Source organism: Colwellia psychrerythraea (assembly GCF_000764185.1).
Taxonomy (GTDB): domain Bacteria; phylum Pseudomonadota; class Gammaproteobacteria; order Enterobacterales; family Alteromonadaceae; genus Colwellia; species Colwellia psychrerythraea_B.
In genome coordinates this window covers 1-45926 of the sequence record NZ_JQEC01000068.1, presented here as the reverse complement: position 1 = coordinate 45926, position 45926 = coordinate 1, and the positions used below count along the sequence as shown (strand labels likewise).

Sequence of the window (45926 nt, the reverse complement as noted above, 5' to 3'; positions counted from 1 at the left end):
TGATCTTCCCCCGATAAAACGGACACCAAAATCTAACTAAAGATGAGGTGTCTTATGCCTAAGTACAACAATCCAAGACGAACTTGGAAGTATTCAAATGACTTCAAAGTCAACGCTATTCAATTAAGTTATGTTGTTGGCGTCACAATAAAATCAGTCGCTGAAAAACTCGACATACACCCGTTTATGCTGTCACGATGGCGAAAAGAATATCGTGAAGGGATCATTGTGGCTGATAAACGAAAAAAAGTGGCTGGCCAATCAAAAGCCAAAAAAGTACTTACCAAAGAACAACAACTAGAACGTGAAAATAAACAGCTCAAGGAGGAGCTGTATATCCTAAAAAAGTGGCAACGGTTTCTTGCCGAGGAACATCAAGCCGATATCGATTCATCGAAAAACTCAGAGCCGACATAAAGGTAACGAGATTACTGAAGTTTTTTGATGTTTCTAAAAGTGGCTATTACGATTGGTGTGAACGTCAACCAAGTGCTAGAGCGATAGAGGATGTTGAACTTAAAAAGAAAATTCAGCAAATATTCACTGAGAATAAAGGACGCTATGGTAGTCCCCGCATATTTAAAGCCTTGCAAAAGCAAGGATACAGCATAGGTAAAAAACGTGTTGAACGCTTGTATCGTGCACTTGGCTTGGTCGCTCGAGTGATGCGCGTGACGACACGCTCTGCGTTTTATAAGCGCTTCCTTACGACAGGTAAAAACTTACGACCTGATGGTGAAGTGCCATTGGTTAAAAATAAAGTATGGGTAGCAGATGTCACGTATTTGAAAGTGAAAGGTATATGGCGTTATTTATCGGTAATAATGGATTTATATTCACGGCGTATTATTAGCTGGAGTTTAGATAAAAAGAGAACGATGGAAGTCACCAAACGAACACTAAAAAATGCAATAAAGAACCGAAGACCTCAAGGTGGTTTAATGCTGCATACAGACCGAGGTGTGGAATATCGAGGTAATGTTTTTCAAACGGCTTTAAAACGAGCAGGTATTACACATAGCTTAAGCCGAGCGGGTAAATGTACTGATAATGCGCATATGGAGTCATTTTTCCATTCAATGAAGACCGAAGTTATTCGCGGTAATGTATTTAATAGTGATAAAGAACTGCGCGGAACACTTGGAAGTTACATTAACAAATACTACAATGTTTCGAGGCTGCATTCAGGGATAAATTATTGTTCGCCAATAGAATATGAAGCCCTGGCAGCGTGAAAAAAAATGTGTCCGTTTTATCGGGGGAAGATCACAAATAACAGTTGGCTTTTGCTCCTGCGTCGCTTATTTTAGCCAACATATTATTTGCCTCTTAACGAGGCGTTAGGCATATAGTCAATTGTGGCGTTTTTTTCTAGAGGGAGTTAACAATTTTAAATCGTAAAGCGCTAATTTTAATTGTTGCTCTAATTACTAGTTTTGCTAGTAAATTGTCCGCTGAAACAATCTTATCTGTATCACACTGTAAATATATTACGGTTAAAGAAGATATACTCTCATTAAGTGTCCCTATTAAAGAAGAGATAGATGCAATATTTTACTGTCCAACTTCTAAACAGAAAGAATTAACTATTCAGAATGTATGGTCAGCAGTATCTGCTCCCAGAAAAACGTCTCGTGGGAACTGTCAGATTACAAAGTATGCTCTAGGAAAAGATGATACAACTGATAAAAACCTATGGTCATCTTCAATTGATAATACTTGCCCAAGAATAAATGAAAATAAATATGTATCCCTTTATTACCTTCCCAGTGAATACAACAAGGATTTATTTTTTGATAATTTAACTAACTTTATATCAAAATTAAACGCCAATGAATTTGAAGTAATTAATCGAATTCCATTTTACTCTTTATGGTTTTGTTCTGATTGTAAGGAGTTTAGAAATGCTATCTCTAATTCAAAGTTTGTTGTTAATAGAATAGGTTCAAGTATTAACGATCCATTTAGTATTTTTGTGTCATCCAAAGAAACCCCACATATTCGTTGGATATTACATCTTTCTGTTGAAAATACGGGTTTATTTATAAACAATGTTATAAAGTATGTTGGAAATTAAATATGCCTAACAAGCTAATTAATAAGGACAAAAAACAGTTGGCTGTTTTCGTTCCTCAACATTTTAGCCAACAATTTTTTGCCCATTATTAGAGCGTTATACCACTATTAGAATTCGGAGTTAATTTGAAAGTTTTGTTTTTATTTCTTCTAATCATAAGTACAAATACCTTTGCTGAAAAAGTCATTTGTGACGTTCCATTAGATAGTACTAACGAACTAATTCTATCCAAAAGCTTTGTTGAATTAGAAAATAAACTCAATGGTGCTTTTAAGAAGATCGAACAAGCTCACTTTAAACTAAAAACATTGAATAATGTCGAGTGTTACACAGAGTTATTAAATTCTAGTCGTCTTTACATTAGTGTAATACCTTCATCAAAAGATACTTGGATTGAAAAGGAACTAGGGTCAACTAAGCAGGCTTTTGAGAGTAATTCTAAACATCTTTGGGTACTTGCAAACCAATATAGAAATACGCTGCAAAACTATATTCGATTTAACTCAAAAGCGTGTAATGTTAAAAATTTAGAAAACGGTAAAATATTGCTCAATAAGCTTACTAATAATTTTGGTGACTACTTTACTTCAGTGCAGTTAGAGCAAAATATTAAATTTGAAAATATGAGCGCTAGCTGTATAACAAGCTAATTAATAAGGACAAAAAATAGTTGGCTGTTTTCGTTCCTCAATATTTTAGCCAACAATTTTTTGCCCATTATTAGGGCGTTATATTTCACGCGAACATTAGTTAAAATAATTGTTTTAGTGTCTAATTTGGAAATCATATTTAAGTAATGAAGTACTTTAAAACACCCGAGTTTCTTTACGAAGTACTTGGAGAGAAACAATCAATATTAGAAGTTTCTTGCACAATCTTATTTGCTTTAATTGGTAGCTGGGTTATCTACTCCCTCGCAGACATCGAATTAGGGAGTTGGCAAACAATTGTCGCTTATATATTAATAGCCGATGTATTAGCGGGGTGCATTGCAAACTTTAGTTTTGGTACCAATGAGTTTTACTCAAAAAAACCTAAAAATCGTCTTGTATTTATTTCCATTCATATCCATATCTTGGCTATCGCTTGGTTACTTTCTGAACCAATGGATACTGCTTTGATTGTTTGGGGATTCACTATAGCCTCAGCATTTTTAGTTAATGCCTTAAAAGGAAAATCCATTCAGGGTTTTATTGCAGCAAACTTAATGTGTTACGGTATATTGTTATTAATTTATATGTCTCTTCCTGTATGGTTTTTAATGGTTAGTATGTTCTTTATGATTAAAGTGCTGTTTAGTTTTTCAGTTGATCATTTTGATAAGCAAACTAAGGTGGCAAGTGAAATATAACAAGCTGTTCAAGCGGGACAAATAACAGTTGGCTAGTTCCGCTCCGCTACACATTTTAGCCAACTACAATTTGCCCCTTAACAGGGCGTTGGTATGCATGACTCCAGTATTTATCGCACTAGTTGATTTAAAACCTTTACAGGGATGTGATATTGACCCTGAAGAATATAACGGTGTAGCTGTAAGGTGTTATATACCTGCGGAAAATGAAAAAAATGCTCGTTCGCTTTTTATTAAGGTGTTAGAAGAGTGCAAATTTGAATTAATAGAAGAAGAATTCTTTGTTCAAGAAGATTTAGTCGAGTGGGAAAATCCTGATAGCGAAGAAGCAACTACTCATATTCAAGAAGCACGCGATACAATGGATGTTGTTTTTTCCGAATTCTCAGGTTGGGATCATGATGACCCAGATGCGAGGTAAAATCGCTGCTAACAAGGCACTCAAAAGGACAATGATACAGTTGGCTTTTGCTCCTGTGTCGCTTATTTTAGCCAACAATTATTTGCCTCTTAACGAGGCGTTGGTATCAAGCCGGCTCTTCTAGTTGAGATAAAGAATGATAGAAATAAATAGAAATCAATTTACAGAAGAAGAACTTGAAGAATTGGATCCTTGGAATGAAGACCACTGGAAACTTTGGGCTTATTATGAAGACTGTTCTTTTGACTATGAGTGGGGTGATAACCCTGTGAGGTCTATAGGCTTGTTAAATCAAATGGTTGATTATGCTTTAGACTCCAAGTGTATAAAGAAAGATACTATATTTGAAGCTTTGTTTGAGTTAGCTAGAGAGGCTTATAGAGATAGATATGAGCCATCCATTCTTCGATTAAGCAATGCTGCCGAAAATATCAAAGAGGATTCAGTATTAAAAGAGTGGTGTAATTACGTTGAGTGGTTCAATCAATTGTATTATTACAAAGGTAAAACAAGTGAAAACAATGGAATAAAATTAAGTCAGTATTTGATTGAGCCACACCCAAACTGTGTTAATTTACCGGACGTCTATATCTGGTCATTTACTTATATTTATACGGGAAGGGTACTCAATAACTATCACGAGATTAAATGCCAAAAAGATCTTCCTGAACATGCTGAGAAATTGCCTGAATATATTTATGTAGATTTAAAGCGATTGGATTGGAGGTACAGTTTTTGTTTACCTCTAGAGTCAATTGATATATAACAAGTCGCTTAAAGTGGACGCAAAACAGTTGGCTTGCGCTCATTCTTCGCTAATTTTAGCCAACAATTTTGCGCCCGTTAGCGAGGCGTTATGTAACCTAGGAAAGTATGGAATTTATCGGTCAGTTAATTGATTCTTCTAAGTTTGCAAGCGCACTAGCCTTTGCAGCATTTTTGCTATCTGTCTTGAGTTTTATTTGGACAAGAAGGTCAGCGAAAATTAGTAAAGAAGCTTTAGAAGAGTCCATAAAAAATAACAATAGAGCTGAAGAATCCGAAATAGAACAGAAAAGGTATGAATTGCTGAAAGCGATAAGTATAGAGTTCGCATTGCTGCAAGATAATATTACCGTCATTGGAGCTATTAAAGCTGAATTCGATGCATCCCATGATGTAGTTAAAAAACTAATGGGAGATCATACTAAATTATTTACAAGCTCATTACCGATCTTAGAAGGTTATATGGCAGAAGTTGGGAATAGACATGCTGGAGCTGCTAACTGGAATGTTGAAAAAGGTGTTCCTGAGCTTTTGAGGTTACAAGCCGAACAAGATGTAGCATTAGTAAATACACAACATTCTGTAAATTGTTTTACTAGCGTGATTTCTGAGTTTAAAGAAAAATTTACTGCAGCTAAACAGTATCAAGAGCGAAGTCCGCAGCGTTCGGTTACATAAGCTGTTTAATAAGGACAAAATGCAATTGGCTTTTGCTCCTTCGTCGCTTTTCTAGCCAACTATATTTTGCCCATTAACGAGGGCGTTAGGGCATACTTATTTTTCGAGTGTTCAGAGGTTAATGATGACATTCAAAGAAACACTATTTTGTTGTTTTACGTATATCCGTAATTATTTTTTATGTGTTTATTACAATTCGAATGAAAGAAATAAGAAATAAGAAATAAGAAAAAAGGTAAAACGGATACATTTAATGCATTTACTTTGTTAGCAATTATTATTGTACCGTTTGAGTTATGCACGCTTGGTCTAACCCTTTTACCTAAAGATGTTTTTTTAAATATTTTGATATCTTTTATCAATACAAATTTATTGTTTTTATGGTGTTATTAGGTGCTGTTGTAACATATTTTACCTGCTGCTTTAAAACAGACTGCCAAGATATACCTAAAATATTGGCTAAAACACCGATATTAACGAATAATCATCCTGATATAGTAACGGCTGTTCCCATAGTTTTTTATTAGTAATATTTATTATTGCAAGTTTAAAAAATCTTACCAAACAAGGTTATGAAGACCTCTCAGTAATATCACACGAATATTTAATTAAAGCTCCGCTAGAAATTAATCCCAAATAATTTATTATTGTCGCCGTACATTTCAATCATACCTTCGAAGCTAAAACCTAGCTTTTCAAGCAAACCAGAGGAGCGCAGATTATCGACTTTAGTAACCGCTATTACTCGATTTAATCCGTAGTCATGATTAGCACTTTTTAGCACTGCCGAAGCAGATTCTTTTGCGTAACCCATAGACCAATGTTGTTTTAGAAAGGAATAACCTAAATCGGCATCTTCTAATACTGCTCTTTTAAGCAGACCGCACATTCCAATGGGATCTCCTGTTTCCTTTAATTCCACCAGATACAAACCGAAACCAAATTCCTGATAAGTTGCTATTGGTCCATCGTTCAAATATTTTATCGCATCGTCTATGGTTCGTACTTTTTTGTCTTCTATATTGGCGATAAATGAAGGCTCATTCAAAAGATGAATAATAAACTCAGCATCTTTTTCCGAAAAATGTCTAATACGTAACCTGTTCGTTTCACAAATAATCATGATATACCTCTTTATAAACTTTATTACGACTGTCTGAACAGTAACTAAAAATTGTAGAAGTTCGATTATTGCTCTATACGACACATGAGGTAAAATGATATAAACTAACATAGCCATTAGATAAACTAATAATAAGGTAGTCAAACTATCAATAAATCCCCACCACTAAAGGCTATTCAATATTTTTCAACCACAGCTCGTCATTTGAGCTTTAGTAAAGCTGCACAAGAGCTGTGTGTCACACAAAGTGCCGTTAGTCACCAAGTGAAGTTATTAGAAGAGTTTTTTAATAAGAAACTTTTAATACGCCAAGGCAAACGAATATCCCTGACTCAAGAAGGTGATGATTTAAATTCTGTCGTCAGGGACAGTTTACAGCGTATAGAAACAGTGAGTAATCACATTCTTAAAGAGCCTGAAACGCATTTAAAAATAATAGCCCAGACCTCAATAGCCACCGAATGGCTTGCCCCAAGAATAGCATCGTTTAAGCAGTCATTTCCTGATATATCATGTTATCTAACCATGGAATCTATGGCAGCAAGTTTTGACGCACAAGAGTTTGATATTGTCATAGGTACATGGCCTACGCCCGATAACTTTGTATCTACAAAATTAAGAGATGAATATTGGTTCCCAGTATGTGCGCCATCGCTTAGTGCTAAAATTAACGCCAATCAGAGTGCTTCTCTTTTAACGTTACCTTTATACTCATCTGAAAATGGGGAGGATTGGCAACTATGGATGCAAAGACAGCAACTGAGACGTCCTGCAATCACTAAAGTGGAGCATTTTGGGTTAGCCTTACTAGCCACTAAAGCAGCATTGAGTGGGCAAGGTGTTGCATTAAGTAACCGATTTTTGGCTGAAGATCTAATTAAACAAGGAAAGCTAGTCTCATTTCCTCAATGGCGATATCAACTACCCTGGGGGCAGTATCATGTGCACTATCGTCAAGGCAGTCATTATTCTAATGCCGTTCAATGTTTTGTGGAATGGTTGCAGTTAAAAATCAGTAGCGATAGTGCCACCTGATTAGAGGATTCGTAGGTTTTTCCTCACCGAAAGCTAACGTCATAACAGTGGTAATAGTTTCCTCTATTCGGGCTATTTTCTTATATTATTGGTTAATGAGTAGAAAATTAAGGTCAGTTAAGGGGGGGAGTTCGAGGTTTTCAAAAATACTAGTACCATTGAAACTTACATTTTAAGCTTCAATGGTTTGCACAAATAGGGAAGTTAATTAATTGGAGTGATTAGTAAGTTAAAGTAATTTGCCCTAAAGCAACACTTCCTTGATCCCATGTAGTACGACATCTTAATTCTAAGATAGTATTATCGTCATAATTATTATTGATAGTAGCGCTATAACTTACAAATTGAGTATTTGTATCACTGGTCTGAGCTATATCAGTCCAATCAAAGCCTTTTCCTGTTCCATATTTGAACCACTTGTATTGCCCCCCATCGCTTACTCTACGAGTACGAGAAATAGTACAGCCACCAGGTCTACCTGAATTTAGACCTTTAACCTGACCATAAATAGCAACATCGACACTACCAATGTTGTTTGTTAATGGGATGCTACAGTTAAAATAACGAGATGAGCGGTCAAACTTGGGATCATAGGTAAAGTAACCATCTTTTGTGGTTCCTACATTTTCGGTTTCAACTGTTGTGAGTGCTGTTAAAGCACCTTGTTGTTGTATTAATTTAGTAACTGCAGTCGTTTTCAGTACTGCATCTTCAGAGCAGTGTACTGCGCCAGAAAAAGATTGGACATCGGCAAGTACTGATGTAGATGACAAGAAAGCGAGCAAACCAAATGTTTTAATATAATTATTCATTGAACGTCCTTTGTTTTCAATTTGTTTTCAATTTGTTTTCAAATTTATATTTCCCTATTTGCCGAAACATAATATCTGCTTTTAAATTTATTTCAATAGTTTTTTAAGCCTTGTTGGTGCATAGAAAATAGTGTCAATAATGAGCATTACTTTCTTCATTATTTCGTAACCGCTTTAATCAATTTGATACTAAAAGTAGAGGCAATTAGTTGAATTAGCGCAACATAGTACTGCGTTGTTTAATCACTTTAACCAAGAGCTTTATGTTGTTGGTGATGTATATGATTTTGCAGTGGCATGATCAGTAAGCTGTATTAATTCACATCACAAGTGACTAGAACTAATTATCAATACACAGTCTAATCCTAAGTCTAATCCAAGACCAACCAGACTCTTAAATAATGTAGCTAATGTAGGCCAATCTTTGCAATGTGGAACACAGTTAATTCATCTGGTCAACCAATCTCGTAAAACTTCTGAAATATTTCCATCACTTAACTGTCATTTTTAGGTCGATAATTCGTCATATATGTAAATCATACTTTCCCGTAATTAAAACAATAAAACTTTTACTTAGGGAAAAACATGACTATCCAATGTTCAAAAAGCCTTATAGCGTTAGCTATAACTACTGCTTTTTCATTACCTGTTGCAGCGGTAGACTCGCAAGAAAATGAATCCACCATGGAAGAAGTTATGGTGGTGGCTAAAAAGTTATCCCATGCCAACCATGTGATTGAGTCAGCAATGATAAAACAGCAATCACCTGTTAGCAGTATCCTTGGCATTATGGATAACTTGCCAGGTATTAGCATTAATGAAGGTGATGCTTTTGGTGGTGATGATTGGTCTACTTCAATCACTATGCGCGGTTTTACCATTGACGGTAATCAGCAACAGCTAGGGATGACAATTGACGGCATCCCAAATGGCGGCTCGAACTATGGTGGTGGTGCTAAAGCAAACCGTTATTTAGATAGTGAAAACATGGATACTATCGAAGTATCACAAGGTACTTCAGATATATCATCGGCATCATTAGAAGCCCTTGGTGGTACCTTTAACTTTGTCAGTGCTGATCCTGCTTTTGAAGCAAGCACAAAAATTGCCTATACCGATGGCGATCATAATGCCTCTCGTTATTTCATTCGCCATGATACCGGTCGAATTTTCGATAATACCTATGCTTATATGAGTTACTCATCAACCTCGACCAGTCGTTGGGTTGGCGAAGGCTCAAACGGTGGTATGCAAAGAGAGCATGCTGAAGTTAAATTTATTACTGAGCTCGGCAGGCTAAGTATTACCGGCCGTCTATCTTATGATGACGCCGATGAAGATAACTATAACTCTGTTAGTATCGAGCAGTTTAATCAAACGTCTGACTGGGATCAGCTAACGTGGAACTGGACAGGCATTCCTCATTTTGATCAAATGTTTGCTGAGGGTTGGTCAACCTTGCGTGAAAATACGTTAGGTTATCTAAAATTTGATTATCAACTATCTGACAACGCCTCATTTGAAATCACCCCCTATTTTCATAAAAATAGCGGAAGAGGAGATTGGATACCGCCTTATTTAGTATCAGCCGTAGATGCTGATGGTAATCCTGTTAACGAAGGTGGCAGCATCGACAGCACTTATGGCTTTACCGATCAAAATGGCACGCCACTAGCCCCCAATACGGCTTGTACACAAAGTTTTTCTTGGCCATGGGATTCTGGCCCGGCTTTACACCCTGCCTGTTACAGCGACAATGCCGTGCCGGTAATGTCGTACCGTCACACACACTATGAAAAAGATCGTCTAGGGTTAACGGCAAATGGACAATGGTCTATTGCCATGAACGATTTTAAATTTGGTTTATGGGCTGAGTCAAACGAACGACAAGAGTCTCGAGATTGGCATAAAGTGATTGATGCGCGTGTTTATCATCATTTTGATGAAAATCCTTATTGGACTCAGTACAGCAATACATTTCAGACCGATACTATAAAGTTTTACCTACAAGATACCTTAGATTTGGGCAATCTTTCCCTTAATGTTGGTGTACAAAAATACTTAGTCGATATTGAAAAAACGGATGTGTTTTCAGGTCAGCAAACCGGAACAGTTAATAGCGATTCTGATGCCTTGTTTAGCACTGGCGCTATTTATCAATTAAATAACAATATCGAGTTATTTGCTGGTTATAGCGAAAATTTCTCTGCTATTAAAGACGGTGTTCTAGAACGTGACTCTTCAACCCTTGAAGATATTGAGCCTGAAACAGCCGAAAACATGGATGTAGGTTTACGTTATAACGATGACGACATTAGCTTCTCTGCCACTTATTACACTATAGATTTTAACAATAGAATTACCTTCATTGCTCCTGGCAGCGATACCAGCGGTATAGATTACAGCATTGGTACCAATGGCACTTACCTTAATGTTGGCGGCATTGAATCTGATGGTTTTGAGTTAAGTTTAAGTTATCGATTAAATGAGCAATGGAACTTTTACTCGTCTTATACCAATAACGATTCACGTTATGTTGGTGATGCCCCAGGTTTTACTGCTGGAGATAAGGTTGTTGACTCTGTTGATGACATGTTTGTTTTATCAAGCGATTACACCAAGGGTGACTTTCGCCTTGGTGCGTCGGGTAAATATACCGGTGAACGTGGTGAAGCTCCCTCTTATACCATTTTTGATGTTAACGCCGGATACTTTGTCGCTTTTAGCGGTAGCAGCATTCGATCAATTGATATCGCTTTTGTGGTGACTAATATCACCGATGAAAATTACCTTTCAACAGGAACAGGCAATGGTAATACCTTCTTTATTGGCGCACCGCGCACGGCATCAATGACTTTTACTGCAAACTTCTAAGCACTAAAAATTCCAAGCCAAGTAGGTAATTACTTACTTGGCTTATTCCATCACTCATTTACTGTCTTCATCCAATCACGGAGCTACCTATGTTTAAGCCACTCATGTTAAAGCTAAGAATGTTAAAACCAGCCATATTAAATTCATGCTCACTAATAATACTATTACTGGCATGTTTTAGTTTCCAAGCAAATGCCGTAACCGATAAAAATTTAGTATTAGTCACCATTGACGGACTACGTTGGCAAGAGCTATTTTCTGGTGCGGATGCCGCTTTACTCAATAATAAAAAGTTTGTTAGAGCAGGGCATGACGTTAAAGAAAAATTTTGGCACGAAAATGAAGAACAACGTAGGCAATTATTAATGCCTTTTTTTTGGCAGACAGTGGTTCAAGAAGGCATGGTAATTGGTAACCGCAATATAGGTTCGAATATGTCTATTGCTAACCCGTGGCATTTTTCTTACCCCGGTTATAGTGAAATTTTTACCGGCGTTGTTGATGAATCACTTGATAGCAATACCAAAAAGCCCAACCCACAAATCTCATTTTTAGAGTGGTTGAATAATAAAGCGGGCTATGAACATAAATTGGCAGCTTTTGGTAGCTGGGATGTTTTTCCCTATATTTTAAGCAAAAAACGCAGCAAGCTGCATATTAATGCCGGATTTGATGCAGCTAAAGGTTATGAACTATCTGAGCAAGTAAAGTTATTAAATCACTTACAAAAAGAAATCCCTAGCCCTTGGCACAATGTTCGCTTAGATAGTTTTACTTACCGTTACGCGAAAGATTACTTATTAACGGTGAAACCTAAAGTGATGATTATATCTTTGGGTGAGACTGATGACTTTGCCCATGATGGCCATTACGACAGTTACCTTAATTCTGCCCACCAAACAGATAAGTTTATTGCTGATTTATGGCAAACCCTGCAAACAACTCCAGGTTATAAAGATAATACAGTGTTAATGATCACCACAGATCATGGCCGTGGTAGTAATAGTGATGATTGGCAGCATCATGCTTCAAAACAAGCGGTACAAAACACTATGAAAAATCTCAGTAAATTCCCTGACGGTATTGCTGGCTCAGAAAATATTTGGTTTGCCGCTATGGGGCCTGGAGTGAATGCGCGCGGTGAAATAAAAACCAACCAAGAAGTAAAACAAAATCAAATTGCTGCCACCGCGTTAACGTTATTGGATGAAGACCCTAAAGCATTTAACCCAGAAGCAGGCACATTCATTAAGGAGGTTTTTTAATGAAAATGTTCATATATACAATACTTGTACTGAGCTATTTAAGCGTATTTATTCCTACAAAAACTGCTGCACAAAAGATTCTTTTTGGCTCATGTTCACATCAAGATAAAGCCATGCCCATTTTAAAAGCGATTAATAACGAAAACGCAGATTTGTTTATTTTTTTGGGTGATAATATTTATGGTGATACCAAAAACATGCAAGACATGGCCGACAAATATCAGCGACTAGGCAACAACCCAGAAATAAAAGCGTTACGTTTAGCTACGCCAATTATCGCCATTTGGGATGATCATGATTATGGTGAAAATGATGCCGGCGCGCTATATCCACAAAAAGAGCAATCACGAAAGTTGATGTTAGACTTTTGGCAAGAGCCGAAAAACTCTGCTCGATATACGCAAAAAAATGGTATTTATACCGCCTATATGTATGGTGAAGGGCATAACCAAGTGCATGTGATTTTACCGGATTTACGTTGGAATAGAGATACACTAGCCAACGTTGGCATGCTTGATTATCAAAAGAAACGTCAGCCAAAAAATATGGGGCCGTATAGTCCAAACGTAGCAAAAAATGCTTCCATGTTAGGTGAAACGCAGTGGCAGTGGCTAGAAAATGAATTACAAAAGCCTGCAAAAATTAAAATTATCGGCTCAAGTTTGCAACTGCTACCTGAATTTACTGGTTGGGAGTCATGGGCAAACTTTCCTCATGACAGAGAACGCCTGTTTGCGTTAATTAAAAAACATCAAGTTAATGGCGTTATTATTCTAAGTGGTGATACCCATTGGGGCGAAATGTCTAAACTAACTAAAAATCTAGATTACCCACTATGGGAAATAACAAGTTCAGGTTTAACCGAGGAATGGAAAGAAGTAAGTCCTAATAAACACCGTGTAGGAGGCTTTATTAACAAGGTTAATTACGGTGAATTATCCATTGATTGGCTGCAAGCCGATCCACAAATAACCTTGAATTTAAAAGATATTGCTGGCGAAATATTTAGCCAGCAAAAAATACGCTTATCTAGCATTAGCCCTTATCACAGCATTTGAAAATTTTATGTTCTGCGTAAGAAAGTAAGTTATTTAAATAAAAAAAAGTTGGCGTAAATGTCTGAGGCATTGGTAATGATTTTTGTTGTGGCGATGATAGACAAAAGAAATAGGGTTAACTGTGCAGTTGCTAAGTGAACCCTTAGAAGCCCATCTTAGCTACTAACAAATGTTTCCTCAACCCATTAAGAGGTCTAGGATTATCCAAACAAAGGCACTGAGGTCACAGAATGACAATGTGCCGATAGGGCATTATTGACGTTAGCGTTTGAGTTAATAGCGGCAGCAATTCCGACAAAGCTGTCATAATTATTTTACGTGACAAGCTAACTTTTTTACTGATTTACTTCATCAATATTTTATCTTGACGTGATATCTTTTATTTCACTTTCGTATATATTACTTCTGACATATATCTGATTTATTTTGAATAAGTCGATGAAAAGGAGTACATTTAACTACATTTTTGTACAATGATGTACGTCATTTTAACATGACATCTATATTCTTTCTCTTATCTAGAAATCATTTATTGGAAAACCATGTGACAACCTTTACTAAGTTACTATCAATATTAACCTTCATCGTTGGCATATTAAACTCTTCATTTATAATGGCTGCAGAAGAAAAAGAAAAAGAAAAAACAGATAAAACTGAAAATATAAGAGACGGTGCATACCTTGATGTAGGCATTGGCCTAACATATCAATCTGATCCCTTTATATTTGATAACGAAGGTGATTCAGGCTTGGATATTTTCATCAATGCTCGTTACCAAAAATACGGTTTTTTTGTTGAATTCCCCCATGGGACATCTGAACAGCAAAATACCGTATTATCTATTGGTTATAATTTCCTTAATACTGAGCATTGGTCATATGATTTGCGAGGGGCAATGAATCATAGGGATGTAGAGTATAAAATGCCTAAATTGAACATTGTCTCCACCAGGGTTAGTCACTCTAAACTTGGTTTACGTATTTTGGGTGATTATGAGAGTACTCATGTAAAACTTATTGTTGCCGGATCTAGCGGAGCTAAAGGACTTTATGCTGGGGGTTGGTTAAGCCAAAATTATCAATACAATAATTGGAATTTCTACAGCACTGTAGGTATTGAATATCGTAATGAAGATGTGGTTAATTATTTTTATGGGGTCGGTGAAGGTGAAGGTGAATTTCCTGGGAGCAATGAAATTGATGGCTTGCCAAGTTACCAAGGAGAGTCAGGACTTGAATATACTGGCCAAGTTGGTTTCGATTACCCAATCACGACTGATTGGGTTTTTGAGGGCTTTGCCAGAGGCACATTCTTGCCAAGTGGTATTACTGATAGCCCACTAGTCGATGGCAATGCCGTTATTGAAGCCGCGATATTGGTAAAATATGTATTCTAAACAAGTCTTAATACTAAATTCAATTAAACGTATTTTTGTAATAGTTACACTGTTTATGTTGAGCATGAAGGTCTATTCAAATGATATATCAAGCTTACCTAAGTTAACATTAACACCCAATCAGTGTATTTCATTACATCAAGGTCAACAGTGCTTTGTCACAGTAAACATTAGTTGGCAGATGAGTCATGCTGGGAAATATTGCCTTTATTCATCACTACAAAATAAAAAAATAACCTGTTGGTTAATGACAAAAAGTGCCCAATTTAAACAAGAGCTAGTGATAGATAAAGATGTTACTTTCACATTAAAATCAATGGACGATGCCATAGAAAATGGCGAGGTGATTGCCAATGCCGTGTTAGAATTGGCTTGGGTACATAAAAAAAGCCGTCGCTCACACTCAGCTTGGCGAGTTTTTTAAATAAACTCCCTTCAACAACGTTTAGTTGGTACAGCAAACAATATTCACTTTTAATTGTTCGCTGTGAAAATTACTGCTCTTACTGCTTTTACTTTTCAGACGCTACAAAACACTACGCTTTTACATTATTTTGTACGTCAATTCTTAAGGCTGTTCTTTATTATCTCTTTAGCTTTTTAGACAAAGACTAAATTTATAAAAAAGGAATTAACCAATGCCTATGCCAAAAAACCTGAAATCATTATTATTCTCTAGCATTATTTTATCGCTAGCTGCCTGTAGCGGTGGAGACAACAAAAAAAAACCAGTACCTGATCCGGTAGCCTTTAACTATCAAGCGGCCATAGATAATGCCATTACAGAGTTTGTCCCCGGTATTATATTACAAGTGGAAAAACCAGGTTTTAAGTTTTTAGGCTGTGCCGGGCTAGCTGATATTGAAACACAAACGCCAATGCAAACTTATCATGTTATGCCTACTGGCAGCGCTGGCAAAAAGATCACCGCACTGTTAACGGTTATGCTAGATGAAGAAGGCTTGCTAAACTTAGACGATACCCTTGATACCTGGCTGTCTGATGAATTATTAGCTCAAATTGAACACAGTGAAAAAATAACCCTTAGGCAGCTATTAAATCACACTGCGGGTATTCATAATTACTTATCTGATCCTACTCAGGAGGATTATAAACAAGCACTGTTAGCTGAACCAGAGACGTTAAAAACAGATAGTGATATTTTGCCTTTTGGTTTGAATCAGCCCGCATATTTCCTACCCGGTGAAGGGTTTTACTATTCTAATACCGGTTATTTATTAGTGGGCCTTATATTAGATGAGGTATTAGGTGAACATCATTCTTCAGCGATAAGAAACAGAATTTTGAATCCCTTTGGCATGAACGTGACCATTTATAACGGTGTTGAAAATGAAAAGTCACAGCACGAAATGATCTCAGGTTACTTGAACGACGATGAAGATGGCATGGTTAATATCAAACCTTATCTTGAAAATGTCGGTCTTTCCGACGGGCCTCTTAGATCCAGTGTTGAAGATATGACCTTGTTATTAAAATACATTGCTGGTCACTATGGCTATGTTAGTGAATATGTTAAAGAGCAGCTCTTTGGCGAAAGTGCATTAATGTCATGGGGCGAACCTTATTACGGTATCACTGACGAAAGCGCCAGTTATGGCCTAGGGCTATTTAAAGAGACCATTAATAATCAAGTTGTTTACCATCACGATGGTCACGAACCAGGCTATAGAACCGTAAATATCTATATTTCTGATAGTCAAACCAGCATAACCGCCTTCTTTAATTGCGGCAATGACGTTCGATGTGATCCAGCAGCAAATGCACTTACCGAAACTATTTTGTTAAACGAATTACAAAAAGCTTTATAAGACAAATATTTAGTTTATAACAGGAAAAGTGGAACATGCATGCCACTTTCCTGAAATATAATAGACAAAGAATTAAAAGTTAATCATTAATAAGCTTGGTAATAACAATGACTTAGGTGTGGTTATAATAAAAAAATTTCTATTCACTTTTAATACACTACCAGGGTACTTCTACTGCTATTTATTTCATATATATCCACTAATTCCCCTCTTGTTTATGAATAGGCATAAATTTTTGATGAGTGGGTATAGTCTTATTGGTAACTGTAAACGACTACCGCCTTAGAAATAAATACGCTACAAAACGCTACACTTTTACATTATTTTGTACGTCAATTCTTAATGTTGTTCTTTATTATCTCTTTAGCTCTTGTTAGACAAAAACTAAATTTATAAAAAAGGAATTAACCAATGGCTATACCAAAAAAACTGAAATCATTACTATTCTCTAGCATTATTTTATCGCTAGCTGCCTGCGGCGGTGGAGACAAAAATGAAACCAAAGTACCTGACCCGATAATAACTGTGGAGCCACCAGCCTTTAATTATCAAGCAGCTATAGATGGCGCCCTTTCGGATACTATTCCTGGTGTTATATTATTAGTGGAAAAACCAGGCTTTAAGTTTTTAGGTAGTGCCGGACTAGCTGATATTGAAACACAAACGCCCATGCAAACCTATCATGTTATGCTCAATGGCAGTGCTGGCAAAAAACTCACCGCACTGTTAACGGTTATGTTAGCTGAAGAAGGCTTGCTAAGCTTAGATGACCCCCTTGATAACTGGCTCTCAGAGGAAATATTAGCTCAAATTGATAACAGTGAACAAATGACTATTAGGCAGCTATTAAATCATACCTCCGGTATTTATAACTACACTGATGGAACTAATCATGACAATTTTTATGAAGCAGTATTTGTCTCAAATAAAGAACAGTTAAAAACAGATAGTTATGCGCTAGATTTTGGCTTAAACCGAGCTGCATACTCCCTTCCTGGTGAAGAATATCATTACTCTAATACCGCTTACTTGTTAGTCGGCCTTATATTAGATGAGGTATTAGGTGAACACCATTCTTCAGCTATGCGAAATCGAATTTTGAACCCCTTTGGTATGAATTCAAGTTTTTATAACGGTGTTGAAAAGTCATTAGGCGAAATTATCTCAGGTTACGCTATTACCAATGAATATGGCGTGATTAATACCAAACCTTATTATGAAAATATTGGCCTTGCCGATGCGCCTCTCAGTTCTAATGTCGAAGATTTAGCTTTGTTATTAAAATTTATTGTAGATCAAGATGGGCATGTTAGTGAATATGTACAAGAGCAACTCTTTGGTGAAAGTCATTTAGTCGACACTGGCGAAAGTATTTTAGGGGCAATAGACCAAAACGCCAGCTATGGCCTAGGGTTATTTAAAGAAGTCATTAATAATAAAGTGGTTTATCATCACAATGGCATTGAGCTTGGTTATTCAACTACGAATATCTATATTAATGATAGCCAAACTAGTATAACTGCCTTCTTTAATTGCGGCGAGTCAGAGCAATGTAGATTAGAAACAAAGTTATTTACCCAAGCTATTCTACTGAACGAGTTGTGAAATAGTTTATAGCGTAACTATTTACTTTATAACAGGAAAAGTGGAATATACATGCCACTTTTCCTGACATACCAAGCTAAGGCATTCGAATTAACCATGACGGTAATTAAACAACAAGATGTAAGTGATTGCATCGCAGATATCCTCATTGTTGAAGATGATGAAAGCTTAGCTCAGTGGATGAAGAAATATCTGGTGTTAAAAAATTTCACTGTTAATGTGATTTCCCGTGGTGATCTAGCGGTTGATTATATTAAAAAGCACAACCCTGATATTGTTGTTTTAGATGGTATGTTGCCAGGCTTAGATGGTTTCGATGTCTGTAAAGCGGTAAGGCCTGCTTTTACCAACGCCATCATCATGGTAACAGCAAGAGATGAAGAAATAGATGAAGTATTAGGTCTAGATGCAGGTGCCGATGATTATTTAACCAAACCTTTGCGGGCAAGAGCTTTATTAGCAAGAATAGATAAATGGTTAAAGCGTCAATCAGCAACGACGCTGCAAGAACCGATGTTAGAAAATAACATGCATCATGATGATAGCGTTAAACTCACCCTAGGAAAATTTATCATTGATGCTCAAGCACGCTCTGTATCTCTTGACGGAGAAATCATTAATATATCGACCAATGAATTTGATTTACTCTGGATATTAGCTGAGCGCGCCGGACAAGTAGTGGCACGATCGGAATTAATGATGCTGTTAAAAGGTTATGAATATGATGGCTTTGATCGCACGGTTGACTTACGAATTTCAAAATTACGTAAAAAGTTGCAAGATAATACCAGCCAGCCCTATCGCATTAAGACGATTTGGGGAAAAGGTTATTTATTGGTAAAGGATGCTTGGTAAAATATGCGTACTTTAAAGTCTTCACTGATAGTGGTTGCCGTTGTCGCAACACTAGGACTAGGTTGGTTATTCGATCAAGTCTATGCACAATACTCTCCCGAAAATTCCTCGCCGGATGCCCTCGATGTGCTAAGGCAACTGGGTGAAAATTTAGCAAAAATGGCAGATAAATCGCCGAGTAGCAAAGCATTATTATCTAATTGGCCAAACATAAAGCAATATTCATTAAAGTTGCAACCAGCAAACGAGTCGCCATTACCTCAATCGCTGCTTGAGCAGATGAAACGAGGCGAAGCCGTACTTTTAGAAACCAGTAAAAACCTGTCGTATCACTATTTTTTACCAATTAAAGATGAAATTCTCATCTTGCGCTCACCCTTGCTTAACAAAGGTGCTAACGCTGCAACTCACTACCTTTGGTCAGCAGCTTTCTATCTGGTGCTTATATCAATACTTCTGTTATGGGCATATCCCTTAGTCAAACAGCTGTTAGCTTTAAGAGCCGCAGCAAGAGCATTTGGTGAAGGAAAATTGGATAACCGCATAAGTCTAAGCTCTATTTCTTATATTCATGATATTGAAGTTGAATTTAACAATATGGCACAACGGATTGAAAACCTCATTGCTGATGTGAAATTGCTCAGTACTGCTGTTTCACATGATTTACGCACACCATTGGCTAGAATCAGGTTTGGTATTGACACTTTGCAAGAAGTTGAAGACCTAACATTAAGACAAGAGTTAGAACTGCAACTTGGTGATGATGTGGATGAAATGACCTCTCTGGTTGAAACACTGCTCAATTACGCTCGTCTTGAGCAAAATAGGGTGGAAATTCAAAAAGAACCGGTGAACTTATCGGAACTTATTCAAACTTGTATTAAAAGAAAGAAATCTAATAATTTTAAGTTATCGTTTATAAATAAGTCTAGTAATAAACTTGTATTAGTAGACAATAAATATATCACTATGGTATTGAACAACCTTTTACAAAATGCAATTAACTACGGACGGGGTCACGTTCTGGTTGAACTTTTTCATAATAGCCATAACACAATAATTAGTATTTCAGATGATGGTGATGGTGTTCCCATAGAGCAACGAGAAAATATTATTAAACCGTTTTTTAGAGCAAAAAACAGTTTAAATCAAGTTAAAGGGCATGGTATTGGTTTAGCGATCGTAAAGCGAATATTGGATTGGCATAATGGGACGTTAAGCATTTCCAACGCAACAGAGTTGTCCGGCAGTAAATTCACCATAAAGTTACCTTCTCAGCATTAAGTTATGCTATCAAAAGACACAAAATTAATGATTACTTTGTGGCAACGTTAGCTATGTTGCTCCTGCTTGTCATGACCGCTTTAGGCTCGACAGTTGACGTTGTAAACTCAAAAGATAACGTCAACTGTGGTACTTTCCGCCCTTAGCATCTCATTTTAAAAAATGAGTGAACTTCAAATGAATTAGCTATTTTGCTAAGGGATTCTTGGTGCGCATTGCTGACGTTAGCTACGGCTTACTTTTAAGGCCAACTGTTCGCTAAAAGCTGACATTGGGGAGGAATTCTAATGTTAGCCTCTTCGACTTAGAGGATGTTCATGAAATGAGTTTTAAACTCTATTTACAATCGTAAAAACAACCTCGTCACCTAGTTTCCTTTGATGTAATGTCATTCAATTTAAGCTAAAGCGTTATAACTAAATATTTTATTCATCACGTAAGATAAGTGACGGTCTGCCACTGGCTGTTTTAAAAGCAATACTTGCCACGGTAAGCCAAGTGATCACAGTGATAAAAGCGGCGGCAACTAAGTAAACCCAAAGTGTTTGCTCGATACGTTCATTGAAATTAGCTAGCCAATCACCTACCAGCCAATAACTAAGCGGATAAGCGATAACAATACTTATAGCGACTAATAATAAAAACTCTTTGGCGAGCAGGTTAACTATGCTCAAGCGAGACGCACCTAATACCTTACGCATGGCCACTTCTTTTTGGCGGCGTAAAGTTGAAAATGATGCTAAACCAAAGGTACCAAGGCAAGTTAAGAAGATAGCAAGCAAGCTAAATATAGTGACCATTTCTAATGCTCTGTTTTCACTTTTATGTGCATTATCATAATCATCAGCAAGCATGGTTATTTTCACGTCACTTAAATGTAATTCTTGTTGTATTAGCTGATGAACTTGGCTATTTAGCTTAGGCATGTTGGTATTATTACTTGCCTTAATGATGATATGGCCTGTGCTAAATGGGGCGTCAAACCCCAAGTTAAAGGATATTGGCAATGCCTGTTGCCGAGCCGAGCCAATCTTAACATTCTCAATGACGCCAACCACTTTAGCTCTCAGTTTAAAATTTGTGTCCGTCAATGTCAGGCCAAGAACTGACTCTGGCGATGGATAACCGGCCAATTCGACCATGCGACGACTGACTAATACTCCTACCGTGCTATTATTATCATCAACCTGGTACCAGTCACTACTGAACTTAGGCGAAAAATCACGACCGGCCAACAATGTCAGTCCTAAGGTTTCAACTGCATAATAACCAGTGGCTACCGTAGGTTGAGGGCCAGTTAATGTTTCCCCATTTGGCCAAGTAAAAAATAAGCCCCCATTAATGTCATTGGTTAAGTCGAGACTAGAAAGTGTCACCTGTTCAACCCCTGGTAAATGTCTAATCGCCGTCAATAAACTGTTGTTTTCTTTTATATACAAGGCCTCAGGCGGTAGCTCTTTTATCACCAAGCGTGATGATTTATCATAACCAACCGCTATGCTATCTATCAGGCTCAGCTGCTGAGATAAAGAAATCACGGCAATAATTAAACCAACAGATAGAGCTGCCTGTAGACACAAGGTTAGCTTTCTAACAAAAACAGCCGTAGCACCGCGCACTAAATCACCACTAAGCACTCGTTTGGCACTAAAAGAAGCAATAAATAGCGCTGGATATAAACCTGACAACAAACCCACGGCTAAAATCACAATACTGGTTATTAACATAAACTCAGAGCCATAAACCAAACTAAGTTCCCTATCCATTATTTGATTAAACGTAGGTAAACTTATTTCCACCATGGCAAAGGCCATTAATGCTGCGAGTGCCACTACCAAAAAAGATTCGGTTAGAAACTGGCCCACTAATTGCCATTTGCTTGCTCCCAAGGCCTTACGAATACCCACTTCTTTAGCACGTTTAGCCGATTGGGCAATATTGAGGTTGATAAAATTGATACTAGCAATCACGATCAACATAACACTCAAAGCAATGCAAATTTGCAATACTGTCGATGAGCCACCTTCTTTCATCATAAACGGCCCATTGCTTTTTAAGTGCAAATCTTCCATGTTTATTAAGGTCATGGTAATCGTGCTATCGGGCTGTCCTAGATTGAACTCAGCGGTCAATTGTTGCTCAAAATTTGCTATGTCGGTATTGGCTAAAAGTTTATAATAAACATAACCTTGTCCCTCTTGAATAAACTTAGCTGGCATGTGAATCAAACTATCAAACTGAACATGGCTATTCTGTGCTAAATCCTTAAAAATAGCTCCGATTGTGTATTGGCCTTGCTGATGTTTTAAGGTGCGACCAACCACTTGAGACTCGCCAAACAAGCGCAATGCCTCCGATTCACTTAATACCAATTGATTCGGTTGTGTTAAGGCCTGAGTGATATCACCGCCGATAATATCCAAAGCAATGAAGTCGAGTATATTAGTGCTTGCGCTATAAAAGTTGTTCAGCCGATAATCATTGCCATTCACTTGTACAAGTTTACTCACCGCTAGATTAAGATGGCTGAGATCTGCCGACTTTACTAATCTAAATATATCTTCTACCTGACTATGGTTTTTAAATGTTTCGGCATTACTAAAACTACTCGGTGAAATTTCCTGTAATCCTATCGAGGTCCAATCAGTATGCGCAAGGTATACCCGCTCACTATCGGGCTGGTGTTTGTCATAGGACAATTCATGCTGGGCAAATAACGCCATTAAAATAGCCGCGGCTAACCCGATACTAAAGCCGATAACATTAAGAAAAAAGTGTTGCTTGTCTTTTTTTATCGCACGGTGTGCGGTGACCAAATAATTAACAATCATCTTAAGCAACCTCTGCGGGCATATCGGTTGATGTACTTGCGGGTATAAATGCTTGATTGGCTTTATCTAACATAATTTGACCATCTAATAATCGCACGATGCGGTCAGCGTAATTACCTTCTTTTTCTGAGTGAGTAACCATTATTACCGTGGTGCCTGCTTTATTTAGCTCGCGCAACATCGCCATAATTTCATCACCATTTTTCGAGTCTAAATTACCAGTCGGCTCATCGGCTAAAATAAGTTTTGGCTTACTGACTAAAGCACGAGCAACGGCAACACGTTGTTGTTGTCCACCTGAAAGCTGTTGCGGTAAATGATCAGCTCTATGGTCAATGCCAACGCGATGTAAAATGGCTTCAACACGTTTTTTACGCTCGCTCTTACTAATTTTTTGATATTGCAGTGGCAGTTCTACATTTTCATAAACGGTCAATTCATCAATTAAATTAAAACTTTGAAAGACAAAACCAATGGATGTTTTACGTAACTGTGCTAATTGTTTTTCACTGTAACTCGCTATATTAGTACCACTAAACTCAAAGTCTCCGCCAGTAGGAGAGTCGAGCATACCCAATATAGATAATAAGGTTGATTTTCCACAACCAGACGGGCCCATAATAGCCACAAATTCACCTTCGTTTACGGTTAAGTTAATATTGCTCAGTGCGGCTGTTTCTAAATCTAAGGTACGAAAAATACGGTTCAAGTTAGTTATCTTAATCATTATTGTTATTCCTTTAATGTCGTGTAATTCAAGTTAAGCCAAATTATTTATATTTTTATTTTAAGAACTAGTTTAATTGCAGTTGTTGCGCTTTATCAAAGTTGCCATAGCTTGAGGTGATCACTTTTTCACCCAGTGACAATCCTGACAATATTTCAAAATAGTCTTGATTTTTTTTACCTAAGCTAATGTTGCGTCGAATGGCTTTATTACCCTCTGCTGTTAGTACATAAGCCCAATTACCGCCACTATTAGAAAAAAATGCGCCTCGCTTAAGCAGTAAAGCTTGCTCTTTGTTACCCCCTAACATCAATTTAATATCAATGTTTTGGCCACGTTTTATATTGCTGGCACTTGTTGGTAAATCAACTTCAATTTGAAATTGCGATTGTTTAACTCGGCTATCAATTTTGCTGACTTTGGCCATGATATTGCCAGACTCTAGTGCCACCATTACCGCTAAGTCACGGTGTACTTGATTTAAATAAAATTCATCAAGCAAGATGACTAATTTATATTCATTGGGAATATCTATTTGTCCGAGGCGAGCACCACGTTCTTTTGATTCACCAATTTCAACATTTAGCTCACTTAAATAACCAGAAACAGGTGCTTTAAATAACAAGTTGTCTAAATTTTCACGCGCAAAAAGGAGATTTTTTTCTAACATTACTGCGCTTTCCTCCAGCTGTTTAACCTGTACTTTACGTATGCTATTTTCTTGTTCTTGACGTTCTATGGTCAGCGCTTTTCTAGCTTGGTAGTAGCTTAGGTTATCTTTTATTTCTGCGAGCCTGTCCTTCGCCAACAGCCCCTTATCGACTAACATAGATGATTGTTTTGAACGGCGCTGTAAGTGACTAATTTGTAATTCAATCTCTAACAAATCACGGCGTAAATTTAATCGACTTGTTGCCATGTTCATTTGGGTATTACGGAGAAAATTGAGCTGTTCAGTCACTTGTGCTTCACGGCCCATAACATCGAGTTGTAAGTTGGTATTGCTCAAGCGTATCAAGGGTTGTCCTTTTTCGACAAATTCGCCTTGCTCTACTAAACGTTGCTCTACTTGACCACCTGTGGTGGTATCGAGGTAAATAGTGGTTTTTGGCACAACTTGACCTCGTAGACTTAAGGCATCGACAAATTCACCTTGTGTCACTGAACTGATGGTTATGTTATTAATTGCTACGTTATGACTACGTCCGCCGGTATTTGCCTGACTAAAATTATAAGCCGCGGCAACTACGAAAAAAATAATCAGACCGAACAAACTAGGTCTTAAAGCCTTTTGTCGCCAAGTTCGGCTTATTTTCTTATCCATCTAAATTATCCATTTAAGTTATCCATTTACGTTATCTGTTGAGTTTTTCTACTAATTGACGATTAGCTTGATCGTACTTATTTGTATTAATTATCTGAAGTAAGTACAAGACTTGTGCCACAACTAGAACCATATATAAAACATGTGCTTACCTTGTTTTGTTTTTTATGGTATAAAAAAAGTGTCCGGTTATAGAACACTTTTGATAAAATAAACTGTCCAATTATGGACGGTTTATGACTAGACGGCTTAATGATAAGTAAGATAGACTGAAAAGAATTCTAGAAAATGGGTCATGATAATGAAGCAAGCGGGTTCAATTTTAATTGTTGATGATAACCCTGATATTTTGATTGCAATACAGTTACTGCTTAAGCAACATTATCAAACCGTGGTTACAACAGATAACCCATTCGACATCGAAAAGGTAGTGAACGAGCAGGAAATAGAAGTGATCTTACTCGATATGAACTTTAACCATGATGCAATAAGTGGTCAAGAAGGGTTTTATTGGCTCAAGAAAATTCTAGCACAAAACTCATCAGTGGTTGTGGTGCTGATGACGGCTTACGGAGATATTCAATTAGCCGTTGACGCGATAAAAGCAGGTGCTTCAGATTTTATCGCTAAACCTTGGAGAAACGAACAATTATTGGGCGTAATTGCTGCCGCCTTTTCTCATGCTAAAGACAAACAAAAAGTAGGCGAACTTACCCGGCAAACCCAAGGGTTAAATCATGCGCTTTGTGATCAAAAATTTGAGTTTTTAGGCCAAAGTCTGGCGATGAAACAGGTTTTTGATACCATTGAAAAAGTAGCGAAAACAGACGCGAATATTTTAATTACTGGTGAAAGTGGTACCGGTAAAGAGCTGGCAGCACATGCAATACACTTAGCAAGTAATAGAAGTGATCAGGCCTTTATTAGTCTGGACATGGGGTCGATAGCGATAAGCTTATTTGAAAGTGAACTTTTTGGTCATAAAAAAGGCGCTTTTACCGATGCTAAAGCCGATAGAACCGGTCGATTTGAACTCGCCCATAAGGGCAGCTTATTCTTAGATGAGCTGGGAAACCTAGCGTTGAGCCAACAAGCGACGTTATTAGCAGCGTTGCAAAATCGTCAGATCACCCCTGTCGGTGGCTCTAAAGCAATAGATGTTAATATTCGTCTAATTTGCGCGACCAATGAAAACCTACCTCAGGCTGTACATGAGAGTCGTTTTAGACAAGATTTACTTTACCGCATTAATACCGTGGAGATACGCCTACCACCTTTACGCGAACGAGTAGACGATATCCCCTTACTTGCCGAATACTATCTCGATCATTTTAGTCATAAATATAAAAGAAACTTATCTATTGAAGCCGATGATATCCTGGTGCTTTGCCATTACACTTGGCCCGGTAATGTCCGTGAATTGGCTCACGTTATTGAGCGAGCCGTTATTTTAAGTGTTTGTGGCAACTTAGATATTAGGTCAGTGCTTGGTGCAACATCATCCAAAAAAACTGATGGTGTTAATGGCTTGGAACAAAATACATTGCAGCGGACTAATGTAATTAGTAAAGCAGATAACGCTGTCGGTAACTATGACGATAATACTGATAATGAATGCTTCAATTTAGAAATGTTAGAGCAACGAACTGTACGTGCAGCGCTTAAATATCATCAAGGTAATGTCAGTCAAACCGCAAAAGCGCTTGGTTTAACACGGGGCGCTATGTATCGTCGATTAGAAAAATATGACCTTTAATTACGTAAACCAGCAACATATAATTTTTAATAGCACTGAATGTTATCACTCACTAGTTTCTCTTAATTTAACGAATTGTAAGTCATGAATCCTATAAAAAATCGACCTCAATTATTATTGGTTATTAACCTTATTGCATTATTCGTTTGTATTACACTGCTGACCAGCGTTTATATCACCATTGGCGTGTCTGCGACTTGGTTGCTGATATTAGTGATATCACTTTCGGTAATTAGCTCATTACTGACACTTTTTAAGCGCCAAGACCAGCAACTGATACAAGTGATAAGAGCACTCGCTAATGGTGACAATTCATTGGGATTTAGCGCTAATCACCCAATGCGCCAAAGTTTTGAAGGGGTTAAACAACAAATGCAGTCAGCACGTTTTGTTGCTGAGCAAAAAAGCGAGTTTTTAAAAGCCTTACTGATACATGTAGAGCTAGCTGTCATCGTTTGTGATGCCCAAGGAAATATTATTGAGTCTAATCCCGCTGTTGCTAGATTACTTGGCAAGAGTGCCGTGCATCTCAATGAGCTTAGTCATATTGGTACTTTAATTTTAGCCGCACAAAAAAATGTGCATAGTACCGTACAATGGTTACATGGCGAGCAGCAAGATACCTTAACCTTACAAGTGAGTATTGCTGAGATTCAAGGACAAACGCGTAAAATTGTCACGTTACAATCAATTCATGAGTTGTTGTTAAATAAAGAGCAGCAGGCTTATAAACGGCTCACACACGTACTTACTCATGAAGTTGCTAATACCATAACCCCGTTAGCTTCTATTGCACAAACTTGTCAGGGACTGATTCCAAAAAGTCTGAGCTTTATCGATGAAGAAAACAAACAAGATTTAACCTTAGCACTAAAGACATTAGCTGCTCGTACTCAATACTTAGGTGAGTTTATCGCTAGCTTTCGACAGATTAGCAGCTTACCTATGCCAAATTTAGTGCCTACTCAATTAGCCACTATTTTAGCGCGAATAGAAATGCTACATAGACAACAACTTGCCGAATGTAATACCACCCTAACCATTGATATTCAGAATAAACAATTGGTCATGTTAGATAGTGCTCAAATTGAACAAGTACTTATTAATTTGATTAAAAATGCTATAGAAGCGATAAAATCACATAATAATCAACAGCATAATTTTAAGGATGGTTTACAGGGGAGTTCTGCGGTTAAAAGTCAAATCTCATTAACAGTCGCACAAAACAAAGCCCAACAACTCTATGTTGAAGTTGCTGACAATGGTACAGGTATTCGCGAAAATGTGATTGAGATGATCTTTGTCCCTTTTTTTACCACCAAGCAGCAAGGTTCAGGTATTGGTTTGAGCCTTTCAAGGCAGATCATGATTAATCATGGTGGAGATTTAGTTTATCTCACTCGTCCAAAAGGTGCTTGTTTCAGGTGCCTCTTTGGTTAGTTTATTGAGCAATCGAGTAAATGCCTTTGTTGTCAAAAGATAGCTATTAGATAAGTAAAGGCTAACCTCAGCTTTCGTATCTAAGTGGTCATTAGGTAGGATGATTTAACCGATGAATTAGGTCGGCTTTGTGGTACTAGTTATCATATTTAAGGTTGAATGTGCGACTAAGTAAGGCACCACGGTGATCATTCACCACATCCATGTGGTTCACTTGCTGCGTATGTCTGTTACAGCTGTTCAAAAATATTCCTGATTATTTGTGAAAAGTGATTAGTTGTAACCCCTTTCGATTAGCCATTATCGCGATGCCAACCATAGAGTAAAACCTCAACTTTGAGGCATCAAAAATGGTATTTTTCACTCGTTACAATAATTCAAATTCATCTGCATCTAAAAATGCTGGGAAGTCATGTTTGAATTTCTCCAGCTTGCTAAAGTCGAGTTGTGTAGTAATGATTTGTTGTTGATTATCAGCAGCACAAATAATGCTTTCACCGGTAAAATCAATGATAGTGGTGCCACCAGAGTGAGGGGTATTGCTACCGTCGTCACCGATACGATTCACACCAACAACAAAAGTTTGATTCTCCATTGCCCGTGCTTTTAATAAGGTATCCCAGACATTACGTCGCGCAGCAGGCCAGTTAGCTACATTGATCATAAGATCATAATCTTGGCGATTTCTAGACCAAACGGGGAAGCGCAAATCATAACAAACCAATGGCAGTATTTTGATGCCATTAATGGTGATTATTTTTCTGTTTTGGCCTTGTTCAACATAGTCCTGCTCTTTACCCAAACGAAATAAATGACGTTTGTCGTAATGTTCAACCGTGCCGTCAGCAAATACCCAATAAAAGCGGTTCACCTTTTTATTGTTTTGGCTCACTAAAACACTGCCAGCTACTACGCAGTTATATTGTTGTGCAATTTTCTTTAGCCAGGCTAACGCAAGGCCGCCATCTTCTGGCTCTTGTACATCGCTTTTATTAATACAAAAACCCGTTGAAAAAGTTTCTGGTAGTAATAATAAGTCGGCAGCTGCATTGTCAGTAAAGTGATTTTCGATGAGCAGCTCTAACTGATTAAAATTGGCTGGTTGATCTAACCAACGAATATCGTATTGCACTGCGGCTATGGTTAAAGTTGACATAATATTTTCGCTGCTTTAAGTAAAGTTTCGTCATTTTTAGCAAAACAGAGTCGAATAACTTTATTGTTTTGCTGATAAGCCTCTCGTTGCTCTGCTGGATAAAATGGGCTGAGTGGAATGGCGGCAACACCTATCTCCTTGGTTAACCACTGACAAAATTCACGGTCACTGAGTTGTGATATGGCCGAATAATCCAACAATAAGAAATAAGTACCTTTTGAGGGGAGTAGGGTAAAACGAGAGTCTTGCAGTGCGTTAATGAGCACATCTCTTTTTTGTTGATAGAAACTAGCTAACTCGGTGATATGTGTCGGTTGAGCTTTTAACATGTGCGCAATGGCAATTTGTGCAGGGGTAAAAGAACAAAAGGTAACGTATTGATGAATTTTTCTAAACTCGGCCGTAAGCTCATCGGGGGCGGCACAATAACCCATTTTCCAGCCGGTACAATGAAATGTTTTACCAAAGCTAGAGATGACAAAGGCGCGTTTAAATAACTCGGGGAAGCGCAAAACACTTTCATGGCGTAAACCGTCAAAGGTCATATGCTCATATACTTCATCGCTGATGACATATAAATTATATTTCTCAACCAAGCCCTGTAGCGCACTAAGATCAGCTTGACTCAATATTGAGCCTGTAGGATTGTGTGGGCTGTTGATAATAATGGCGCGTGTGTTTGCATTAATGGTTTGCTCTACCACAGCCCAGTTTATTGCATAACTTGGCGCAGCAAGTGTGATATGGCGACAAATACCACCCGCTAGTTCAACAGCAGGCTCATAAGAGTCGTAGGCGGGATCAAAAATAATTACTTCATCATCAGGGCTAACTAAGGTTTGTATCGCGACCCATAATGCTTCGGTAGCGCCTGAGGTAATGGTGACGTTGTTTAGCCCATCGAGTTTTTGTCCATCGGTTAAATGCGTTTGATACTGTCTATGTACCATGTTGGCAATTTCAGTTAACAGCTCAGGTAAACCGTTTGATGGTGAATATTGATTCTTGCCTTCACTGATGGCTTGATTAATTTTATCTTTCAAATAAGCAGGCGGTTCAAATTCAGGAAAGCCTTGAGATAAATTAATGGCTTGATATTGATTAGCCATTACTGACATTTCAGTGAAAATACTGGTTTCTATATTAGGCAGTTTACTGGTGAAAGAAGATGACACTAAAGACTCTCTTATTATTTTAAGTAGTGAATGTTTATGTGAAAATAGTTTAAATGGAAATTTCTTAAGTGACTATTACTTAAATAAGGTTCAAATGGCTTTTAAAGTAGACAATGAACAGATAAATGAATGTTATGACTAACAGCTTATTAGTTCAATCGTTATCAGCTGTTAATCGAGTCAGGCTAAGGGAATTACCCCATTCTGTTGGGTTACTACCGTGATGCCAAGCAAAAATATTCCGTTTAAATTTTATTTATTTGCTATATGTAAATTATTTGTTACATGACACCACCTGATATCACAGCTTTAACTCATAAAACTAATGAAAAACTTCGTAGAGTTACATAAGATACAGTGATAAAAATATAGGGAACAATGATGGAAGCTAATATGAAAAGTAAGATGAAAAAGAAATATTTGGCGGCGGTGATAGCCGCAAGTTTAACGTTATCCGCCTGTATGGCAACCACCGACGGTACAAGTTCGGCCGCTAGCAATAGCGCATCAGCCGAAAATAGCGCCAATAAAGTCTTTAGCCAAAAATACTTATTTAAAGAGTTAGCGAATGGCTTACGGGTATTAGTGGTGAAAACAGACTATCCAGATCTTGTTTCTGTACAAATTCCCGTATCAGTCGGTTCTCGTGATGAAGATGAAGCAGGTAGAACTGGCTTTGCGCATTTCTTTGAACATATGATGTTTAAGGGCTCAGAGAAATTTCCACAAGATGTTTATTCAGACTTATTTAAAAATGCCGGTGTTGATAATGGTGCTTACACGACCAACGATTACACCAATTATCACTTAGATTTTTCTAAAACACATTTAGATAAAATATTAGAAATTCAAGCTGATCACTTTAAAAACCTTAAATACACAGATGCACAATTTAAAACTGAAGCATTAACTGTAAAAGGCGAATACTTAAAAAATAATGCTAGCCCAATTCGCAAACTATTAGCGGCAGTACGAAAAGAAGCGTTTGATACCCATACCTATAAACATACCACCATGGGTTTCTTTGAAGATGTAGAAGCAATGCCTGAGCAAATTGCTTATGGTGAAAAGTTCTTTGCACAGTTTTATAAGCCAGAATATGTATCATTGGTGATTGTTGGTGATGTTGATCCAAAAGCGACAATGGCGATGGTAGAAAAGCATTGGGGCAGTTGGAAAAAAGGTGATTTTGTTAATGAGATAGCAGCCGAGCCAAAACAACAAGCAGCGAAATATGTCCATGAAAAGTTTGATGGTTTACCAGGTCATTGGTTATTAGTTTCTTATAAAGGCTCTGATTGGCAACCGAAGAAAAAAGATCGTGCTGCTTTAGATTTAATTTCTGAATTGTATTTTTCAAATAACTCAGCCTTGTATCAAGAGCTAGTGGTAGATAAGCAGCTGGCGAGCCAAATGTTTAACTACAACCCTGAAACAAAAGATGCGGGTTTACGTCACGTATTTATCAAAGTGAATGAAGAAAAAGATTTGGCCATTGTCCGTGATGCAGTGAACCGTACCTACGTACAAGCACGTACTGAGCTAGTTTCTACAGAAAAGCTTGATAACTTAAAATCTAATTTAAAATATAGTTTTGTTAATAGCTTAGATTCTTCAGAGTCTATCGCTTCTACACTTGCAGGTTACATGCACTTTGATCGCGATCCAGAAACGATTAACCATCTATATAATAGCTTTGACAATATTTCGGCACAAGATATCAAAGATATCGCCAATCAATATTTCATCGATGAAAACCGCACCACGGTGACCTTATCAGCATTAGATAAAGTTGCTGGCTTTGCCCAAGAAGTAGACTTAAACGGCGCGGTGGCAAAAATTGAGATGGAAAAGGCTCACCCTAGCACGCCGCTGTTTTCGGTGTTAGATAAGACTAATGATTCACCGTTGATTGATGTTAACTTCCTGTTTTATACCGGTGCTGCAGCCGATCCTGTAGGGAAAAAAGGCGTGGCAGCATTGACTGCGCGCATGTTAACCCAAGGTGGTTCACAAACGCGTAGTTATAAAGACATTCAGCAAGGTTTATATCCTTTAGCAGGACAGTTTTCGTCTCAGCTTGATAAAGAAATGATGTCATTTACTGGCCGAGTTCACAAAGACAATGCTGGTCAATGGTATCAATTAATCAGCGATCAACTGTTGAACCCAGGCTGGCGTGAAGACGACTTCAAACGTCTGAAAAAAGAGTTAATTGACGGTATTAAATCAGGTCTTAAATCTTCTAATGATGAAGAGTTAGGGAAAGAGGTGCTTTATAGTGAATTGTATCAAGGCCATGTTTATGCAAACTATAATAGTGGTGATTTGTCTGACTTAGAATCAATCACCATTGAAGATGTTAAAGCTTTCTATAGCAGCCAACTTACCCAAGCGAAATTAAACCTAGGCATTACTGGCGCTATGCCAAGTGCTTTAAAAGCGCAGTTAATGTCTGACTTAACGGTTTTACCTAAAGGTGATGAAAAACGCTTAACTATTGCCAAAGCACCGGTTTTAAAAGGTCATCATGCGACAATCGTTGAAAAAACAGCGCAATCAACGGCTGTATCTTTTGGTTTCCCCATTGATACTCTGCGCAGTGACAAAGACTGGGCCGCACTTTGGTTAGTACGTTCGTACTTTGGTGAACATCGTAGTTCTAACAGCTACTTGTATCAACAAATACGTCAAGCACGTGGTATGAACTATGGTGATTATTCTTATATTGAGTATTTCCCACGTGGCATGTACCAAACCAAACCTGACGCAAATTTAGGCCGTTCAAGCCAGATTTTCCAAGTATGGTTACGTCCACTGCGTTCAAATAATGATGCGCATTTTGCTACCCGTGCCGCTTTATATGAGCTGGACAAACTGATTAAAAATGGCATGAGTGAAAAAGACTTTCAGGCGACACGTAATTACTTAACTAACTATGCGCCGCAATTAGTGGCTAGCCAAGACCAGCAGTTAGGTTACGCACTTGATAGTGAGTTTTATCAAACAGAAGAGTTTGTTAAGTATGTACGTGGCGAATTTGCCAAGCTATCGTTAGCCGATGTTAATCGTGTTATTAAAGAGAACTTACAAACTGATGATATTCACTATGTTTTCATTTCAAGCGATGGTAAAGATATGAAAAAACGTTTGTTGTCTGAGCAAGTATCACCGCTGAAATATAACAGTGAAAAACCTGCTGAGCTTTTAGCTACCGATAAAATTATCGAAAGTTACCAGTTAACATTACCGGCGAAAAATGTTGAAGTTATCGCGGTAGACAAGGTGTTTAAATAGGTTATTTAAATAAGGCTTTTAGTTAAGGTTTTAGCTAAGGTATTAAAATAACCCTAACGATACTCAGTATTCAACTGACTGGGCTTCTCGTACATTATTAAACACCACGCTTGCCGTGGTGTTTTTGTTTTTAATACAAGGTAAAGGGGGGAAAGTTAAATTAAATGACTTGTCGTCGTTTGATTATGGTTGAAAGAGAGGAACGTTATTTAATATTTCTTCCAACATGCCTAGTTAACGGTGGTATTCGCTAGGTTGTTTAACCTGAACTCTGGATAATGAGTGCTTGATGTTTAAGTAAAAACAACAGTTTACGGTTATTACAAATAAAATTTAGCGGATTAAATAGCGATATACGCTATCAATGTTTCAATTTATTCGATTATCAAGGCAAAACGTTTATGAATAACGGGTTATTTATCGACGTTTTAACGCTGAGAATTGGATAAAGGGGAATATTGAGCAAATGCTGCTTATCCAGAATTCAGGTTGTTTAGGCTTATCCATACCTGTACCAGTAATAAACAACCCGTTACCCCAAGGCCAATACCAATGCCCATCCATATGCCTTGTAAATGAAACATTGGCATTAAATACCAAGCGGCAGGTAAACCAACTAAGCAGTAACCAACACCTGTCAGTAAAGCTGGGCCAAGTACTATCTTCATACCGCGTAAAATACTCAGCCCTGTTAACTGCCAAGCATCAACTACAAAACAGGCGGCCGCCACTAGCATTAAACCTGGTAGCATCTCCACCAGCTCAGCAAATAATGCATCACCAGGTTTGGCAAACCCTTGTGACAACAGTTGTGGGTTAATGCTAAACAACAGTCCTATCAAAATACTTGAGCCGGTCGCCAAGATCAAGCCATGGCGAGCAATACGAATAATGGCCTGTTTGTCTCGATTAGAGCCATATTGATTACTGACAAAAATAGAGGTTGCCTGAGCAAAACCATAGGAAATGCACCAAGAAAAACTTAAGATCTGTAAAGCTATTTGGTGAGCGGCAAGTGAGACCACACCTAAACTGCCTGCCATTAAGGCGGCACCGGAAATTAAGCTAAACTCTGTTACGGTCGCTAGGGCAACAGGGATTCCGATTGATAAAATGGGTTTGATGGTGGCGAGTTTATACTCAAACCATTTATTCCAAGGCTTGTAGGGCAAAAACTGTGGTTGGCGAAATAGCCATAATCCGTAACAAACAGCCATCAACCCTGCAGCGAATGAGGTACCATAACCAATACCCACTATGCCAAAATCCAACACAAAGGCGAACAAATAACTAAAAATAATGTTCAGTATAACCGTGATCACCGAAGCCCATAATACCGATCGCGAAGACCCAAAGGCTATTGCAAGCCCGCGAAATACCAAGATTAAAAGGTTCGGTAACATTGACCATTTTAGCGCATGCAAATAAAGCATACTCAGAGTAATAATTTCCTCTGGTTGGCCAATCATAAGCATCAAGGACGGTAGTAGGTAAAATGACGGCAGCAATGCAATGCTGATCAGCGTGGCTAATAAAATGGCACCTTTTACAATCCGCCTAATCTCATCATTATTGTTCGAATTATGCTGTTTTTCTCCATAAGCTATCGCCAATAGGTTAGCCACCGAGCCTATTAAACCCATCACAACAATAAAAATAAAGCTGAAAACTGAGCCAGCAAGCCCACCAGCAGCCATAGTTGTAACGCCAATGCGCGACATCATCCAAATATCTGAGATAACCATTAATTGCGCAACTAATTGTGAAATGATTAAAGGTACTGCAAACTTAGCTAGCTGTTTCACTATTATCCCCGATCTTCTGTGAGTTTAATTCAATAAAGCCAAGTTAAGTGAATAATTACTGTTTTTCAAACGAGCAATATGCCAATCTGGTATGCATAAAACTCATGTCACTTATTTCCCTAGAGAAACTCATGCTACGTCATGCACTTAAGCGCCACTCAAATTTGCCTCATTCTTTAAATGCTTTACGTGTATTTGAAACAGCAGCCCGATATTTAAGTTTTACCCATGCAGCCACTGAGCTCAATGTCACGCAAAGTGCGGTTAGCCGTCAAATACGACAACTTGAAGATAATTTGGGTTTTATTCTATTTAATCGTTTGCATCGCAGCTTAGTGCTGACCAATGAAGGTCGTGAATTATCAATGCTACTCTCAAGACAGTTTGGTGAATTAAACCGTGCAATTTATCAATTGGCACCCTCGTTGAAAAGTGAGCTTAAAATCAAGGTGGAAACCAGTATTGCGGCGCGTTGGCTAGTTCCTCGGTTACATAAATTCAGAAGTCGCTATCCAAATTTACAAGTGAATTTAACCTTGGCCTGGTTTCAAGCTGGAGTGAATATTAATCTAGAAAGCGGTGGTTATGATGTTGCAGTATTTGGCGAAAAATATCCTGACGCTCGTTATGCTGATAATAGTTTGCGCTGCGAATATATGGCGCCAATTTATCATTCATCGTTATGTAAAAACCAACAGTTACTCACGGTTGCACAAGCCATTGATCAAGTATCCATTCATCCCACAGAAGACAGATCAGATTGGAAATACTGGTTGTCACTAACAGACAATAGTGATCAAAGCTCAGATAAAGGCATAACGTTTAATAGTTTAGATTTGGCTATTATCGCGGCCAATGCGGGTGAGGGCGTGGCAATGATGGATTTAATGTTAGTCTTGGATGAATTAGAAAAGGCTGAGTTATTGCTGCCTGAACAGGTGCAGATCATCAAAAGCCCGTGGCAGTATTACTACTATGTTGCCCCTGAAACTCACGCCACTGATGATATTGATGCCTTTATCGCCTGGTTGCATGAAGAGTTTAGTCAAGATCGTCGACGACTGGCTAAGCTTGTTAGCGACAATGGCTGGCATATGCCGAATGTACAGAATAATGTCTAACTCAAGGGTTTAAGCTAGAAGTTCTTGGACAAAAGGTTCATCAGAAATCTCAGGTTTAATTCATGCAGAAAAACGAGCTTGTATGAACAAAATTATTAATACTCTTTCTATACTCGAATTCGCTGTTAGAACAGCTATAACAAATAAATATTCTCACACATAACAAATGTTGGCAGAGTAAATTTATATTATTTGTCGCGGTGGCGACTCCACCCAAAGGGAGACTGCCTCTGGCCTCCCTTTGGAATCACTCGGATCTGCTAACAAACGTATTCCTCAATTCTATCAAGTGCATTCGACGTAACAGCGCTGATGGCGAAAACTGCCGCTTTTCATGGGCGACTGTTAGCAATAAAGAACGTAGGTATTGACTGTAAACAAAAAATTGATGATTTATGTTTTCACTGAGTAGGCCGCCGCAGGGGTTCTAAGGGGATGCGCGGCGGTACGTCGCCCCTTGGTTGTGGTTACTGTTGTTACTTATGAAACAGTGTTGTTCTATTGTGTGTATTTATTGGCGTATTTGAAACTCGTACAATAACGGATAATGAATCTTCAACACTTAACCTTCAACAAATAGTACTCAACAGGGGGATTGTTATGAGCATTACAACAACTATAGATCAGCTGAAGAAAGTAGAGCAACAGCGCCAAGCAGATCAAACATGGCAAGTAGAGCAGCGTAAAGGTTTACCTGCTGCTATTAAATATCAGTTATTACCGCTTGAAAGAGAGCAATGGTCGAAGCATTCTCGTTATGCTGGTAAAGCGTCTTTTTTTATTCAATACCATGGCGATCTATTGGCAACTGCGGCTTACCTCAAACATTCATTGCACACATTACTCGATAGTTCGCAGACTGTGCTCAATTGGCAGCAATTGAAAGGCCCGTTATCGGCCGCACAGAATTTAGTTGCTAAGGCGCATAATCATCACCGGATTGAAGACCATGTTTATTTTCCGCAGTTTAGGCAAATTATGCCGCAGCTCAGTAAGGGCATTGATTTACTGGATAAGGATCATAAATCATTAGATCTAGCATTAGATGCCTTAAGTACTATGGTAATGAATATGGTCATGACCCTGAACCAAGGGAATGTTATTAATAAGCAGCAGGTAAATATGTTGCAAGATCATGCCTTACACTTGCAACGAATATTGCAAAGGCACCTACATGATGAAGAAGAGGTGATTATTCCTATATTTTTATTATCGGCTTAAACGTAGTGGCAATACCTAATACATTAATGTATTAATAAAGAGTTGGGTAACAGTTGAACGTTATTTCTGTACGCAGAAAGTCTGGTGTCGACGGCTACCATTTTCTTTTTGTACCGTCGATATCTCGATGCCCATTAAGCTGGGAAATTATTCAATAAAAAATAAAGAAGGTTTGTACGCCCTATATTTGAACTTGACTGATTTTTTGTCTTTTCTATACTTGAGCTTAGGTTATTGCTAATAATCATGGGCTATTCACTTGAAACCACAGCATATTCATCTTGGTATTACGGTTGTTAATATTGCGGTATTAACCCGATGAAAATATCTCGTGCCATCGCCACAATTTTAATGCTACTAAGTACTCTCAGTTTCTCACTAGAACACAATTCCATTAGCTTAGTCTCACCTTATTTTCCACCTTATACCTATGAACAAAAACAAGAGGTTATTGGTATTGGACCTGAGTTTATCAAGCGTATATTTGCTAATATCAATATTCGCTACAAAATAACCATGGTTGCAGATTATGGTGCTGCTGTACATGTGATGAAAGAAAACCTGGCTGACGGTATGTTTTTAGCTTCTCAAAATGCCGAACGTGATGCCATAGCGCAATTCAGCCAACCTTTAATGATTAATAAGTGGAGTTGGTTTATTCTCAAAGACTCTGAAATTGATGTAAGGTCTGAAGTCTTTAAATCACAGGCCGGTATTGGCACTATAAAAGGCACAAATACTTCTAAGTGGTTAAAACAAAATGCTTACAGTGTTATCGCCCAACCGACGAATGCTGGTGTTTTAATTGCCATGTTGAAGTCACATCGTATTGATGCTGCATTTGTTGCTGATGCGGTATTCGAACATGAATTAGACGTTAAAGAGTTGTCAAAATTTACCAAAGTGGTTGAAGTTAAGAAACCGTTTGGAATTTACATCAGTCATTATTATTTGAAAAAACATCCTGACTTACTCGAACAGATCAACAGTAGTATTAAATTACTCAAGCAGGGTAATAAGGGGTAAGAGTAAAATAAAAGTAAACTTACTATTACCCCCCAACTAATACACTTTGACCTAGCTAAGTGTTAGCTTTGGCCGCTTCAATGGTGTTTTTCAACAAACATGCAATAGTCATTGGTCCAACACCACCTGGCACGGGTGTTATTGCACCGCAAACACTTTCAACGGCAGTAAAGTCAACATCACCAACAAGTTTACCCTTGCCATTATCATCTTCAATGCGGTTAATTCCCACATCAATAACGGTTGCACCAGATTTCACCCAACTAGCTTGCACAAAGTTAGGTCTTCCAACCGCGGCAATTAAAATATCAGCTTGTCGACAAACTTCAGCTAAGTTCTTTGTGCGCGAGTGAGCAATTGTTACCGTACAGTTTTCCTGTAAAAGTAATAATGCCACCGGTTTACCGACAATATTTGAACGACCAATAACCACAGCGTGCTGACCTGATAAATCGTCACCTAAATGTTTTTTCGCTAAAATAATACAACCTTGTGGTGTACAAGGAACTAGTGCACCTTTTTCACCGTTTAGTAACCGGCCAGAGTTCATGGCATGAAAACCATCAACATCTTTGTGTGGTGAAATAGCGGCAATGATGACACTTTCATCAATATGTTTAGGTAATGGTAATTGCACTAAAATTCCATGTACGAAGTTATCATTATTTAACCGCTCAAGCTGCTCAAGTAATTGTGCCTGAGTAGTTTCAGCAGACAATTTAATTTCATTTGAAAGCATACCAACTTCACGAGTCTGCTTAACTTTATTACGAACATAAACTTGGCTAGCAGGGTCTTCTCCGACTAAAACAACCGTTAGGCCCGGTGTTATATTTTTTTCTTTTTTAAGTTGTGCTACTTCAATTGCCAATGTTTTTCGTAAATCGGCTGCTGCTTGTTTACCATCAATAATCATAGGTTATTTGCTTTTGTAAAAGTTAGAAGAAAATAAGTGGGGCTCAGAGTACAAATAAAGGGCGGCAGAGTAAATTAAAATCATTTGAAATGTAATCATTTTTAATAGATATTAAATCTACTTTGAATTTATGTTAGATCAAGATGTTTAAAATCATAAAACCGACAGCACTACTTTTTTTAGCCGCATCACTAGGCTCTTTATTCGTTTCTCCATTAATCTATGCACAAGTAATGAGTGCTTCTGAAAAAACTCCCTTAGACATTAACGAACAGGACGTAGTTAAACAAGTCGAATTAGGCTTACCCAGAGCACTTAAAGACATTGAGCAAGCGGTAAATATAAATAGTGGGTCAATGAATATTGAAGGGGTAAAGCAGGTCGGTTTATTGGCTAATAAACAACTTTCTGAAATCGGCTTTGAAGTAGAGTGGCTTGATGGCAGTGCTTTCAATCGTGCTGGTCATATCTTAGCGACTCACCAAAGTAACAAGCCAAACGCCGTTAAGATTTTAATGATCGGTCATTTAGATACTGTATTTGCCAAGAATGATGACTTTCAACAGTTTGTTAGGCTCAGTGATACACAAGCTGCAGGCCCTGGAGTTGCGGATATGAAAGGCGGTAATACCATTATCATTGCTGCGCTGCGGGCATTAAATAAACTTAACTTACTTGATAATGTCAGTATAAAAGTGCTGTTAACTGGCGATGAAGAAAGCAGTGGTCGACCTTTATCTTTATCAAAAAAAGCCATAGTTGATGGCGCTATTTGGGCTGACATTGCGCTGGGTTTTGAAAACGGAGATAACAATATAAATACCGGTATGGCGGCACGTAGAGGTTATACCGGCTGGACTTTAAACGTAGAGGGAAAACCTGCACACTCATCGCAAATATTTAATGATGAAGTTGGTTATGGTGCCATTTATGAAACAGCGCGTATTTTAGAAGCTTTTAGAGCTCAGCTAGAGCAAGAAGAGAACCTGACTTTTAACCCTGGCATGATTATCGGCGGTACTAGCATAGACTATGACGCAGCTAAATCATCGGGCTCGGCCTTTGGTAAAAGTAATGTTATTGCTCAAAAGGCGAAAGTAAAAGGTGATTTAAGAGCGCTTTCAAATAAGCAGCTAAAAAGCGCTAAACAAACTATGCAAAATATAGTTAAAAAGAACTTAAACCATACACAAGCTGAGCTCATTTTTTCAGAGGGTTATCCACCGATGGCACTCACAAAAGGTAACTTAGAATTATTGGCACAATATAGCCAAGTCAGTGAAGATTTAGGTTATAACGCGATAAAACCGGCCAACCCACGAAAAGCAGGGGCAGCCGATATTTCATTTGCCGCTGAACATGTTGATATGTCACTTGATGGTTTAGGGTTGATGGGATCTGGAGCACATACTAAAAACGAAATTGCAGATTTAACTACTTTAGGTAAAAATATCGAAAAAACGGCAATTTTGATTTATCGTCTGTCGAAATAAAAGGCAAAGTAAGAAGTTAAATAATCAGCTAAGTAAAAAGTTAATTCAATCAACCTACCTAACAAGATGCGGCTTTCATTACTGTAGAAGCTGAATAAAGTAGGAAACATGCAAATTAAGATGGAACCGACAACTCTATGAGTTAAGCGAAAGCTAGCTGTCGGTCGTGTGTTACTGAGTTGGAAAGCCTAACTTACCACAAAGAAGACATAAATAACGTTGAGTAAAGGCAACTGTGAGCCTTGAGCGGTCGTTATTTAATAATATGCCATGACTAGCTTTGTTATGTAATTATTAATCAAATGTGTGAAAGTAGGTTTGGGGAGTAACGAGTTAACTAAGTGCTCTCAATTGTCGATCAATTTTTTTAATTTCCTTACGTTTACTTCTGCTACATGTACTCCATCTCTTTCTTTGAGCTGCATTAGTTCTCAACGTAGGATCATATATTGGTTCATCTCCACATTGGGCTGTGATATTCGATTCCAATTTTGTTTTTATTTCCAATAAACGAAAGTTTTCCGATTTCTTTGTGGCTATCAACTCACTTATAATCACGTCTTGTGTTTCAGACCAGTTAATTGCACATCGTAAATCTCGCATTTTCTTGAGATTGGAGTCAGTGCTTTTACGCTGTGAACTATTTCGTTGATTATTATACGCTGAATTATAATACCTGCTTGTAGTAACTTTAAGACTCTTTTGGGTATTATAAGCCATCCTCTCATTTAACCTAATAAGCGAAGCTTTCCAATTTTTTTTTGAACGAGTAACATTTTTAATAAAGTACTTTGAAGAATATGAATTTTCTGTCTTTGAAGGCAGCTTTATTTCACCGCAATATTTTTCATTAAGGTTTGAAGATAGAGTGGTCATAGCATCATGACTTGTGCCTAGATCTAACTCCTCAACTTTTGTAGTGCTATTTTTATCTATCGTTGGTTCAATACTTGAAAAAGTGACTTTGCCATTTTCATCAATTGTTTTATATACTTGTGCATAAGAGTGGGGAAGAAAACTAACTAAAAGAATGCTGATAAGGGACTTGATTTTCATTGATAATGCACTCCATGCATTAGTTACATTTACTTGATGAGTTATTTGCACAGCTACAAGAATTCCGTAGTGGCTTGATATAATTAACGTTAAGCTACTATATCACTTTATCCATTGAAACAACATTATTGAGCTCATATATGATTTAACTAAGAAATTTTCTTTTCGAACGTCCGCTCTGTCGAAACAGTTGTCGTTAGATAAGTATGGGTTATAGTCAGCTTTCGTATGTAACGGTCTGCTCTGCAAAAAGCAGCTGGTCTAAACGACAATGAACTGCCATATGCTTTATGAAATAAATTACTGGAATATTATTGCGAGTTTAAAGCTTTTTTAAGAGTGTTTTGGGCACACTTTTAAATAAACAAAGGTCATTGTGAAGTTTGCTTCTCTCCTTATTTAGCTTCTACAATTACATAAGCTTTAGTTAGCTTCCTAAAACGAAAAAAAACAAAAATGCCTGTCAGTTATAAACTGGCAGGCATTTGTTAGTAATATTACGCTATTTCTTTAAAGTGATCCTATTTACCCTATTGCGGGTTAAGACCTAACTTTTGTAATACTAGTTTGAAGTTAGCGCGGCGCTCTTTAATTGCATGAACTTCACCACTTACCGGACAATGATCGTCTGGACAACCACGGTTAACGATTCCTGATACAGCATCAACAAATGCAGTACCTACCATGCCACCATCAACATATTTTTTCAGCTCTGCGTGGTAATTCCAATCTGCATAAGGTCCACCAGTATTATCATAGGCTTGCACTGAGCTAACCCAAAAGAATAAACCAGCAATCCACTTAATTTCTTTGTGCTCTTCAGAGCTACAAATTAATCCAGGGTTAGAACATAAATCTAAATCAGCATATAACGGACTGTCAGGTGCCGGGGCAACAGTAGTTCCATCAATCGTTGTACCTATTGTGTCAGGGTCAACATGCGAACGACCAACGAAGTGGTTAAGTGTACCGAAGTTTTGGCGACCAGTGGTTTGAATAACACCACGTCCCCACCAACCACAGCCTTCAACACTTTCATCGCTGCCGTCCCAGATAAAGCTACCTGCTTTTTGACCAACATACTGTTTACATTCTTCACGTTCAAACACTTGCTTAGACGTATCAATAGCGGTAGGTACCGTATTACAGTGACCTGCGTTAGTCCAACGACCTACTTTACCATTAACTAGAAGGCCTTGCTCAGCAAGTACAGCATCTGGCGCGGCAAATATTGGCGCTGGTGCACCGTACCATTTGGCATGGGTATTGGCCGTTTGCTCCATGGTATTATCGCGAGGACAAGAGTAAGCATGATCTTTACCTGATACTGGATGAGTACCGTAATCAGCATATTTCTGACCTAATTGACCACAACTCGCGGTCATCGGATAATCTACCTTGGCGCCGTATTTAACTTCAGACCAGTTATTCTCGTCACAAGCATCGAAACGAATAGTTTCTTGCATACTTTGTGATAGGAAAGCGGCAATAGCGACTTTAGCGTATTTAGCATTGGTTGCATCATCAGCAGTACTATCGATTAACCAGAATTTATCGCCAGCTACACCAACATTGTGCATTGAGTTTAAGCCAGTTAAAAAGTCAGCCCATTTATAAATGGTTGATGGTACCCAAGATGAAGTTGGTGTTTCATACAGAAACACTTGGCTATCCATTACCGATTCTATACCAGATAAGTCGCTGTTTAGCGAAGCAATGCTTGTTAGTGGTGATACATCAGAGCCAACACCAACATAATAAAGTGGTACTTTAATACTTTGGTAGCTAGTAATTTTACTGGTTAAAGCTGCACTATCTTCATCAAATAATATCGCGAATATATTGTTATGAGCCGCTTTACGTATTTTACTTTCACCAGCGGTATTGCCCATAAAGTAAGTGGTTGCTTGAGCGGTAGGCACAGAAGATAACATTGCCGGTGCTTGCACAAAGTCAGTAACTTGTTTGATATATTCTAAAGCGTTGTGCCACTGTTCGCCTGATAAGCTCGTAGAAGCACTTGATTTAGTAAAAGCAATAAAGTCAGCTTTTGAGTCGCCTTTATAAAGTGCTAATTTATCAAGTAAATCAGATGTTGCTTTAGATGCAGCATTCCATACAGATCTTTTGCCTGAGTGTGTTGCATAGGCAAAATCACCAATAGGTAAAGACCAACCGAACGTTGCGTTTGCTGCAAGCGTAGACAATATTAAGTTTTGTGCTTGCGCCCAACCTTTAGCGTCATCACTTAAGGCATCAATATCGCTCACGCTGATATTGTTAGTACTTGTGGTCGCTAAAGCTGCTGTTAACGATGCTTTTACTGCAATTACGCCTAAAGAAGCGCCTTTATCTGCAGTAATGTTATCAAGTACATTGGAGTTGATAATTACAGATTCAGTACCCAGTAGTTTTGCTGTTTGAATCAATGATACAAAATCATTTTCTAGCTTGGCGTTATCTGCTAAGTCTGCACTATTAATTGCATTAACAGTGACAGTATCTGGTGCCGTTGAAGATGGACTTGCAACAACAAAGTCACTCGGCCAACCATTAACTTTAAGGCTCACCGGATCTTTCGCATTAGGTAGTGATAACAAGGGCGCTGTGCCTTGTGCTGTTCCATCACAATTTACTTTCCAAGTCCAAGTGTCATCACTACCAGGGCTAGAAGAAGTTTCCCATTTTGCGGTGAAAGCGATGTAGTCATCATTGACGAGAACATCGCCAGCTTTAGCTGTTGAGCCTTGAGTCCACACACTGTAATCCGCACATTGACCACCTGGATTTGGCGTCGGTGTCGGAGTTGGAGTTGGTGTCGGCGTAGGTGTCGGCGTTGGAGTTGGAGTCGGCGTAGGTGTCGGCGTTGGAGTTGGAGTCGGCGTTGGAGTCGGAGTTGGCGTAGTACCACCAACTAGAGTCCATGCACTTGCCCATGCAGTACCAGTACCCGGTGCGTAAGCCCAGTCAGAGTCAGAAGAACACCAGCCTGCAACATCACAGCGGTATGATTGACCACCATTGCTCACAATATCACCAGCGGCATAAGCTGTACCAGGTACATATGTACCTGTAGGCGGTGTAGGAGTTGGTGTCGGTGTAGGAGTTGGCGTCGGTGTAGGAGTTGGCGTCGGCGTCGGCGTCGGTGTAGGAG

At 38.1% G+C, this 45926-nt stretch carries 35 protein-coding genes; 24 read left to right on the top strand and 11 right to left on the bottom strand.

Annotation, left to right across the window (positions count from 1 at the left end):
- The first annotated feature begins 54 nt into the window (after positions 1 to 54).
- From GAB14E_RS02670 to GAB14E_RS02700, 7 genes are all read left to right on the top strand, one after another.
- Positions 55 to 1235, top strand: a protein-coding gene (locus tag GAB14E_RS02670; RefSeq protein ID WP_156115705.1) for an IS3 family transposase whose coding sequence is annotated in 2 segments (ribosomal slippage) — positions 55 to 340 and positions 340 to 1235 — 1182 coding nt in all. Because the reading frame shifts where the segments join, the coding sequence is not laid out codon by codon here.
- A gap of 212 nt (positions 1236 to 1447) precedes the next feature.
- Positions 1448 to 2077, top strand: a complete 630-nt coding sequence (locus GAB14E_RS02675) for a hypothetical protein (protein ID WP_033084165.1) — start codon at positions 1448 to 1450, stop codon at positions 2075 to 2077.
- Between the two features lie 125 nt (positions 2078 to 2202).
- Positions 2203 to 2727 (top strand): hypothetical protein, encoded by a 525-nt coding sequence (locus GAB14E_RS02680; RefSeq protein WP_033084164.1) that lies wholly within the window; start codon positions 2203 to 2205, stop codon positions 2725 to 2727.
- A 146-nt stretch (positions 2728 to 2873) separates the two neighbouring features.
- Positions 2874 to 3428: a hypothetical protein gene (locus tag GAB14E_RS02685; protein WP_033084163.1), complete on the top strand. Its 555-nt coding sequence runs from the start codon at positions 2874 to 2876 to the stop codon at positions 3426 to 3428.
- A 97-nt stretch (positions 3429 to 3525) separates the two neighbouring features.
- Positions 3526 to 3849, top strand: a complete 324-nt coding sequence (locus GAB14E_RS02690) for a hypothetical protein (protein WP_033084162.1) — start codon at positions 3526 to 3528, stop codon at positions 3847 to 3849.
- 136 nt (positions 3850 to 3985) lie between these two features.
- Positions 3986 to 4615, top strand: coding sequence for a hypothetical protein (locus GAB14E_RS02695; RefSeq protein WP_033084161.1), 630 nt, complete (start codon positions 3986 to 3988; stop codon positions 4613 to 4615).
- Between the two features lie 107 nt (positions 4616 to 4722).
- The gene (locus GAB14E_RS02700) at positions 4723 to 5292 is read left to right on the top strand and encodes a hypothetical protein (RefSeq protein WP_033084160.1); all 570 of its coding nucleotides are present in this window, start codon (positions 4723 to 4725) and stop codon (positions 5290 to 5292) included.
- Positions 5293 to 5911: 619 nt separating this feature from the next.
- On the opposite strand, the gene GAB14E_RS02705 is transcribed toward GAB14E_RS02700, so the two are convergent.
- The gene (locus tag GAB14E_RS02705; protein WP_052094052.1) at positions 5912 to 6415 is read right to left on the bottom strand and encodes a GNAT family N-acetyltransferase; all 504 of its coding nucleotides are present in this window, start codon (positions 6413 to 6415) and stop codon (positions 5912 to 5914) included.
- Between the two features lie 147 nt (positions 6416 to 6562).
- Between GAB14E_RS02705 and GAB14E_RS02710 the strand changes: the two genes are divergently transcribed.
- Positions 6563 to 7450: a LysR substrate-binding domain-containing protein gene (locus tag GAB14E_RS02710; RefSeq protein ID WP_033084159.1), complete on the top strand. Its 888-nt coding sequence runs from the start codon at positions 6563 to 6565 to the stop codon at positions 7448 to 7450.
- A gap of 221 nt (positions 7451 to 7671) precedes the next feature.
- Here GAB14E_RS02710 and GAB14E_RS02715 read toward each other — a convergent pair whose 3' ends face one another.
- Positions 7672 to 8262, bottom strand: a complete 591-nt coding sequence (locus GAB14E_RS02715; protein ID WP_052094048.1) for a hypothetical protein — start codon at positions 8260 to 8262, stop codon at positions 7672 to 7674.
- Between the two features lie 585 nt (positions 8263 to 8847).
- On the opposite strand from GAB14E_RS02715, the gene GAB14E_RS02720 reads away from it, so the two are divergent.
- The 9 genes from GAB14E_RS02720 (at position 8848) to GAB14E_RS02760 (ending at position 20428) form a co-directional block, all read left to right on the top strand.
- The gene (locus GAB14E_RS02720; RefSeq protein WP_033084158.1) at positions 8848 to 11136 is read left to right on the top strand and encodes a TonB-dependent receptor domain-containing protein; all 2289 of its coding nucleotides are present in this window, start codon (positions 8848 to 8850) and stop codon (positions 11134 to 11136) included.
- Positions 11137 to 11255: 119 nt separating this feature from the next.
- Positions 11256 to 12401, top strand: coding sequence for a sulfatase-like hydrolase/transferase (locus GAB14E_RS02725; RefSeq protein WP_033084170.1), 1146 nt, complete (start codon positions 11256 to 11258; stop codon positions 12399 to 12401).
- Positions 12401 to 13459 carry an alkaline phosphatase D family protein gene (locus GAB14E_RS02730; RefSeq protein WP_033084157.1) on the top strand — a complete coding sequence of 353 codons (1059 nt, stop codon included), beginning with the start codon at positions 12401 to 12403 and terminating at the stop codon, positions 13457 to 13459. Before GAB14E_RS02725 ends, GAB14E_RS02730 begins: the two co-directional genes overlap by 1 nt.
- A gap of 544 nt (positions 13460 to 14003) precedes the next feature.
- Positions 14004 to 14855, top strand: coding sequence for a MipA/OmpV family protein (locus tag GAB14E_RS02735; protein ID WP_033084156.1), 852 nt, complete (start codon positions 14004 to 14006; stop codon positions 14853 to 14855).
- 55 nt (positions 14856 to 14910) lie between these two features.
- The gene (locus GAB14E_RS02740) at positions 14911 to 15279 is read left to right on the top strand and encodes a DUF3019 domain-containing protein (RefSeq protein ID WP_197061244.1); all 369 of its coding nucleotides are present in this window, start codon (positions 14911 to 14913) and stop codon (positions 15277 to 15279) included.
- Between the two features lie 214 nt (positions 15280 to 15493).
- Positions 15494 to 16684, top strand: a complete 1191-nt coding sequence (locus tag GAB14E_RS02745) for a serine hydrolase domain-containing protein (protein WP_033084154.1) — start codon at positions 15494 to 15496, stop codon at positions 16682 to 16684.
- A 411-nt stretch (positions 16685 to 17095) separates the two neighbouring features.
- Positions 17096 to 18289: a serine hydrolase domain-containing protein gene (locus GAB14E_RS02750; RefSeq protein WP_033084153.1), complete on the top strand. Its 1194-nt coding sequence runs from the start codon at positions 17096 to 17098 to the stop codon at positions 18287 to 18289.
- A 96-nt stretch (positions 18290 to 18385) separates the two neighbouring features.
- On the top strand, positions 18386 to 19144 hold the full coding sequence (locus tag GAB14E_RS02755) for a response regulator (RefSeq protein ID WP_033084169.1): 759 nt from the start codon (positions 18386 to 18388) through the stop codon (positions 19142 to 19144).
- 3 nt (positions 19145 to 19147) lie between these two features.
- Positions 19148 to 20428: a sensor histidine kinase gene (locus tag GAB14E_RS02760; protein WP_033084152.1), complete on the top strand. Its 1281-nt coding sequence runs from the start codon at positions 19148 to 19150 to the stop codon at positions 20426 to 20428.
- A gap of 425 nt (positions 20429 to 20853) precedes the next feature.
- Here the strand turns inward: GAB14E_RS02760 and GAB14E_RS02765 are convergent, their stop codons facing one another.
- The 3 genes from GAB14E_RS02765 to GAB14E_RS02775 form a co-directional block, all read right to left on the bottom strand.
- Positions 20854 to 23259 carry an ABC transporter permease gene (locus GAB14E_RS02765; RefSeq protein WP_033084151.1) on the bottom strand — a complete coding sequence of 802 codons (2406 nt, stop codon included), beginning with the start codon at positions 23257 to 23259 and terminating at the stop codon, positions 20854 to 20856.
- A 1-nt stretch (position 23260) separates the two neighbouring features.
- Positions 23261 to 23986 (bottom strand): ABC transporter ATP-binding protein, encoded by a 726-nt coding sequence (locus GAB14E_RS02770; RefSeq protein ID WP_033084150.1) that lies wholly within the window; start codon positions 23984 to 23986, stop codon positions 23261 to 23263.
- 67 nt (positions 23987 to 24053) lie between these two features.
- Positions 24054 to 25310, bottom strand: coding sequence for an efflux RND transporter periplasmic adaptor subunit (locus GAB14E_RS02775; protein WP_033084149.1), 1257 nt, complete (start codon positions 25308 to 25310; stop codon positions 24054 to 24056).
- 301 nt (positions 25311 to 25611) lie between these two features.
- On the opposite strand from GAB14E_RS02775, the gene GAB14E_RS02780 reads away from it, so the two are divergent.
- Entirely contained in the window at positions 25612 to 27066 is a 1455-nt protein-coding gene (locus GAB14E_RS02780) for a sigma-54-dependent transcriptional regulator (RefSeq protein WP_033084148.1), read from the top strand.
- A gap of 84 nt (positions 27067 to 27150) precedes the next feature.
- Complete coding sequence (locus GAB14E_RS02785; protein ID WP_033084147.1) at positions 27151 to 28506, top strand: sensor histidine kinase; 1356 nt, start codon at positions 27151 to 27153, stop codon at positions 28504 to 28506.
- A 367-nt stretch (positions 28507 to 28873) separates the two neighbouring features.
- Here GAB14E_RS02785 and GAB14E_RS02790 read toward each other — a convergent pair whose 3' ends face one another.
- On the bottom strand, positions 28874 to 29662 hold the full coding sequence (locus GAB14E_RS02790) for an amidohydrolase (protein WP_033084146.1): 789 nt from the start codon (positions 29660 to 29662) through the stop codon (positions 28874 to 28876).
- Positions 29650 to 30780 (bottom strand): methionine aminotransferase, encoded by a 1131-nt coding sequence (locus tag GAB14E_RS02795; RefSeq protein ID WP_052094056.1) that lies wholly within the window; start codon positions 30778 to 30780, stop codon positions 29650 to 29652. The genes GAB14E_RS02790 and GAB14E_RS02795 overlap by 13 nt, the downstream gene beginning before the upstream one ends.
- Positions 30781 to 31242: 462 nt before the next feature.
- Between GAB14E_RS02795 and GAB14E_RS02800 the strand changes: the two genes are divergently transcribed.
- Complete coding sequence (locus GAB14E_RS02800; protein ID WP_033084168.1) at positions 31243 to 34134, top strand: M16 family metallopeptidase; 2892 nt, start codon at positions 31243 to 31245, stop codon at positions 34132 to 34134.
- 473 nt (positions 34135 to 34607) lie between these two features.
- Here the strand turns inward: GAB14E_RS02800 and GAB14E_RS02805 are convergent, their stop codons facing one another.
- A complete protein-coding gene (locus tag GAB14E_RS02805; RefSeq protein WP_033084144.1) occupies positions 34608 to 35939 on the bottom strand; it encodes an MATE family efflux transporter in 1332 nt (443 codons plus the stop codon).
- A 104-nt stretch (positions 35940 to 36043) separates the two neighbouring features.
- On the opposite strand from GAB14E_RS02805, the gene GAB14E_RS02810 reads away from it, so the two are divergent.
- The 3 genes from GAB14E_RS02810 (at position 36044) to GAB14E_RS02820 (ending at position 39307) form a co-directional block, all read left to right on the top strand.
- Positions 36044 to 37060 carry a LysR substrate-binding domain-containing protein gene (locus tag GAB14E_RS02810; protein ID WP_081967909.1) on the top strand — a complete coding sequence of 339 codons (1017 nt, stop codon included), beginning with the start codon at positions 36044 to 36046 and terminating at the stop codon, positions 37058 to 37060.
- A gap of 600 nt (positions 37061 to 37660) precedes the next feature.
- Complete coding sequence (locus GAB14E_RS02815) at positions 37661 to 38281, top strand: hemerythrin domain-containing protein (RefSeq protein ID WP_033084142.1); 621 nt, start codon at positions 37661 to 37663, stop codon at positions 38279 to 38281.
- 318 nt (positions 38282 to 38599) lie between these two features.
- Complete coding sequence (locus GAB14E_RS02820) at positions 38600 to 39307, top strand: substrate-binding periplasmic protein (protein ID WP_033084141.1); 708 nt, start codon at positions 38600 to 38602, stop codon at positions 39305 to 39307.
- A gap of 55 nt (positions 39308 to 39362) precedes the next feature.
- On the opposite strand, the gene folD is transcribed toward GAB14E_RS02820, so the two are convergent.
- A complete protein-coding gene (folD, locus tag GAB14E_RS02825) occupies positions 39363 to 40223 on the bottom strand; it encodes a bifunctional methylenetetrahydrofolate dehydrogenase/methenyltetrahydrofolate cyclohydrolase FolD (protein ID WP_033084140.1) in 861 nt (286 codons plus the stop codon).
- A 233-nt stretch (positions 40224 to 40456) separates the two neighbouring features.
- Here folD and GAB14E_RS02830 point away from each other — a divergent pair, with 233 nt between their 5' ends.
- On the top strand, positions 40457 to 41716 hold the full coding sequence (locus tag GAB14E_RS02830) for a M20/M25/M40 family metallo-hydrolase (RefSeq protein ID WP_052094054.1): 1260 nt from the start codon (positions 40457 to 40459) through the stop codon (positions 41714 to 41716).
- A gap of 333 nt (positions 41717 to 42049) precedes the next feature.
- Here the strand turns inward: GAB14E_RS02830 and GAB14E_RS02835 are convergent, their stop codons facing one another.
- Together GAB14E_RS02835 and GAB14E_RS25155 are read right to left on the bottom strand one after the other, a co-directional pair.
- Positions 42050 to 42772 (bottom strand): DUF4124 domain-containing protein, encoded by a 723-nt coding sequence (locus GAB14E_RS02835; protein ID WP_033084139.1) that lies wholly within the window; start codon positions 42770 to 42772, stop codon positions 42050 to 42052.
- A 530-nt stretch (positions 42773 to 43302) separates the two neighbouring features.
- A partial coding sequence (locus tag GAB14E_RS25155) for a chitodextrinase (protein WP_414734069.1) occupies positions 43303 to 45926 on the bottom strand: 2624 nt, incomplete at its 5' end.

Coding starts and splice junctions, on each gene's coding strand:
- GAB14E_RS02685 (WP_033084163.1), top strand. CDS start 2,874: ATGAAGTACTTTAAAACACCCGAGTTTCTTTACGAAGTACTTGGAGAG.
- GAB14E_RS02690 (WP_033084162.1), top strand. CDS start 3,526: ATGACTCCAGTATTTATCGCACTAGTTGATTTAAAACCTTTACAGGGA.
- GAB14E_RS02695 (WP_033084161.1), top strand. CDS start 3,986: ATGATAGAAATAAATAGAAATCAATTTACAGAAGAAGAACTTGAAGAA.
- GAB14E_RS02700 (WP_033084160.1), top strand. CDS start 4,723: ATGGAATTTATCGGTCAGTTAATTGATTCTTCTAAGTTTGCAAGCGCA.
- GAB14E_RS02705 (WP_052094052.1), bottom strand. CDS start 6,415: ATGATTATTTGTGAAACGAACAGGTTACGTATTAGACATTTTTCGGAA.
- GAB14E_RS02715 (WP_052094048.1), bottom strand. CDS start 8,262: ATGAATAATTATATTAAAACATTTGGTTTGCTCGCTTTCTTGTCATCT.
- GAB14E_RS02720 (WP_033084158.1), top strand. CDS start 8,848: ATGACTATCCAATGTTCAAAAAGCCTTATAGCGTTAGCTATAACTACT.
- GAB14E_RS02725 (WP_033084170.1), top strand. CDS start 11,256: ATGTTAAAACCAGCCATATTAAATTCATGCTCACTAATAATACTATTA.
- GAB14E_RS02730 (WP_033084157.1), top strand. CDS start 12,401: ATGAAAATGTTCATATATACAATACTTGTACTGAGCTATTTAAGCGTA.
- GAB14E_RS02740 (WP_197061244.1), top strand. CDS start 14,911: ATGTTGAGCATGAAGGTCTATTCAAATGATATATCAAGCTTACCTAAG.
- GAB14E_RS02745 (WP_033084154.1), top strand. CDS start 15,494: ATGCCTATGCCAAAAAACCTGAAATCATTATTATTCTCTAGCATTATT.
- GAB14E_RS02750 (WP_033084153.1), top strand. CDS start 17,096: ATGGCTATACCAAAAAAACTGAAATCATTACTATTCTCTAGCATTATT.
- GAB14E_RS02755 (WP_033084169.1), top strand. CDS start 18,386: ATGACGGTAATTAAACAACAAGATGTAAGTGATTGCATCGCAGATATC.
- GAB14E_RS02760 (WP_033084152.1), top strand. CDS start 19,148: ATGCGTACTTTAAAGTCTTCACTGATAGTGGTTGCCGTTGTCGCAACA.
- GAB14E_RS02765 (WP_033084151.1), bottom strand. CDS start 23,259: ATGATTGTTAATTATTTGGTCACCGCACACCGTGCGATAAAAAAAGAC.
- GAB14E_RS02770 (WP_033084150.1), bottom strand. CDS start 23,986: ATGATTAAGATAACTAACTTGAACCGTATTTTTCGTACCTTAGATTTA.
- GAB14E_RS02775 (WP_033084149.1), bottom strand. CDS start 25,310: ATGGATAAGAAAATAAGCCGAACTTGGCGACAAAAGGCTTTAAGACCT.
- GAB14E_RS02780 (WP_033084148.1), top strand. CDS start 25,612: ATGAAGCAAGCGGGTTCAATTTTAATTGTTGATGATAACCCTGATATT.
- GAB14E_RS02785 (WP_033084147.1), top strand. CDS start 27,151: ATGAATCCTATAAAAAATCGACCTCAATTATTATTGGTTATTAACCTT.
- GAB14E_RS02790 (WP_033084146.1), bottom strand. CDS start 29,662: ATGTCAACTTTAACCATAGCCGCAGTGCAATACGATATTCGTTGGTTA.
- GAB14E_RS02795 (WP_052094056.1), bottom strand. CDS start 30,780: ATGTCAGTAATGGCTAATCAATATCAAGCCATTAATTTATCTCAAGGC.
- GAB14E_RS02800 (WP_033084168.1), top strand. CDS start 31,243: ATGAAAAAGAAATATTTGGCGGCGGTGATAGCCGCAAGTTTAACGTTA.
- GAB14E_RS02810 (WP_081967909.1), top strand. CDS start 36,044: ATGTCACTTATTTCCCTAGAGAAACTCATGCTACGTCATGCACTTAAG.
- GAB14E_RS02815 (WP_033084142.1), top strand. CDS start 37,661: ATGAGCATTACAACAACTATAGATCAGCTGAAGAAAGTAGAGCAACAG.
- GAB14E_RS02820 (WP_033084141.1), top strand. CDS start 38,600: ATGAAAATATCTCGTGCCATCGCCACAATTTTAATGCTACTAAGTACT.
- folD (WP_033084140.1), bottom strand. CDS start 40,223: ATGATTATTGATGGTAAACAAGCAGCAGCCGATTTACGAAAAACATTG.
- GAB14E_RS02830 (WP_052094054.1), top strand. CDS start 40,457: ATGAGTGCTTCTGAAAAAACTCCCTTAGACATTAACGAACAGGACGTA.
- GAB14E_RS02835 (WP_033084139.1), bottom strand. CDS start 42,772: ATGAAAATCAAGTCCCTTATCAGCATTCTTTTAGTTAGTTTTCTTCCC.